The sequence below is a fragment of the Bacteroidales bacterium genome (assembly GCA_016707785.1).
GTDB lineage: Bacteria > Bacteroidota > Bacteroidia > Bacteroidales > UBA4417 > UBA4417.
The window spans coordinates 1-57,671 of record JADJGZ010000056.1 but is presented as its reverse complement, the minus strand read 5'-3'; the positions used below and the strand labels follow the sequence as shown (position 1 = coordinate 57,671).

33 protein-coding genes, 1 tRNA gene and 1 pseudogene (1 of these 35 running past the window's edge) are annotated in these 57,671 nt (G+C 41.3%); 23 read left to right on the top strand and 12 right to left on the bottom strand.

From position 1 onward, the window contains the following. Together IPH84_18745 and IPH84_18740 are read right to left on the bottom strand one after the other, a co-directional pair. Positions 1-665, bottom strand: partial view of a polyphosphate kinase 2 family protein gene (locus IPH84_18745; protein MBK7175203.1) — the 5' portion only. The gene continues 235 nt to the left of window position 1, outside the view; 665 of the gene's 900 nt are visible here — the first part of the coding sequence; its start codon is at positions 663-665; the stop codon falls past the left edge of the window. Positions 666-1,057: 392 nt separating this feature from the next. Beyond that, positions 1,058-3,619 (bottom strand): hypothetical protein, encoded by a 2,562-nt coding sequence (locus IPH84_18740; protein ID MBK7175202.1) that lies wholly within the window; start codon positions 3,617-3,619, stop codon positions 1,058-1,060. Between the two features lie 261 nt (positions 3,620-3,880). On the opposite strand from IPH84_18740, the gene IPH84_18735 reads away from it, so the two are divergent. Both IPH84_18735 and IPH84_18730 read left to right on the top strand, forming a co-directional pair. Beyond that, positions 3,881-5,815 carry a S9 family peptidase gene (locus IPH84_18735; GenBank protein ID MBK7175201.1) on the top strand — a complete coding sequence of 645 codons (1,935 nt, stop codon included), beginning with the start codon at positions 3,881-3,883 and terminating at the stop codon, positions 5,813-5,815. 309 nt (positions 5,816-6,124) lie between these two features. Further along, complete coding sequence (locus IPH84_18730; protein MBK7175200.1) at positions 6,125-9,913, top strand: DUF4397 domain-containing protein; 3,789 nt, start codon at positions 6,125-6,127, stop codon at positions 9,911-9,913. Positions 9,914-10,021: 108 nt separating this feature from the next. On the opposite strand, the gene IPH84_18725 is transcribed toward IPH84_18730, so the two are convergent. Further along, entirely contained in the window at positions 10,022-11,458 is a 1,437-nt protein-coding gene (locus IPH84_18725; protein ID MBK7175199.1) for a T9SS type A sorting domain-containing protein, read from the bottom strand. Between the two features lie 202 nt (positions 11,459-11,660). On the opposite strand from IPH84_18725, the gene IPH84_18720 reads away from it, so the two are divergent. The 3 genes from IPH84_18720 to IPH84_18710 are packed head-to-tail and all read left to right on the top strand — an operon-like array spanning position 11,661 to position 15,074. Beyond that, complete coding sequence (locus IPH84_18720) at positions 11,661-13,160, top strand: NapC/NirT family cytochrome c (protein ID MBK7175198.1); 1,500 nt, start codon at positions 11,661-11,663, stop codon at positions 13,158-13,160. 53 nt (positions 13,161-13,213) lie between these two features. After that, a complete protein-coding gene (locus IPH84_18715) occupies positions 13,214-14,689 on the top strand; it encodes an SDR family oxidoreductase (protein ID MBK7175197.1) in 1,476 nt (491 codons plus the stop codon). A gap of 10 nt (positions 14,690-14,699) precedes the next feature. Next, complete coding sequence (locus tag IPH84_18710; protein ID MBK7175196.1) at positions 14,700-15,074, top strand: hypothetical protein; 375 nt, start codon at positions 14,700-14,702, stop codon at positions 15,072-15,074. On the opposite strand, the gene IPH84_18705 is transcribed toward IPH84_18710, so the two are convergent. Next, a complete protein-coding gene (locus IPH84_18705) occupies positions 15,042-15,560 on the bottom strand; it encodes a cold shock domain-containing protein (protein MBK7175195.1) in 519 nt (172 codons plus the stop codon). The genes IPH84_18710 and IPH84_18705 overlap by 33 nt on opposite strands. 413 nt (positions 15,561-15,973) lie before the next feature. On the opposite strand from IPH84_18705, the gene IPH84_18700 reads away from it, so the two are divergent. The 3 genes from IPH84_18700 (at position 15,974) to IPH84_18690 (ending at position 18,210) form a co-directional block, all read left to right on the top strand. Then, positions 15,974-16,378 (top strand): BlaI/MecI/CopY family transcriptional regulator, encoded by a 405-nt coding sequence (locus IPH84_18700; protein MBK7175194.1) that lies wholly within the window; start codon positions 15,974-15,976, stop codon positions 16,376-16,378. Next, positions 16,375-17,760, top strand: coding sequence for a M56 family metallopeptidase (locus IPH84_18695; GenBank protein ID MBK7175193.1), 1,386 nt, complete (start codon positions 16,375-16,377; stop codon positions 17,758-17,760). Before IPH84_18700 ends, IPH84_18695 begins: the two co-directional genes overlap by 4 nt. A 69-nt stretch (positions 17,761-17,829) precedes the next feature. Further along, a complete protein-coding gene (locus IPH84_18690) occupies positions 17,830-18,210 on the top strand; it encodes a hypothetical protein (GenBank protein MBK7175192.1) in 381 nt (126 codons plus the stop codon). Positions 18,211-18,520: 310 nt separating this feature from the next. Here IPH84_18690 and hflX read toward each other — a convergent pair whose 3' ends face one another. Beyond that, positions 18,521-19,702: a GTPase HflX gene (gene hflX, locus IPH84_18685; protein ID MBK7175191.1), complete on the bottom strand. Its 1,182-nt coding sequence runs from the start codon at positions 19,700-19,702 to the stop codon at positions 18,521-18,523. 87 nt (positions 19,703-19,789) lie between these two features. After that, a complete protein-coding gene (gene sprA, locus IPH84_18680) occupies positions 19,790-21,139 on the bottom strand; it encodes a cell surface protein SprA (GenBank protein MBK7175190.1) in 1,350 nt (449 codons plus the stop codon). A 296-nt stretch (positions 21,140-21,435) separates the two neighbouring features. On the opposite strand from sprA, the gene IPH84_18675 reads away from it, so the two are divergent. Next, positions 21,436-22,584 (top strand): hypothetical protein, encoded by a 1,149-nt coding sequence (locus IPH84_18675; GenBank protein ID MBK7175189.1) that lies wholly within the window; start codon positions 21,436-21,438, stop codon positions 22,582-22,584. 478 nt (positions 22,585-23,062) lie between these two features. On the opposite strand, the pseudogene trpS reads toward IPH84_18675, so the two are convergent. Then, a pseudogene (gene trpS, locus IPH84_18670) lies at positions 23,063-24,059 on the bottom strand (tryptophan--tRNA ligase). 655 nt (positions 24,060-24,714) lie between these two features. Between trpS and IPH84_18665 the strand changes: the two are divergent. From IPH84_18665 to IPH84_18655, 3 genes are all read left to right on the top strand, one after another. Beyond that, a complete protein-coding gene (locus IPH84_18665) occupies positions 24,715-26,556 on the top strand; it encodes a glycoside hydrolase family 13 protein (GenBank protein ID MBK7175188.1) in 1,842 nt (613 codons plus the stop codon). A 139-nt stretch (positions 26,557-26,695) separates the two neighbouring features. Further along, positions 26,696-29,542 carry a glycoside hydrolase family 31 protein gene (locus IPH84_18660; GenBank protein ID MBK7175187.1) on the top strand — a complete coding sequence of 949 codons (2,847 nt, stop codon included), beginning with the start codon at positions 26,696-26,698 and terminating at the stop codon, positions 29,540-29,542. Between the two features lie 43 nt (positions 29,543-29,585). Further along, the gene (locus IPH84_18655; GenBank protein MBK7175186.1) at positions 29,586-30,971 is read left to right on the top strand and encodes an alpha-glucosidase C-terminal domain-containing protein; all 1,386 of its coding nucleotides are present in this window, start codon (positions 29,586-29,588) and stop codon (positions 30,969-30,971) included. Positions 30,972-31,052: 81 nt separating this feature from the next. On the opposite strand, the gene IPH84_18650 is transcribed toward IPH84_18655, so the two are convergent. Next, complete coding sequence (locus IPH84_18650; GenBank protein MBK7175185.1) at positions 31,053-33,794, bottom strand: 4-alpha-glucanotransferase; 2,742 nt, start codon at positions 33,792-33,794, stop codon at positions 31,053-31,055. Positions 33,795-33,904: 110 nt separating this feature from the next. Between IPH84_18650 and IPH84_18645 the strand changes: the two genes are divergently transcribed. Then, on the top strand, positions 33,905-34,447 hold the full coding sequence (locus tag IPH84_18645) for a GNAT family N-acetyltransferase (protein MBK7175184.1): 543 nt from the start codon (positions 33,905-33,907) through the stop codon (positions 34,445-34,447). Positions 34,448-34,504: 57 nt separating this feature from the next. On the opposite strand, the gene IPH84_18640 is transcribed toward IPH84_18645, so the two are convergent. After that, complete coding sequence (locus tag IPH84_18640) at positions 34,505-35,791, bottom strand: MFS transporter (GenBank protein MBK7175183.1); 1,287 nt, start codon at positions 35,789-35,791, stop codon at positions 34,505-34,507. Between the two features lie 166 nt (positions 35,792-35,957). On the opposite strand from IPH84_18640, the gene IPH84_18635 reads away from it, so the two are divergent. Continuing rightward, the gene (locus tag IPH84_18635) at positions 35,958-38,759 is read left to right on the top strand and encodes a T9SS type A sorting domain-containing protein (protein ID MBK7175182.1); all 2,802 of its coding nucleotides are present in this window, start codon (positions 35,958-35,960) and stop codon (positions 38,757-38,759) included. Positions 38,760-39,258: 499 nt separating this feature from the next. Here IPH84_18635 and IPH84_18630 read toward each other — a convergent pair whose 3' ends face one another. After that, positions 39,259-40,272, bottom strand: a complete 1,014-nt coding sequence (locus IPH84_18630) for a LacI family DNA-binding transcriptional regulator (protein ID MBK7175181.1) — start codon at positions 40,270-40,272, stop codon at positions 39,259-39,261. Positions 40,273-40,844: 572 nt separating this feature from the next. On the opposite strand from IPH84_18630, the gene IPH84_18625 reads away from it, so the two are divergent. From IPH84_18625 to IPH84_18595, 7 genes are all read left to right on the top strand, one after another. After that, on the top strand, positions 40,845-43,790 hold the full coding sequence (locus tag IPH84_18625) for a TonB-dependent receptor (GenBank protein MBK7175180.1): 2,946 nt from the start codon (positions 40,845-40,847) through the stop codon (positions 43,788-43,790). 22 nt (positions 43,791-43,812) lie between these two features. Beyond that, the gene (locus IPH84_18620) at positions 43,813-45,456 is read left to right on the top strand and encodes a RagB/SusD family nutrient uptake outer membrane protein (GenBank protein ID MBK7175179.1); all 1,644 of its coding nucleotides are present in this window, start codon (positions 43,813-43,815) and stop codon (positions 45,454-45,456) included. A gap of 20 nt (positions 45,457-45,476) precedes the next feature. Next, complete coding sequence (locus IPH84_18615) at positions 45,477-46,508, top strand: SusE domain-containing protein (protein MBK7175178.1); 1,032 nt, start codon at positions 45,477-45,479, stop codon at positions 46,506-46,508. Between the two features lie 114 nt (positions 46,509-46,622). Then, positions 46,623-48,185: a SusF/SusE family outer membrane protein gene (locus tag IPH84_18610; GenBank protein ID MBK7175177.1), complete on the top strand. Its 1,563-nt coding sequence runs from the start codon at positions 46,623-46,625 to the stop codon at positions 48,183-48,185. A gap of 266 nt (positions 48,186-48,451) precedes the next feature. Continuing rightward, positions 48,452-50,137, top strand: a complete 1,686-nt coding sequence (locus IPH84_18605) for an alpha-glucosidase C-terminal domain-containing protein (protein MBK7175176.1) — start codon at positions 48,452-48,454, stop codon at positions 50,135-50,137. A gap of 56 nt (positions 50,138-50,193) precedes the next feature. Next, a complete protein-coding gene (locus IPH84_18600; GenBank protein MBK7175175.1) occupies positions 50,194-53,334 on the top strand; it encodes a beta-phosphoglucomutase family hydrolase in 3,141 nt (1,046 codons plus the stop codon). 161 nt (positions 53,335-53,495) lie between these two features. Then, a complete protein-coding gene (locus IPH84_18595; protein ID MBK7175174.1) occupies positions 53,496-54,137 on the top strand; it encodes a uridine kinase in 642 nt (213 codons plus the stop codon). Positions 54,138-54,176: 39 nt separating this feature from the next. Here IPH84_18595 and IPH84_18590 read toward each other — a convergent pair whose 3' ends face one another. Both IPH84_18590 and IPH84_18585 read right to left on the bottom strand, forming a co-directional pair. Beyond that, positions 54,177-55,733 carry an Rne/Rng family ribonuclease gene (locus IPH84_18590; GenBank protein MBK7175173.1) on the bottom strand — a complete coding sequence of 519 codons (1,557 nt, stop codon included), beginning with the start codon at positions 55,731-55,733 and terminating at the stop codon, positions 54,177-54,179. Between the two features lie 278 nt (positions 55,734-56,011). Then, entirely contained in the window at positions 56,012-56,296 is a 285-nt protein-coding gene (locus tag IPH84_18585) for an integration host factor subunit beta (GenBank protein ID MBK7175172.1), read from the bottom strand. 201 nt (positions 56,297-56,497) lie between these two features. Here IPH84_18585 and IPH84_18580 point away from each other — a divergent pair. Both IPH84_18580 and IPH84_18575 read left to right on the top strand, forming a co-directional pair. Then, positions 56,498-56,570: transfer RNA gene (locus tag IPH84_18580), tRNA-Phe, on the top strand. 164 nt (positions 56,571-56,734) lie between these two features. Beyond that, a partial coding sequence (locus IPH84_18575) for a site-specific integrase (GenBank protein MBK7175171.1) occupies positions 56,735-57,671 on the top strand: 937 nt, incomplete at its 3' end.

Sequence of the window (57,671 nt, the reverse complement as noted above, 5' to 3'; positions counted from 1 at the left end):
TATTCCGGCCAAAGCTCCCGCTCATTCACGTCCTGGATATTGAACTTCCAGTTTTTAGAAGGATCCATAATTCGTTCCAGTAGCCTGACCTTTTGTTCTTCCTTAGAAACATGCAAGAAAAATTTAAGAATCAGGGTACCATTATTTGAAAGGTATTTCTCAAAATGATTAATGTCATCATAGCGCTGTTTCCAGAATTCAGGATCTTTATCGGAGTCATTCTTTAATTCCGGCAATTTCTGGTACTGCAGATATTCAGGATGGACCCGGGTTACCAGCACCTCTTCATAATAGGAACGATTGAAAATTCCAATACGTCCCCGTTCAGGTAATTGTTTCATGCATCTCCACAGGTAGTCATGATCAAGCTCTTCCTGAGACGGTGCCTTAAAACTGGTAATATGACAACCCTGAGGATTGATCCCTGACATCACATGTTTTATTGTACCATCCTTTCCTGCCGCATCCATTGCCTGGAAGATAATCAGCACCGAGAACTGATCGTGGGCATACAGCAGATCCTGCAATTTGGATAGTTCTTCAATGCCAGTGACCAGGTCTTTCTCTGCATCCTTCTTGCTTTTATACTGTCCGGAACTCTCAGTAGAAAAGGCTTCCAGTTTCTTTCCCGATCCCGGGGGATATATTAGTTCATTGTATTTCATGAAGTTATTCTAAGTCAGGTGATATTAGCAAATGTCGTTAATATTTACATTAATTTGCACTAACCACATTCTCACATTTCCCTATTACCAAAATTTTCAAATTGCCGAATAGGGCAAAATTGGATAGCCCCCACCCGCCCCAATGTCCCCCGCCCCCTAAATAAGGGGAGTAGCCACCTATAATGTTTTTCATTCTAATCTAAATACTCCATTCAGCGCATCTCCTCATTTTCAAATTTTCAAATTGTCGAATTTTCAAATTGTCAAATTGTCGAGCCAAAGGCTTCCATTCGGGAAATCGTCGAATCGTCGAATCGTCGAATCGTCGTCGAATCGTCGTCGAATCGTCGAATCGTCAAATCGTCAAATCGTCAAATTGTCGAATTCTTTCATCATTTTTTATCATCATCCCATTCAATCACAAACTTCCCTTCCTCTTGTTTTTTCTGTATCGTTTTCTCTTTTGTCTGTTGTTTAGACATGATTGAATCCTGTCCACCTCCGAATTCTTTTTTAAATACCTCCTTAAGTTCAACTTTCTGGCTTTTCAGTTGAGTGGCAATTTTATCCCTCACTGCTTTCTTATCATATGCAAATACCGGATTATCAACTGTTCCGGTCATAGAAACATAAACCATCGTCCTTCCACGGCCATCATCCTCTATAGGCCCAAACTCTGATGTTTTGTTATATCCCGGGTTTCTTTTGTTGAATTTAGCAGCCATCAGGTCCGCTAATGACAGGCTGAAATGATAATCCAACTCATTGTCGAAAGTATGGGTTCCCATAAGGTTCAGATCGATAGCACTGGATTTGATCTGCATTACCGGTATATAAATGATTCTATTTGCAATATCAATCTGGTTTTGAAGTGTTTCAAAACGGATATCTGCCAGGTCTTCCACCCTCAGGAATTTAGAAAGACCTTTCATTGGTTCATAATTTACAAGACGGCCGTTTTCCACACGGATATCAGCATGGGCTTTTACCGACGGCAGGTCCATATCAAGATTGGGATACATAACAGAAGCAAATACAACATCCGCTGTAATAGTTCCATCAAGGTTTTCATGGGTAAGATCAGTGGTGCCAAAATTTCCGAATTCTGCAAAAAGACTCTTCAGGTTTACTTTGCTGATAGTAACCTTACATTGAATCAAAGCATGATCCTGACTTGAACCATTAATGGATGCTTGTCCGCTAACAACACCTTTCATGGATTGCATCAGGATATTTGTTGCTGATATCACCTTGTTTTTCATCTTTAAGTCTGCAGAAATTGAAGCTGCCTGGAATTTCCTGAAAGTGAAATTTTTAACATGCAGGCGCAATCCCTGAATTTCAATATCTGAAGGCAAGGTAAAATGATACTCTCCACTTCCTGAACTACTTTCCGATATCTCATCCCAATCCGTCCGATTAGAAGATATATCTCCCTGAAAACTAAGTTTTTGATTTTTCACCAGTAGCCAGGCCATCAGGTTTTCTACATTACCCTTAGCCTTGAAATCACTTTTCCCCATCAGGAATGAGAGATTCCGGAGTTGAAGGGAATTGTTTGCAAAGAGCATTTCTCCGTCTATTTTTTCCATCGGAAGCGAATAACCCTTAAGTCCGAGTACAGCTTTTGAAACCTGCAGCTTTCCTGAAAGCCGGCAGCGGGGAAGATCAGTCAATGCGGGTTTATTCAAATCTGCCAATCGTCCTTCAAAAACACCATCTAACAATAGTCTTCCATTCATTTCTGTAATGGTATCGGTATTCAGCAGTTCTTTGGCATCATTAAGATCTACATCGGCTTTCAGGGTAGCTTTAATCATACTGGATTTGAATCCCGTCATCTTTAGATTGCCTGAAATGAAGCCATTCCTGAGTTTCCCTTTTATTTCATTAATACTAAGCTGTTCATTATTGCGATTCTGTCCGGAGTTATATGTTGCTGATAAACTGACGTCTTCGAGGGAAACCCTTGCACTTTTCTTGCCTATCACCCCTTCAACCAGTGATAACTGAGCTTGTATAGCAGGGATTTCACTGCCGTTGTAACTCCCCTTTACCTTGGCTGTTAGTATGGCATCCCCTTCAAACCTGTAATCATCAAGCTGCTTAAGGTACTTTGCAGGGATGGTGGAAACCAATTCAGATAATGTAGCTGAGGTAGTTTCAATGGAAAGGTCGATTTCTTTCAGATTATTACTGTGTAATATGGTTCCCTTCACGCCTAAACCCAATTCGGCAAAACGAATGTTCCCTTTCTGAATCTGGTAAAAGCCCTTTGAATCCTCTATTTTCATAATAATTTCAAGGGCGGTATTACGGTCTTTCAGGTAATTGATATGATTACTGGTAAACAATTCAATATTCAGATCCCCGGAAGCATCCAACAGGTATTCGTCAGATGAAAACTTTCCCTTCATCAAAGTCTCTTTCAACATGAAACGGTAATCCTCACCTGATGATTCATCGAGGTAGGTGATACGGCTATTCAGTATGATGATTTTTTGCAGATCGATTTTTAGGTCTTTGCCTGTTTTGGCACCTGATGATTTCCAGAAGTGATAATTATCGGTGCCATCCCGGTACTCCCGCATATTGAACTTTGCATTGGAAATCATGATGTTAGTCACCGATATATTATTGGTGAAAAGATCAAACAAACTGAAACGTAATGAAATAAGGCCCGCCTTCATCAATATTCCCTTATTGGGGCGTTTCACGGCTTCTTTCATAGTCAAACCCGTAACCCTTACAGATGCAGATGGGAAATCCCTGAACACGCTGAGTTTGACTTGTTGAACCTGAACTTCAGCTGAAAGCTGCTTGTTAAGTTCCCTGATGAACAAATCCCTGATTTTATCGTTAAAATACTGTTGAAGCAATATTCCGGCAACTCCTGCTATCGTCAGGAAAGTCAATAAAACAAATAGGATTCGATATATTCTCTTCTTATTCATGATGCTGCAATAACGCAAAAGTACTCAAACTGGTATTTCTACACTCATTTACTATCAACATCCTTTCCTCAGAAACATTTTCACCGAATACTAGGGTAGTTTTACAGATGATTAAGGGAAACCTGTCGAAATGTAATGTTAACTAGTTGAAAAATAGGACGTTTTAAGTATTTTTGCCTAAGGATACAGAAGTTTCTTCCGGCTATCAAAAGTTGTATTAAAAAAGATCACATAATTATATTAACCCTTAAAATTTACTTCATGAAACGAACAACATTTTGGCTTCCTTTGCTGTTATTGATTGCCATGATAACAGTGAATGCATGTAAGAATAAGGAAGTAATCACTCCTGCAAAGCAATATGCAGTGGAGGATTTTTTCAAAAATCCTGAAAAATCAGGATTCGAATTATCACCCGATGGTAAATATTACGCTTATATGGCTCCATATATGCGTCGTATGAACATTTTCGTCCAGGAAATCGGTAAGGATTCTGCAACCAGATTGACCAGCGATACCGCCAGGGATATTGCAGGGTTCTTCTGGGGGAATAATTCCCGTATCCTCTATCTGAAAGATACCGGTGGAGATGAAAACTTCAAGCTTTTCGGTGTCAATATTGATGGGACTAATCTCATTGGACTTACTGATTTCGACAAGGTACGTACCGAAGTAATTGATGATCTACCTGAAATTGATGAATTCGTTATCGTTGGGCTTAATAAAAGAAATCCCCAGGTTTTTGACCCCTATCGTCTTAACATCAATACCGGCGAGCTTACCATACTTGCCGAAAACCCGGGTAATATTCAGTCCTGGATGACCGACCATGAAGGTAAACTTCGACTGGCTACTGCCATTGTGGATGGAGTGAATACTTCAATACTATTCAGGGAAACTGAAGCCGACGAATTCAAGACCGTCCTTACCACCAGTTTCAAGGAATCCCTTTCGCCCATGTTCTTTACATTCGATAACAAGAATCTTTATGCATCCTCGAACCTTGGCCGCGACAAACAGGTGATTGTTGAATTTGATCCCCGTACCGGCAAGGAAGTAAAGGTATTGTATGAGAATAAGGATTATGATGTGGATGGACTTTTCTATTCAAAAGCACGTAAGGTTCTCACTGCTGCAAGGTATACTTCATGGAAACGTGAACGTCATTTCTTCGATAAGGAATTCGAAAATATGGTATCCGATCTTAAAAAAGAGCTTGGAGATATCGATTTCGGATTCGTTTCCAATAATAAAGCGGAGGATAAATATATCGTCTATTCTTTCAGCGATAAATCGATGGGATCCTATTACATCTATGATAGAACCGCCAACAAACTTGATAAGATCACTGATATTGGTCCGTGGTTGGATGAAAACGAGATGGCCAGTATGGTTCCTGTTGAATATAAGAGCCGCGATGGTCTCACCATCAATGGTTATTTAACTTTACCCAAAGGCTATACTATGGATAACGCAAAGGACCTTCCTGTAGTGGTAAATCCTCATGGTGGACCATGGGTCAGGGACGGATGGGGTTTCAATCCCGAAGTTCAGTTCCTTGCCAATCGTGGGTATGCTGTGTTCCAGATGAACTACCGCGGATCAACCGGTTATGGCCGTAAATTCTGGGAAGCTTCGTTCAAGGAATGGGGCAAGAAAATGCAGGATGATATCACCGATGGTGTAAACTGGCTCGTTGAAAAAGGCATTGCCGATAAATCAAAAGTTGCTATCTATGGTGGTAGCTATGGTGGATATGCCACCCTTGCAGGAGTAACCTTTACACCGGACCTCTACGCTGCAGCTGTTGATTATGTAGGAGTTTCGAACTTGTTTACCTTCATGAACACCATTCCTCCTTACTGGAAGCCTATGCTTGATATGATGTATGAAATGGTTGGCGATCCTGTAAAAGACAGCGTATTGATGAAAGAAGCCTCACCGGTTTTTCATGTAGATAAAATCAAAACTCCTTTATTTGTTGCCCAGGGAGCCAATGACCCACGCGTAAATAAGGCTGAGTCTGATCAAATGGTGGAAGCCCTCAAGAAAAGAGGCATAGAAGTACAATATATGGTAAAAGATAACGAAGGCCATGGATTTGGTAACGAAGAAAACCGTTATGATTTCTATAATGCCATGGAAAAATTCCTTTCTGAACATCTGAAAAAACCAGCGGAAGCTGCCAAGAAATAAAGGCAATCTCCTGTTCAACCTCAAATAAGAAAGGCCTCCTGTCTCACGACGGAGGCCTTTTCTGTTTTATTTCAAATGTTTCTTATACAACCTTCTTTTAAGGTAATCGGAAACAGAAGTTGCTTTTTATTTTTAAAATGAATTAACATTTGTTAACAATTTGCTAAACGATTGAAAGTAAGCAATATGGATATATCGGCAATAAAATTTTACAATTATTGTTTAATAAAATATGATAAACATTAAACATTCTTGTTTAATAAATGGTTTATAAGGTTAAACAAAATGATTAATTTAAACCCTTATACCATGAAAACCTTACAAGTTACACTTCGTTCAGTTCTTTTTGGACTGTTATTAGTACCGGCCTTGCTATTTGGGCAGGCACGTGTACAGGTGATCCATAATTCGGCCGACGCTGCTGCTTCAGTGGTGGACGTATGGTTGAATAACACACTTTTACTTAACAATTTTGCCTTCCGCACTGCTTCTCCGTTCATTGATGCTCCGGCTGGAGTTGACTTTGACGTGGTGATTCAACCTTCCAACTCAACAGATACTGCGAACGCACTTGCACGCTTTACCTACAATCTTATTGATGGGGAAACTTATGTGCTGGTTGCCAACGGTATTGTAATTCCAACCGGATATAATCCTGCAACTCCTTTTAACATCTATGTATATCCCATGGGTCGCGAGACAGCCAGCAGCCCTTCAAATACCGATTTATTGGTATTCCATGGCTCAACTGATGCCCCTGTTGTAGATGTAGTGGAGGTTGGCGTTGGTGCAGGATCAATTATTAATGACCTCAATTATGGAACTTTTGCAGGGTATCTGGAACTTCCTACTGCAAATTACAGTCTCCAGGTACGTGATCAAACCGGAACAACCACTGTGGCACAATACTCAGCTCCTCTGTCAACACTTGGACTCAATGGTTCTTCTGCTGTGGTGGTTGCTTCCGGCTTTTTAAACCCCTCTGTTAATAACAATGGTCCGGCCTTTGGTTTATACGTTGCATTAGCATCCGGTGGTAACCTTGTGGCATTGCCGTCAGTACCTATTTCTACTGCACGTGTACAGGTGATCCATAATTCGGCCGATGCTGCTGCTTCAGTGGTGGACGTATGGTTAAATAATACACTACTGCTTGATAACTTTGCTTTCCGTACGGCTTCCCCTTTTATTGATGCCCCTGCCGGAATTAATTTCGATGTGGTAATTCAGCCTTCAAATTCAACTGATACTTCAAATGCTTTGGCTCGCTTCACTTATAACCTTACAGGAGGAAGCAAGTATATTCTCGTTGCCAATGGTATTGTTGTTCCAACAGGGTATAATCCTGCTACTCCTTTCAATATTTATGTTTATAACATGGGACGTGAGTTTGCATCACATCCATCTAATTCAGATGTGCTGGTTTTCCATGGATCGACGGATGCTCCAATTGTTGATGTTGTTGAAACTGGTGTCGGAGCCGGAACTATTGTCGACAACCTGGCATATGGCAGTTTTACCGGATATCTTGAACTTCCAACCGACGACTACATTCTTACTATAAAAGATGCAACAGGTACTGTTAATGTAGCCTACTATCAAGCTCCGCTTGAAACATTAGGACTTAATGGACAATCAATGGCTGTGATAGCTTCCGGATTTCTGGATCCTTCAGTGAATAATAATGGTGCTGCTTTCGGACTTTATGTTGCTCTGCCTGCAGGGGGTGCACTCGTTGAACTTCCTGTTCATACACCAAGTGCCCGTATCCAGGTAATCCATAATTCAGCTGATGCTGCTGCTGCAACGGTAGATGTTTGGCTGAACAATCAACTTTTGATTGATAATTTCGCATTCCGCACAGCATCTTCATTTATTGATGCACCTGCTGAAGTTGCTTTTGATGTAGTTATTCAGCCTTCAAACTCAACAGATACAACAAATGCACTAGCCAGGTTTACATATAACCTGTCAGATGGTGAAACCTATGTCCTCGTTGCAAATGGCATCGTAGTGCCTTCAGGTTATATGCCAGCTCCTCCTTTCAATATTTTTGTTTATGCAATGGGAAGGGAAACAGCCACAACAGCTACAAATACTGATTTGCTTGTCTTCCATGGTTCAACTGATGCATCCATTGTTGATGTTGTTGAAGTAGGTGTTGGAGCCGGTACAATTATTAATAACCTTTCCTACTCTAACTTCGCCGGATACCTTGAACTGGCAACCCTCGACTACAGCCTTCAGGTTCGTGATCAAACAGGTACTAACACGGTTGCTCAGTTTGCAGCCCCACTTTCAACCCTGGGTCTGAATGGAGCCGCTGCAGTAGTTTTAGCTTCAGGATTTCTGAACCCCTCCAATAACAATAATGGTCCGGCATTCGGTTTATATGTCGCATTACCTTCAGGTGGAAACCTTGTTGCTTTGCCGTCCGAAACCATCTCCACAGCTCGTTTACAGGTAATCCATAACTCGGCCGATGCTGCAGCTGCTGAAGTGGATGTTTGGTTAAACAACACCCTGTTGCTGGATGATTTTGCTTTCAGGACAGCTTCTCCTTTTATTGATGCTCCTGCAGGGGTCAGCTTTGATGTGGTGATTCAACCATCAACCTCTACTGATACTACCAATGCCCTGGCACGTTTTACCTATAACCTTACAGGTGGGAGTAAATACATTCTTGTTGCTAACGGAATTGTTGTACCTACCGGATATAACCCTGCAACTCCATTTAACTTGTATGTTTATGATATGGGACGCGAATTTGCAAGCAATCAGCTGAATTCTGATGTGCTCGTATTCCATGGTTCCACCGATGCTCCTGTTGTTGATGTTGTTGAAACCGGTTTAGGGGCAGGTACGATTGTCGATAACCTTGCTTATGGTACTTTTGCCGGTTATCTTGAACTTCCAACCAATAATTTTGTACTTGAAGTAAGGGATGAAACCGGAACTGTTACCGTGGCTTCCTACCAGGCTCCTCTTTCTTCACTTGGTTTACAGGGACAGGCAATGGCTATTGTGGCTTCAGGATTTCTGGATCCTTCCATGAATAATAATGGTGCTCCATTTGGACTTTTTGTTGCAGTACCCTGGGGTGGCGCTTTGATTGAACTTCCTGCAACACCAGCCCCCGCGCGTCTGCAGGTTCTTCATAACTCAGCTGATGCTGCAGCGGCTACCGTTGATGTTTGGCTGAACGACCAAATGCTGATTGATAATTTTTCCTTCCGCACAGCTTCTCCGTTCATCAATGCTCCTGCAGGAGTTGACTTCGATGTAGTTATACAACCAGCTAATTCAGCAGATACTTCAAATGCGTTGGCTAGGTTTACATACAACCTGGCATCAGGAAATAAATACATACTTGTTGCCAATGGTATAGTGGCTCCTTCCGGATATAACCCTGCCACACCATTCGACCTGTATGTGTATGACATGGGCCGTGAATCAGCCACATCAGCATCCAATACCGATGTACTTGTTTTCCATGGTGCTACAGATGCTCCAACAGTGGATGTAGTTGAAGTTGCTGCAGGTGCCGGGACTATTGTTGACAACCTGAGCTATGGACAATTTGCAGGTTATTTGGAACTTCCAACTGCTAACTATCAACTGGAAGTTCGTGATGAAACAGGAACTGTTACAGTAGCAACCTTTAATGCTCCTCTAGAAGCACTTGGCTTACAAGGACAGGCACTGGCTGTGGTGGCCTCAGGATTTTTAAGCCCTACCACAAATAATAATGGACCTGAGTTTGGGCTCTTTGCTGTATTGCCTTCTGGAGGTGAGTTCATAGCACTTCAAAACACCACCAACCTGGATGAACGGTCACCCAACACAGCTACAATCAGGACCTTCCCAAATCCGGTTTCAGATATCCTTACCATTGAGATAGCAACTGAATCAGGCAGTTCTTCAGCCATTTATGGATTGTATTCAATGGATGGAAAGCAATTAAGAAGCGGTAGCCTTGCAGTTTCCAATGGTGTTCAGCAGGCTAAACTCAATGTTTCTGAATTACCTTCTGGCCTGTACCTCGTAAAGACTTTTAGCGGAAATCAGCAGTACATCAATAAAGTAATGATCAATTAATTCGGTACTTTGCTTTTTTGAATGAACATAATCAATGTTTTATAGTGATGAAATATTGAATAACGAGGTTGTCCCTTCTTTGGGACAACCTCGTTTTAATTACAAGCGCTATTTTTTAATGAATTTATAGGATGATACCAAGGTTGAAGTATTAATTTGTAAAAGATAAACACCAGGTTTAAGCATCGACACATTAATACATCCTGGCCACTTATCCATCGAGGTTTTAGTAATAAGCCGCCCCATTTGATCCGATATCAAAACAGTTACATGAAAGGCATTTATCTGATTGATACACAGGATATTTTCAGTAGGATTAGGGTAAACCAGAATTTCATTATCAAGTGCAGTTACATCAATATTTTCAGTATTGCTAACATAACTGGCCTCATAATGATCAAGATTATCCAGGTAAAGGATGGATGATGAATAGTTATAGGACATCAGCAGTAAGCCCGCTGCGTTAACCCAGGCACCCTGCTCCCAAATCCAGCTGTCCCCTGAAACTGAATTCCCATAGGCATCAAAAGTGTAATTTCCCTTCTGCCAGGGAACCCAGGTACCATCCGTCCAATGTTCATACTGGTGACTATAAAGACGACTTTCATGATCATAAAACATCAACGACCGATCCGTAGGAATCCAATTATTGTTGATTCTTGAAAAGAGTGTAGTCGAATACTGCTTCCCCCTGTCATCATATTCATAAGAGCGCATTTCTTCCGGGGTCCATTCATTCTCTGCCCAGTTTTCATAAATCTGATTGACCAGTTGCCCAGCTGAATCATAGGTATAAAGGTCTCTGGAATCATACATCCAGGTTCCATTTTCAGCAATTTCATCCATTGACAGAACCCTTAAGCCCAGGCTGTCATAAAAATGTGAGAAACGAAAATAATTCTGCCATACGGTTCCATTCCACTCCGTAATGGTAATAAGTGAGTCATTCCCGGCAATATTCAATAATAGTAGTGTTTTCAAGGTTGGATCCCATTCTGTCCCGTCCCAATATGCATTAATGATGGTAACCTCCATTCCCGACGGGCTATACTCCCTGCTATTTCTGCTATAGGGGATCCATTGACCCGATTCCCAATGGTCAGTTTGTACTAATTCAACATCTCCGGAAATATTAAAAACATAATTGGTGCGGCTGGTATTAGACCAATCAGGATAAGAATAGGATTGTTCTGTTTTTGTAATTAACCGGCCTTCAGAGTCATACCCGAATTGTAACCTGCCGAAAGGATTCCAGGATTGATTTATACGTTCTTCAAACACCTTCTGTGTTAACTGGAATTGATCATTAAAAGTTTGGACTGAACGTTGGAAAGGGATTCCGGCTTTGAAAAGAGTGAGTGTATCCCATTCCCATACTGAATTAAGAGATTGATTGGCAAATTGTTGAAAATTATGCTTAAGTAGATTTTGCCCTAATGAAACATGCCTCATTTTATTTTCAAAAGCAGGCTTAATATCCCATGATTGAGCTGATAGCTGGAATAAGCTGTTTAAGAATAGAACGATCATTAAAGATAGTTTCATTATTCATCTATTTAGAATAGATAGGAGGGCCGGCAAGATTGGAATAAAGGTACAAAATTGATGAATGCACCTCCACTGTTCTTATTTAGACTAAACAATAATTGGCGCTGGCATGGGATTGCTATATATTGTATCGTATATTTGAAATACATATATATATCGATATGTAGTTTCTTTAGCATTCACTCAACCTCTTTGCTTTATGAAAACACAGCGTTCTTTTTACAATTGGATCAGCTTGACCGGCTTTGTGCTGGTTGCCAACAGCCTTATACTTATCCTGGTACTTTTCCTGTTCTCATTATTTACAGCTCAAAGTAATGCATACCTGGGATTGTATATCTATATCATCCTGCCGGTATTTCTTGTTATCGGATTGTTAATGATTCCAATTGGGATACTTATTCGTGTCAGGAAAAAGAAAAGGGGTGAAGTCACAGATTCAGCCTGGCCAGTCATTGATCTAAACCAAAGAAAACAGCGTGGAACAATTATTAAGATCAGCCTTATCACCATGTTGTTCCTGGTCGTTTCTGCCATGGGGAGTTACAGGGCTTATCAATATTCTGAATCTGTTGAGTTTTGTGGAAAGTTATGTCACCAGGTGATGGAGCCTGAGTTTGTCACTTATCAGCATTCCGCCCATGCCCGGGTAACCTGTGTTGAATGCCACGTGGGAGAAGGAGCAGATTGGTATGTAAAATCAAAACTTTCGGGTTTATACCAGGTGTACTCTGTGTTGTTCAAGAAATATCCAACTCCCATAGAAACGCCGCTTCATAGTCTTCGTCCTGCCAGGGAAACCTGCGAACGTTGCCACTGGCCTGAAAAATTCTATTCAAGGAAACTCAGGAGTCAACGATCCTATATTGCAGATGACACAAATACTGAATGGAATGTTTCCCTGCTTATGAAAATAGGACCGGAATACAGCCCGATGGGTCTTTCGGAAGGGATTCACTGGCATATTAATAAGGATTTCAAGATTGAATATGTATCCAATACCCGGGACAGGGAAAGTATTCCATGGGTGAAGCTGACGAATCTGAAAACCGGGGAAGTAAAGGTTTTCATGGATGAAGAAAACCCTTTGGATAAAAAAGCACTGGATACACTTGAAACCCGGTCAATGGATTGTATGGATTGTCATAATCGCCCATCGCATCTTTATAAATCAGCTCCGGACTATATCGACAATGCCCTTATTTCCGGATTGATTCCAAAGGACATATATTTTATTAAAATGGCGGCTATGGAAGCCTTAAAATTGGAGTATGAAAATAAGGATACCGCCCTGATGACCATAAACGAAACGGTGCTGAATTTCTATAAGGATGAACATCCTGAAGTGCTTTCAAAGGATGAAAAACGTATCCGTCAGGCTATCGTAGCTATGCAGGGACAGTATCAGCTGAATGCTTTTCCTCATATGAAGGCTAATTCAAACAAGTATCTCAATCACATCGGGCATCTTGAATCAGATGGTTGCTTCCGGTGCCATTCCGACAGGCATAAAACAGCTAAAGGGGAAACGATTTCAAGGAATTGTGATCTTTGTCATACAATTATTGCCCAGGGGCCTACTGGAAATATAACTGCAAGTTCCATCAATACCTCGCTCGAGTTTGTGCATCCTACAGAGATCAGGGGTAAATGGAAAACCGCATTCTGTTCCGAATGTCATAAAGAGTTGTATAATTAGCACTCAATAACCTGACTTAGTATTTTGTATCTCATTCAATTTAGCCTCTTTACATGAAAGTATTGCTAACAGGGAGTACCGGCTATATCGGAAGGAGATTGATGCAACAACTCCTCGATGATGGACATGAGGTACTATGTTTTGTCAGGAATCTTGAGCGTTTGGTCCTGCCTGATCACAGTGGTCCCAGTCCTGAAGGTTTTGAAGTCGATCTGTCACTCCCAATCCCTGATGAATTAAATTCTCTTCAGTTTGATGTAGCATTCTATCTTGTGCATTCAATGTCAACCTCAATCGGGGAATTCATGGAAGAGGAAGCACGGTCTGCCGGGAATTTTGCATCTTACATTAAACGGACACACTGTAAACAAATCATTTACCTCAGCGGAATCTCCAATTCCCGGAAACTGTCAAGGCATCTGCAATCACGTAAAAATGTTGAAGAAATTCTCAGGAAGTCTGAAAAACCGGTAACGGTTCTTCGCGCCGGAATCATTGTGGGGAGTGGAAGTGCATCCTTTGAGATCATTCGTGACCTTATGGAAAAAATGCCATGGATCATCGCTCCCCTATGGGTAAAAACGCTATGCCAACCTATTGCCATTACCAATGTAATCCGCTATCTCACCGGATGTATGTTGAACCCGCGTACTTTCAATGATACTTTTGATATTGGGGGTGCCGAAATCCTATCCTATAAGGAGATGCTGCTTCAATACGCTGAAGTAAGAGGATTAAAACGGCATATTGGAGTAGTTTCTTTTATAAGTCCCAGAATTTCATCCTATTGGCTATACTTTGTTACTTCAACATCCTATTACCTTGCAGTGAACCTGGTTGATAGCATGAAGGTGGAGGTAGTGTGTAAAGATAATCGTCTGAGGGAAATCCTTCAGATCCCTCCACTCACTTATAAGGAAGCCTGCAAAAGGGCATTGGAAAGAATTAACCTGGATACTGTTCAATCCAGTTGGACAGATGCCGTTTCAATGAAAAATGCAGGCTCATTATTTGGTTATCTTGAAGTACCTGATTTTGGAGTACTGCGCGATCACCGACGTGTTATAATTAAAGGAGACCCAGAAAAGGTGTGGAAAAAAGTACTATCCATCGGGGGAGATACCGGATGGTATTTTGCTGATTGGATATGGCAGGTCAGGGGAATGATTGATAAATTGGTCGGTGGTGTGGGATTAAGAAGAGGGAGACGAAATGCAACGGATCTTCGGCCGGGAGACAGCCTGGATTTCTGGAGAGTGCTGATTGCCGACAAAGAGCGTAAACGCCTGTTGCTGTTTGCCGAAATGAAAGTTCCCGGGGAGGCCTGGTTAGAGTTTAGGATTGTAAACAGGAAAGAAGGTAGTTATCTCTATCAGACAGCTACTTTTATGCCGAAAGGTTTAAGCGGGCGTTTATACTGGTTCCTTTTGTTACCCATCCATCTCCTGATGTTCCAGGGAATGATTAAAGAAATTGCTTCCACTCATGAAGCCTTGTTCAACAGCGAGAATCATAGAGAATTGAAATAAAAACTAACAGATGGAGACAACAGCACAAGTATCGTTGAACAATCCATGGATACTGGTCTCAGCAAGCTTATTTGCTATGCTGATCCTTTATTTCCTCTTTAAGTTTTTCTCCGTTTTCTTTGATTTTATCCAGGCAAAAGGATGCCTGACCATTGGACTGATAGCCATGATAGGCCTTCCTGGTATATTTGTACTTACGCTGGTATCAGGATATAATATTACCTCTTCCTTACTCATCATCCTGGCGATAGTTGGCGTTGCAACCGGATATATCGCAAGAGATTCAGAAGGAGGTGTGGGGACCTTCGGGAAATTTATTATGATTGTTTCGATAATTACCCTGGTAATTGCACTATTCCTGGGCAGGTTCCTCAGGCTTTTCTGAAACAGGTTCTTTCTGAACAGGAGCAGGTTTTTCAGCTTTGAATAATTTTACCCTGACAGCAGCAGCACCTTTCTGTGTTTTTTCCAGTTCAAAGTTTACAATATCGTTTTCTTTGATCTGCTCCATTAGATTATTTGCATGCACAAATACACTTTCTTGTGATTCTGCATCTTTAATGAAGCCATATCCTTTTGAATCGTTGAAAAAGGTTACTTTTCCTTTTCTGATAGGGTCTACCTTCTCGAGTAACTCTTTCTTGGGTATGCTGATTCGGATATCATCAAGGTCTATTACCTTTTTAACACTGATATCCGGTGGGGTTGAAGTTATATTTCCAAATTCATCTACATAGGCAATCATATCGTCCGGTGATCCGGATTTTGTGCCATCTTTACGTTCCAATCTCTTCTTTTCCTTGTCTTTTCTCTTCTTCTCTTTTTTATTTCTGACATCCTTTTTGTTGAATGTTTCTTGCGATCTTGCCATTAGTGGGGGTTTAATGAATAAAATGCTGGAATTAAAATGTAACCAGTGATTACAGGGCCCAATTCATCTCAAATATTGAAAACAATAAGAAATACAGGGTTTGCTACCTGACTGAAATCCCGGATTCCGGGGGATATGGAGTCTAAAAATACATAGTAACCATTTCATTGCGAAAGTAATACAAATATTCCATTCTGAGGCTAAAACTTTAACTTTCCCGAAATACTAACTAACAGGTCACTTCATGACGGAATTGCCGTAAATGCAATAATATCAACACTTTCGAAACTATTGTCAGGTTCTGCAACATCCATGTCTGCAAATATTATTATTCAAAACTAAGAGATTAGTTGCATAACTAAGAAATTAGTTGTATATTTACATCGTCATTCATCAACCAGATTTTGAACCACATGAACAAGAAGCAAAAAGAAACTCTCCAGGAGTTAACAAGGGCAGAAGAGGAGGTTATGCAAATTCTCTGGAATCTTGAAAAGGGATTTGTGAATGAGGTTTTGGAGCATTTTCCTGAACCGAAGCCTGCATATAATACTGTTTCCACAATAATCAGGATCCTCGAGAAAAAGGGATTTGTCAGCCACCTGGCTTTTGGGAAAACTCACCAGTACTACCCTTTAGTGTTAAAACAGGAGTATACAAGGCAATTTATGGGCAATTTCATGAAGGGATACTTTGATAACTCCTATCGTAAAATGGTTTCATTCTTTTCAGGTGATGAAAACATTACGGTGAAAGAGATGGAAGAAATCAGGAAAATCATTGACCAGCAAATCGAACAGAAAAAATCAAGGAGATGATCAGTCTTATCATGTACCTGGCCAAAAGCATCCTGATTGGAGCTTTACTGTATGGAAGCTATCAGTTGTTGATGCGAAGAGAGAGTTATCTGACTTTTAACAGGTTTTACCTTCTTACTGCAGTATTCCTTATGGTTGTGCTGCCATTTCTCGGAAGTTTCCTCCCTGCTATATATATTGATGGTGAGCCCGCAGCGGTTCTGCCGATAATACAATTACCCGAAGTTGTAATAACCGGACAGCGTCTGGTCACAGAAGAGCAGCAAAGACTCATCCTTAACTGGGCAATGATGGGATATTTCCTGGTTTCAATGGCGATGCTGGCTGGATTCGCTTTTGGATTACTCCGGATTTATCGGTTTTACAAAATGTCAAAATCAGCAAGGAAACTGGATGAAAACATCTTCCTGGTTCAACACAGTGGTAGTCCATTCTCATTTATGGGGAAAATCTATATTTCTCATGAATATGAGCAGCATCCGGGATTAAAACAAATCATCATTCACGAAAATGCCCATATTCGTCAAAAACACATGCTCGACCTGATCTTACTGGAACTGCTTTCAAGTATTTTCTGGTTCAACCCTTTCTTCTTCCTGATGAAAAAGGCTTTGAGGGAGGTGCATGAATACCTTGCTGACAGGGAGGTGATCCGTTATGGTATTGAACCTCTTACCTATCAGCAACTTTTATTCAATGAGGTTTCCGGAAACCCCCAATATATCATTGCAAATAATTTTAATCTTCTAACTAAAAAACGAATTGTCATGTTACTCAAGAAATCAACCAGACTGGCTGCCTACAAAATCTGGGGCATAATCCCCATTGTTCTTCTGGCAGCTTTGAGCATCACCCTGCTTCAAAGCCAGGGAGTGAGTGCTCAAACAACTGACAAGCAGGCTTCTGTTGCTCCTCCAGCAACACCTGCACCTCCTGCTAAAATAATAGCACCCCAGGATCCCGAGAAACCGGTTCCTCCTCCTTCTCCTGCAAAACCAGCTAAAACCTCAAAAAAAGCTGCAACTAGCAAGACTCAAAAACCAGAAAATGATGTATTTACAGTCGTTGAAGATCCTCCCAGTTTTCCGGGTGGTGATGACGCCAGGATCAAATACATGGTCAGCTCCATTAAGTACCCTGAAGATGCCAGGAAAAAAGGGGTTCAGGGAACCGTTTACATTTCTTTTATCGTTGAAGAAGATGGATCCATCTCCAATGTAAAAACCATTAGAGGAATAGGAGCCGGATGCGATGAAGAAGCTTACCGCGTTGTGAGTGAGATGCCAAAATGGAATCCGGGAAAACAAAGAGGTAAGTTTGTCAGGGTGCAATATAACATGCCTATTAAGTTCACTTTATCCAATGACAAGCACCCAAAATAAATGAGATCACTGGTTATTATCATATCATTGGTTTTAATTGTTTTACAGGGTTATTCCCAACCTGTATGCATGAAAAGAAATCAATTTGATACAAAAGGCAACCGCCACGGACGCTGGATCACATGGCAGGATTCAGCCCGGCGGTTGCCTTCCAGCAAAGCATGGTTTAAGCACGGACTGGAGTATCGAACCACCCGTTACTACCATGCCAATGGCAAAGTTCGGCTTAAACTGCATTATAAGGGAGATAGTTTAATAAGGGTGAAATACCTTGATACACTGGGCCATGTGACCCAGAAAGGAGGTGCGAAAAGATTATATACACCTACTGAAATCCGGTATTGCTGGGATGGTGAATGGAGATTTTATGATGAAAAACATAAACTTTACAGAACAGCCATCTATCGAAAAGGTGAAGAGGTGACATTTGGAACTCCTGCTAATGAATGAATTTGATAATTCGGCAATTCGACAATTCGACAATTTGACAATTCGACAATATAGAAATTTAGAAATTTAGAAATATCCTGGGGGAAGTAATTGGTAATGGAATGGGAATACAAATTTCTATAAAGACAACTCCCCCTGTTCATAAGGGGTGGGGGGTAAACTCACCAAATTTTTGCTAATTCGAATTCGATAATTTCCCGAAGGGAAGTCTTCGGCTCACCATTCTCTATATTTAGTCACTATAAACTTTTCACTAATCACTATTCGCTAGTCGCTACTATTCACTATTCACTAGTCACTATTAACCCGATTAATACAGAAAACTATTATATGGATACCTGATCACATGCAACTTCTTCACTTCCTCATACAACAACTTCCTGAACTCTTCAATATTCAACTTCTGTTTCGCCGAAATAAAAATTGCCGGAGCATTGGCCTTGGCCATCCAGGTATTCTGAAGTTCTTCCAGGGTGATATTCTCCTTAGTTGACGGGGTAAGGTCAATAGGATCCTTTTCCACATGGCTGTATGCATCCATTTTATTGAACACCACGATGGTGGGCTTGTCGGAACAACCGATTTCGGATAAAGTCTGATGAGCTACATTAAGCTGGTCCTCAAAGGCAGGGTGCGAAATATCAACAATATGAAGTAACAGGTCAGCTTCCCGCACCTCATCAAGAGTAGATTTGAAAGATTCCACCAGGCTATGGGGCAGTTTGCGGATAAAACCAACGGTATCTGTCAGGAGGAAGGGCAGATTTTCAATCACCACCTTACGCACAGTAGTATCGAGGGTAGCAAAAAGCTTGTTCTCGGCAAAAACATCACTCTTGCTCAGCAGGTTCATGGTAGTACTTTTCCCTGCATTTGTATATCCAACCAATGCAACCCTGATCAATTCCTCCCTGCTTTTCCGCTGGGTTACCTTCTGCTTGTCAATATCCTTAAGCTTTTCCTTCAGGAGAGTGATCTTGTCCCTGATAATCCTTCGGTCGGTTTCAATTTCTTTTTCACCAGGACCGCGCATCCCGATCCCCCCTCTTTGTTTCTCAAGGTGGGTCCACATGCGGGTTAATCGTGGAAGCAGGTATTGGTACTGAGCGAGTTCCACCTGGGTTCGGGCTACATTGGTACGTGCCCTTTTGGCAAAAATATCAAGGATCAGCAGTGGACGGTCAAGCACCCTGCACCCCAAAGCATTTTCTATATTTCGGGTTTGTGAACCACTCAATTCATCATCAAATACGGCGATATCAATTCCCGCAGCTTTCACATATTCAGCAATCTCCTCAAGTTTCCCGCTACCTACAAAAGTGCGGGAGTCGGGCATGGGAAGCTTCTGGACAAACCGCTTATCAGGAATGGCCCCTGCAGTATCGAGCAGGAATTCAAGCTCATCAAGGAAATCATGAACATTTAATTCATCTTGTTTAGCGGTGATGAGGCCGACAAGGATGGCTTTTTCTGGTTTTGAGTTTTCAAGCATAATTTATTTTCAGTCTGCAAAATTAACCATGTAATCCGAAACTTTGAGTTTCAATTTAAATGGTTACTTGAAGCTTGTGATAAAGTTCTAGTTTGTAATATCCTCAGTTAAGCAAAGATTGAAAATGCGGAGGTTCACCGGTTGCTGAAATCCGGTAACATAAATCCTGATGAATTGTGGATTAGCTGAGAATGCAGGAGAACCATACTGAGCAGTATACTCTTTCAGTGGTATCCGAAAATGATAAAATATGGTCATGGCATTAGCTCCATTCTCTTTCTTAATGGTTCCCAGCGGATCTCTATAGGATTCTACAATAAAATTCTGTCCCGCCTGGAATTCTCCATGATTGATTTCAACTTTATATTCGAAATAACTGTTAAGGGTATCTAACCGACCGTTATGATTAAGATCCTCAGAATTTGGTTGTCGGGTGGATATTTGTAAATCATCAGAATTCGAGGAATTTTGTTCTTCGCCACAATAATACTTGTAACGATCTCGCACATTATAGTTCAATGCATCATAATCCGCTCCAAGGTAATGATGATAATTATCCCCGGTGGGATCTGAAAGAATGGAATGATAAAATTCGGACTGGCATTTCTGTTCTATCTTCTGCAGATAACTATTGAAATATGTTTTTTCATCCTCAGTTTTCAGTCCATCAAGGCCAATGTCCTGTGCAGCCGGATCGATATTGTTAAATGAATTGAGATCACTTAATGGGAGCACTTTCCCCCAGACAGTTTCTGTGGCAGCTCCAGCCTCGGTATATTCAGCTGAAAGAAGTCTATCTGCCAGTATATCTTCACTTATTTGCCCAATATCAAATACTAGAAGCCCATCAGCATCAGGTGTTGTGGTAAAGGGGTCCATAAGCCAGAAATCAATATAATTAACCGGGTAATCCATTTTTTCGAGCTTTCTCATGATTCCTCCCCATCGGTTACCGGGAGTATTTAATTCACCATTGGTATTAATTCCCGATGAGTAAATGGTTGGTTCTGTATCGTAATTCCATCGTCCACGTTCTGAGGGATAGTAATCTATGCTTAAGGATGGTATATTCAAAGGGATACCATTGGGGCTTTCATATCCGGGGAAAATTTCATTCACCCACACTACCCGGCATTCGTCCTTTGACATATCTTCGCTGGTAATATTGGCGGGCCTCAGCGGACCAGACTTATCATGAAACACTGAAGCATCAATAGTGTACCAGCTGATATTTGCCCTGTTGAATCCAAAGGCCGGGTCATTTGAAAGCAAAGCCTCCGGAAATCTGAGTGGGGTTGACGCCAGTTTCCATTCAGTTGCTGTTCCCAGGGAATAAGAACCGGTGCTTAACGAATCTTGGGGATTATCTTCTTTACACGACGAAATCAGAAGTAAATAAATGATTAAGGGAATAGTGGAATACAAAGCTTTTTTCATAACGAATAGTAAGTATTTCGGTATACAAAACTGAAACTATGATTTAAGGATTACACAAATATATTCAATATGTTTATATGAATAGTGACTGCTATAAAACAGTGAATTTGAAACTCCTCTATTAAGTATATTTGTATTGTGAATCGCAATGAAATAACCCTTTCTGCTGAGGGCTTCTTAAATTTCAAAGTTTTTTATTGCATATTCACATATACCTAAGCAATCCGGATCTGTCTGCCAGTGGGGGGTTCACAAAAACCAGGTACTGTTTAGTATCTTTTTAAAAATCTGAACTTATGAAAAGCCTTCATCTATTACTTGTATTAATGATGACCTGTAGTTTCTCCTTCGGACAGTCATTTAGTCAACTTCTGCAGAAAATCGAATCGCAGGACAACACAATGAAAGTGAAAATGCTTGATGAGTATTTCTCCAGCGGTGTTTCGGTGCCTGTTGTTGAAGGAAAAACCAATGTTTACTTTTTGTACAAAGGGAAAGCAGATTCAGTATCCGTAGCAGGCGACGCTACCGTCTGGAGTCCGGGCCTGTCAATGAAAAGAATTGAAGGGACTGAGTATTGGTATGTGATGACTACTTATGAATCAGATGCCCGCCTCGAATATAAAATCGTTGTAAATGGCAAGGACTGGATCCTTGACCCACTGAATCCTAATATAATACAAGGCGGAATGGGCCCGAATTCTGAGCTCCTGATGCCTGAATATGAACAGCCACTCTACACGCAGGAAAGGGATGCTGTGCCCTGGGGAACCTATTTTGATACGGCTTTTCAAAGTAATACCTTCAAGGAACGCAGGCAGATCAGGATTTATCTTCCTCCCAATTATGAGAAAGGCTCCGACAAATACCCGGTAGCTTTCTTCCACGATGGATTCCAGTTCTTCGACATGATGGATGTTCGCGATATCATGGACAACATGATTTATGAAGGGAAGATCCGCCCTTTCATCGCCGTATTCGTGGAGCCGGTGAAAAGGGATGACGAATACTCAGGCAACCGCCAGGCAAAATTCTCCCGCTATATGTTTGATGAACTTATCCCCTTTATCGACCTTGGATATCGTACTCTCGCAACACCTGAATCCCGCGCCCAGATTGGCATTTCAAATGGAGGGAACATTGCTTTATGGCTGGTTGCAATAAATCCGAAACAAAATGCACTGGTTGCGGCTTTTTCAAGCAATGTGCAGCCTTCCATTTATAAAACCTTAGGATCAATCGAGTGCTCAAATCAGAAAAACTACCTCTGCCTTGGCAAATACGATATTCCTTTTCTTATACCATTGGTTAAAAACCTGAAGGCTGTCCTCGACAGGAAAGGTTGTAACTACATCTTCAAGGAATACCCCGAAGGCCATAATTGGAAATTCTGGCAGAAGCATTTGCCCGAAGCGCTGGAATATCTCTTTCCTCCTAATAAATAGAAATCAAAAATATTTGAATTTCTATTCCCATTTATTTAAAAAAGCCAATTGCAGAGCATCTTTTACGATGCTTTTATTGCAAATCATCTCTCGCAAATCATCTTTCGCAAAGAATCCCCCTAAAATCAGCCCTTTCAAATCATCATATGTACGGACGTTGCATTGCAACGTCCGTACATATGATGATTTGCATTTCATATCCGATATCTGGCTATTTCATCCAAATCCGATATCCGGATATTTATTAATCATGATTCTTGGGGCAGGAATCTTAATGCTCAGAATAGCTTAATTCCAATAATCTTCTATTCAGTACGGACGTTGCATTGCAACGTCCGTGCTGAATAGCGCACGGAATAGCAATTTCCGCACTACATAGCAATTCTCTTAAAGAAATGGAAATTTATACTCTCTTTGCCTTTTGCCACAAAGGAATATCTTCAATTCTGAGAAATTTTCTGATCAGGAATCTTATTGCCTAGAAATGCTTAAACCCGATAATCTCCCTCACCTCTTTCAATGTATTTGCTGCACTGGCATGGGCTTTTTCTTTTCCCATTGTTACAACTTTATGGAGATATTCTTCATTGCCTAATAATTCGAGAATCCTCTCCCTGAATGGTGTTGTAAATTTGATCACATCTTCTGCCAGCTGTTTTTTCAGGTCTCCATAACGAATAGCACATTTACTGTACTGTTCATCAAAAAATGAGATTGTTTCCGGGGCTGATAAAGCTTTCATCAGGTTAAAAAGGTTCTCAATTGCCTGGGGTTTGGGCTGATTGGGCTCGGTTGGGCCACTATCGGTAACCGCACGCATCACCTTTTTCCTGATCACTTCCGGGGCATCAAACAGGAAGATGGCATTGCCTTCTCCTTCGCTTTTACCCATCTTGGTGCTGCCATCAAGGCCAGGGATCTTAATAAGTTGTTCTCCAAAATTATAAGCCACAGGTTCAGGGAAATAATCCACCTTGTACATACGGTTGAAGCGATTGGCAAAAGTTCTGGTCATTTCCAGGTGCTGTTCCTGGTCCTTGCCAACGGGAACTTTATGTGCTTTATGAATGATAATGTCGGCTGCCATCAGGGTAGGGATAGGTGAGCAATCCGGCATTAATATTGTCTGGTTGTGTGCGTGCTTTGTCCTTGAAGGAAGTAACTCTTTCCAGTTCTCCCAGGTAGGCATTCATATTGAGGAAAAGGTAAAGCTCAGCTGTTTCAGGGATATCACTTTGCAGATAGAGTGTTGCTTTTTCTGGATCCAGACCGCAGGCCAGGTACTCTACCAGCACCTGTTTCACGTTTCCATGTAAGTCGGCAGGAGTGGGATGTGTAGTAAGCGAGTGATAATCAGCAATAAAAAAATAACACTGATTGGTTTCCTGCATCTTCACAAAGTTCTGCATGGCACCAAAGTAATTACCCAGGTGCAGGTTGCCGGTCGGACGAATTCCACTTACTACTATTTCCATAATATCAATATAATTCTTATTTGTATGCAAAAGTACGGAATTCGGTTGAATTGGGGAAGTGGATAGCGACTAGTGACTAGTGAATAGTGGCTTGTGAGTAGCGACTAGTAATTAGTAGCTTGTGAGTAGCGAGTAGTAAATAGATTAGTGCCGCAAATCCAACACAAATAAGCAAAATTAGATCCGTGTAAATCCGCGTGATGATCCGTTTCATCCCTGCCTCGCCGGCAGGCAGGCGCTTTCCATTATTGACTGTCAGCGCATTTTACAAATTGAATTTTAATCCAAAATTGCTGAGCTCTATAATAAGCAAGGAGTACTGAGTTTTGCACCTGCCCGACTGTTTTTCATTTTGCATTTTTCATTTTATATTTTTCTTTTTCTCTTGCCCCACTGAGACTAATTTAATTATTTATCCTGATTCCCTCAGTCAAACCGGCCAAGCACTCAGAGCCAAAGCCTCCTCTTCAGGGCACCCCGGCACGTCGGCACGTCGGCACCCAGCACCCGGCACCCGGCACCCGGCACTCCGGCACATTGGCACTCTGGCACCTTGGCCATATAAATTATTATCCTGCAAACGATTGCGTAAAAATTACCCTATATTATATGGAATCTTTTCTTATATCTTTGCATCAAACCAATCTATCCCTCCATGAAAAAGTGCATTCCAATATTGTTGATCCTTTTTATTTCCTGCTTCTCACAAGCCCAGGTTACCATTGATCACGTGGAACCACCCAACTGGTGGATTGGCATGAAAAACAATACGGTTCAGCTTATGGTTCATGGAAATAGTGTTGGCCGCACCGATCCAAAGGTGGATGTTAAGGGTGTGAAGATTAAAAAATACCAAAAGGCAGGTTCCGATTATATGTTCATCGACCTGCAGATTGGAAAGGATGTAAAACCCTGCACGGTGAAACTGAGTTTCATGGATGAGGGCAAAGCTCTGGCTACATGGAACTATGAACTGAAAGCACGTGAATCAGGTTCCGCTCAAAGGGGAAGCTTCACTACGGCTGACAACATTTATCTGATCATGCCCGACCGTTTTGCCAACGGTGATCCTTCAAATGATAATATGACTGGTATGCTCGAAAAGGCAGATCGCAACAATCCTCATGGCCGTCATGGTGGCGATATAAAAGGAATTTCAAACCATCTCGACTATCTTCAGAAGATGGGAATTACTGCGATCTGGTGTACTCCTCTGCTCGAAAATAATATGCCTGCAGCTTCTTATCATGGTTATGCCATCACCGACCTTTATAAAATTGACCCACGTTTCGGCACCAATGAAAGCTACCGTGATATGGTGATGGAAGCACACCGCAAAGGGATTAAAATCATAATGGATATGGTATTCAACCATTATGGAACTAAACATTGGTGGATGAAAGATTTGCCTCAGAAAGACTGGGTAAATGAATGGCCCGAATTTACCCGGTCAAATTTCCGCGGAGGTGTTAATATCGACCCGCATGCTTCTCAGTTTGATAAGGATAAAATGGTTAATGGGTGGTTCGACAATACCATGGCTGATTTTAATCAGAAAAATCCATATGTTGCCAATTACCTGATTCAGAATAGTATCTGGTGGATCGAATATGCAGGCCTCGATGGAATTCGCCAGGATACCTATCCCTACCCCGACCAGGAATTCATGTCAGCATGGATGAAAAGACTCAGGGAAGAATATCCAAATTTCAGTGTAGTGGGTGAAGCATGGCTCAATACTCCAAGCCAGGTAGCCTATTGGCTCGATCAATCTCCAAATAATACCGGGTTTCGCTCCAATCTCACCCATGTATTCGATTTTCCATTGATGTTTGCCATCCAAAAGGCGTTTAACGAAAATGAAGGATGGGACACCGGACTGGCAAGACTTTATGAGCTGGTTAGCCAGGACTTTGTATATTCTGACCCTAATAAATTGGTTACTTTCGTCGATAATCACGACATCGAAAGAATTTACCAGGTATTGAAAAGTGCCGAAAATGTAAAGATGGCCCTTGCTTTTATTTGTACAACCCGCGGTATTCCTATGTTCTATTATGGCACTGAGGCATTGAGCGACAGGGGAACATTGGAAGGCGATCCCGGCAAAAGAAAAGATTTCCCGGGAGGATGGGAAGGCGATCAGACAAGCTTTGTCAAGAATCAGTTCCTGAGTAAGGATCAAAAGGATGTCTATGATTACCTCAGCAAACTGCTCAATTGGAGAAAAGGAAACACCACTGTTCAAAACGGCAAGCTGGTTCACTATATTCCGGAAGACGGAATCTATGTGTACTTCCGCACCCAGGGAGATAATTCCGTAATGGTTGTCATGAATAATAATAGCAAGGAGAAGAACATAGAAACCAAAAGGTTCCACGAAAACCTGAAGGGATTCAGAAAAGGGAAGGATGCTTTTGCTGGAACAGCCGTTAAAGATCTCGATAAGCTCGAAATTCCCGGTAAATCGGTCAGGATCATTGAATTGTCAAAATAATCAGAACAACGTTTTTGACTGAAAAAGCACTGTTCTTAGTAATTGAGTAATCCTCCCATGCGTCTTTGCGTAACCTTTGCGTCCTTGCGGTAAAAAAGGGCAGAATCACCTAAGTATGCTGATCTAATTTATCAGAATCATGAACCATCCCCTTTCCAGAATGAATGTCATCGTCAGGAATCTATTCGTCGTATTTATTGTATTCAGCTCCAGTCTAGGCTTTTCACAGATTGTCTGGCTTGATCCTTCCAACCCACCGGTCGATACCGATATAACACTTTACTTCAATGCAGCTGCCGGGAATAAAGCACTTGCCGGACAAACCGGCGATATCTACCTTCATACCGGCGTGATTACCAATAAAAGCATTGACGGTCACGACTGGAAATATGTGGTAGGAACCTGGGGAAAGCCGGATCCAAAAGTGCTGATGAAACGTGAAAGTGCCGACCTCTACTCTTTCAGGATGAAGATCAGCGACTTCTATAAACTGAATCCGGAAGATGTAGCCCAACAGCTGGCTTTTGTATTCAGGAATGAAGATGGAACCCTTGTGGGTAAAACACTTTTGAATGAAGATATTACCGTTCCTGTGAATGGCTACGTTCCTCCGGTTCAGGAGAATTCCCGTGTTCCAAATCCAGCCCGAAAATTGAGCCGGGTTGAACAGCTCTCTGATGGCTGGAATATTTTTACAGATCGCGGACTCGTTATGCTTCGGTCACTGAATCCCCGTATTGTGGGAGTTACCTTCAGTCCCGACGGAAAACCATTTGCTGATACTTCTCATGCTGTAATTCTGAAACCGGGAATAGTTGTTCGCAAGACTACCACCATGCCTTCAGGTCAACTTCTCGAAAGTGGTGAATTAAGCATTTTTGCTCATAACTATCCTTTCCGGCTTAGCTTCATTTACCAGGGCGACACTATCCTTTCAGAAGAAGAAGGTTTCTTTCTAAATGCTGATAACAGGGGAATTCGATTTAAGTTAAAAGAGGATGAAGCTGTGTATGGAGCCGGAGAGCGCGCTGTTGCTATGAACCGGAGGGGAAATCGTTTTTTACTTTATAACCGGCCTTTTTATGGATATGAGTTTGGGGCTTCCATGCTGAACTATTCAATGCCCTTGACTTTTTCCTCATCAAAATATGCCGTCCTTTTCGATAACCCTCAAAAGGGATATGTGGATATTGGAAAAACTGAAACCCAAATCCAGGAATGGGGTACCATGGGTGGTACACTCCGGTACTTTGTGGTTGCAGGCTCAAACTGGCCATCCATCAGCAGTGATTATACGGAGTTGACCGGACGACAGGCACTCCCTCCCCGCTGGGCGCTTGGCAATCTTCAAAGCAGGATGGCCTACAGGAATCAATATGAAACCGATAGTATCGTAAATCTGATGCTTGCCAAAAAGTTTCCAATGGATGCAATTATCCTCGACTTCTATTGGTTTGGCGACAGCATCCAGGGCCATCTCGGGAAACTCGACTGGTACAAAAAAGCCTGGCCCGACCCGGTGGGTATGATTAATTCCTTTCGTTCGAAAGGGATCAAAACCATTTTAATTACTGAGCCTTACGTAATTGATACAGTTGCTAATCATAAAATTGCTGCCGAAAAGGGAGTATTTGTGACTGATAGCCTTGGAAATCCTTATATCGACAAGCAATTCTATTTCGGTGCCGGCAGCTTGATTGATATTTTCAAACCTGAAGCAAAAGATTGGTTCTGGAGCAAATACCAGAAACAAATTGAAAACGGTGTTGCTGGCTGGTGGGGCGACCTTGGAGAACCGGAAAGCCATCCTTCTGATATTTACCACGTAACCGGGAAAGCCGATGAAGTCCATAACGTCTATGGGCATTATTGGGATAAAATGCTTTTTGATAAGTATCGTCAGCATTATCCTGATACACGGCTCTTTCATCTGCAGCGATCAGGGTTTGCAGGTTCACAGCGGTTTTCAGCTTATCCCTGGACAGGTGATGTCTCCCGTTCATGGGGCGGATTGAAAGCTCAGCTTCCTTTATTGTTAACCATGAGTATAAGTGGATTAGGTTATATCCATTCTGATGCCGGGGGCTTTGCGCAGGGAGTGAAAGATGAAGAACTGTATACCCGATGGCTTCAGTTTGCTGTTTTTACTCCTATCCTCAGGCCTCATGGTTCAACAATTCCCAGTGAACCAGTGTATTGGTCGGAAAAAACACAGGATATTGTAAGAAGATACATGGAATTGCGATATGCACTTTTACCTTACAATTATACCCTGGCCTGGAAAAATGCAACTTCCGGGAAGCCCCTGATGGCGCCACTATTTTATTATTTCCCGGAGGATCCATTTGCCTATATGCAGGAAAATCAGTATTTCTGGGGCGACCAGCTCATGGTTGCTGCTATAACTGAAAAAGGTAAGGATAGCATCAGCATTTATTTCCCTGACGGTACATGGATTGATTTCAATACCCACCTCGCTTATTCAGGTAATCAATGGTATAACTATCATTTGACAATTGATAATCTTCCTGTATTTGTAAAATCAGGAAGTTTTGTTCCTATGATACCCCCTCTTCAGACCACTGATGATTATAAAGCAAAAGAATATATTGTGAGATATTATCCGGAAGGAAGTAGTCAATTTATTCAATACGAGGATGATGGATGGAGTAATTCGAGTCTGGGGAAAAACCAGTTTGAATTGATAAAATATTCAGGGGAAAAGACGGGACTAACAACAACTATTGCGCTTTCAACTGAGGGTAGCTGGACTGGTAAGCCTCTTTCAAGAAAGATGAATTTTGAAGTGAGAAGAAGCAATAAGCCTTCAAAGGTTTTGATCAATGGCAAAGAGATTACCCAAACTAAAATAATAAAACCGGGGATTAGTAATTACAGGTTTATAGATGGTTGGCTGAAAATCAATTTCACCTGGACCGGAGAACCGATTAAAATTGAAATAATAGAGCCGAAGAATCTTAAATAGGCCGTCAATACAATTCAATTCAAGGAAACTTAAAACATCCACCATGAAAAAGTTTGCACTTAAATTATCCATCGTTTCATGCCTGCTGTTCGTTCTTATGGCATGTAACACAACCAAAAATGATCCAAACGTTACGGCCCGTTACCCTGATTGGGTAAAAAATGCGGTGATTTACGAAGTAAATACCCGGCAGTACACTCCTGAAGGTACATTTAAAGCCTTTGAAACTCACCTCGACCGACTGAAAGAACTTGGCGTCGATATCCTTTGGTTTATGCCGATTCATCCCATTGGACTGGAAAAACGTAAAGTGCCTGATGGAATGAAGGAAAGTCTTGGCAGCTATTATTCAGTGCAAGATTACAAAGGAATCAATCCTGAATTTGGAACAGAAGCTGATTTCAAGGAACTGGTAACAAAAGCTCATGAAAAAGGCTTTAAGGTGATTATCGACTGGGTAGCTAACCATTCAGCCTGGGATAATCCATGGATAAAAGAACATCCCGAATGGTACGTTCAGGATAGCGCCGGCAATATTCAATCAGCCTTCGACTGGACAGATGTGGCAAAACTGAATTTTGAAAACCAGGAGATGCGTAAAGCCATGATCGAATCCATGAAGTATTGGATTGAAAAATGTGATATCGATGGATTCCGTTGCGATGTGGCAGGTGAAGTTCCTGTTGATTTCTGGGACACTGCAAGGGTAGAACTCGATAAGGTGAAACCTGTTTTCATGCTTGCGGAAAATGAAGATAAACCGGAATTGTTCGTTAAAGCCTTTGATGCCGCTTATGGCTGGAGTATGAGCAATGGAGTCATGGTCAATATTGCAAAAGGAAAAGAAACTGCCGGTGCTATTTTTAAACAGCAGTCGAAGAATGACTCCACCATGCCGGCTGATGCTTTCAAAATGAACTTCATTACCAACCATGATGAAAACTCATGGAATGGGACTGCTTCAGAAAAGTTCGGAGAAGGTGAAAATGCATTTGCAATCCTTACCTACACTTTACCAGGTATGCCTTTGATCTACAGCGGGCAGGAAGCAGGCCTGAATCACAGGTTACAGTTCTTCATTAAAGATAGCATTAACTGGAATCTGAAGGATAATTCAGCTTTTTACAAGACTTTGAATACTTTAAAGCATGAAAATGAAGCCCTGTGGAATGCTCCCTATGGCGGAAGTTTTGTTGCGCTGGATAACAATAATCCTGAAAAAATCCTTTCATTTATAAGAGAAAAGGGAGATCATAAAGTAGTGGCCATTTTCAACCTGAGTGCTGAAAAGATGACCGTGAAACTAAAGGATTCAAAAGCGGATGGTGAGTATACCGATGTTTTCAGCAAATCAAAATTCACACTCAATAGCAGCAACCTCGATCTTACCCTCCAACCATGGGGATATTTGATCATGGAAGCGAAATAAAAACATTCAGTATTAACTGAGCGACAATTTATAGTCACATTTTTAGAGGCCAAAGCTTTTAAAAATGTGACTTTTTTTTGATCAATAGATCTCCAGCCTTCCTGATTGCAGGATCATATCTTTGAGAGATTCATTAAATCCATCAAGTTCAAGTAAATCCTCGAGATTAAGGTGAAGCCGGTACCTCCAGTAATGATTAGGATTCCCTGGGTTATTAATCCGTTCTTCCCGGGCATCTTTCAACCTTATTTTCCCATCCATCCCCAATAGGTCCTGGATAGGGAAAACAGCCCACATGCTTGGTGAATAAAGGTGCTGAACAATAATTTGTCTTACAATATCCGGCTCACAGAAATAAGGCGAAGGACCATGGTTGCCTAATATCTCATAATAAAACTTCTGCGAACGGGCAGGATCCTCCTCCCACCAGCCGCGAATGGTAGAGGTGTCATGCGATGAAGGTGTTGCTACTGAAAGATAGGGATATGAAGCTGGATGTCCGAAGGCTACTTTTATATCCTTAGGCATACGCTGCACTTCCAGGCTCAGAATCCCCAATTCATTCATAACACTGGGTACACAAGCGGGAACCATACCAAGGTCCTCCCCACATAACAGCATATTAGTTGCCTTTTTTATCACAGGCAGCTTAGTCATAGCTTTTCCACGCCAGAACTCCTCATTTCGCTGATAGAAATACTCAAGATATACCTGGTTGATCGCGTGTTTGGTATGCCCGTCAAGTTCCTGGTAAGAACGGGTGAAATGTAGCGCATTCCTTGGGAAGTAACCATTGTCACCTGTATCGGGTGCATGCAGGAAAAGGACTTCAGCAACTAAGGAGTTTAATCCCTGTATCATACGTTCAATACGGTTTCTCATCCATGGACTGGCATCCGGCTCAACAACTAGCTTTTGTTCAATCTTACTCTGAGTATTGTATTCCTCTCTCAGGTTATAACAGCCGGGAGCATATTCTTCAAGGAAATTATATTTAACCTCCTCCATAAGTTCACCAAAACGTTCATACAGGAAATGTTCACGGATATATGGCTTGCATAGCCTTTGCTCATCAAACCAGATACCTCGTTCCTGCAAGTCATCACGATAAAATGGAAGGCTTGGGTTAAAATACCCCAGCAATCCTTCGACTTGTGAAGAAGGGATCTCCCAAATCCTGAAAAAGCCTAGAATATGATCAATCCTGAATGCATCAAAATATCCCGAAAGTTGTCGCAACCTCTGTTGCCACCAACCATAATTATCTTTGGCCATCTCCTCCCAATTGTAGGTAGGGAAACGCCAATTCTGACCTTTTGCTGAAAAATCATCCGGAGGTGCTCCCGCTTGTCTGTCCATATGATAGAGCTCCGGACTTAGCCATGCATCCACAGAATTCCTGTAAATACCAATAGGGATGTCACCTTTAAGAACTACACCTCTTGAACGCGCATACCTGGCTGCCTCAAATAACTGCTTATAGGCATGGAACTGGATGAAATAATGAACTGCGATATCATCATAATGAGCAGAATTCTCATCAGTAAGCAAAGCAAGCAACTCTGCACCCGGTTTACTGTACTCGCCCCATCGGCTGAAATCCGGAGTATTAAAAAGATCACGCAGGTATGAAAAGGCTGCATAAGGCCGGAGCCAATGTTCATTTTCTTTGAAGAAGGATAGAAACTCCGGATCTTTTAATAATTGCTTTTTGCTCTGATCATAAAAAAGCTTGAAAAATCTGGATTTTAACGCCATTACAGCCTCATAATCAATTTTATGTAACGAATTCAGGTATCTCCCTTGTGCATCGATGATCTGCTGATTGATCTCTGATTTCAGTGCACCAATTTCACTTATATTGATATAAATGGGATGAAGTGCGTAAACAGAGATTGCAGCATATGGATAGGAATCCATCCAGGAATGCTTCGCAACGGTATCATTAACTGGAAGGATTTGCACCATTCGTATTCCTACATTTACTGACCAATCAACAAGAAGTGAGATATCGGTAAATTCTCCAACTCCAAATCCATTTCGACGTCGCAGTGAAAACACGGGAATGGCTACACCGGTCCCCTTCCAGGGATACTGAGGGAAATCAAATTTCTCATCCCGGATCTCTATGACATCTGGAATTTCACCATCAGGTAATTGTATGATCCGATCGGTGGATTTCTCCCAAAATGCTGTCTCTCCTTTCTCATTCTGAATGAAAAATTTATACCTGACTGGGAAATCTTTAACCGGTATCCTGACTTCACCATCCCACACCGGGTGTTCTGGATTGCCCAGCACCAGGGCTTTTTCATCTTTCCAGGCTCCCAGGCTTTTGGAACTCCCACATACAGCAACACGATGACCTGGCTTAATGCGGATTACAGTAGGTTTAAATTTCAGGATTATGGAATCTGTTTTTCCTGCTGCTTTTGCAACCGGAGCAGGAAATAGTTCACCCGGCTTGAGAATGGCGTTGGTAAATGCCGAAGAATGTAATGCATAATCCGGGTCAGAAAAGGATCTCCATCGATCTGTAAGTAAAATATGATTGGCTGTCCGGTTTTCAGCACAAAAGCTCCTGTCAGGTCCCCACTCTTCAATCTGAGTATTGAAGTTGTCGTCCTTCAGGATATACCGGTATGAAAAGTCTGAAAGCTTCTTTAAACTAATGTTCAGGTACCAATGACCAGTTTCAGCATCAAGCAATGTCATATAAACTGCCTTCAGTTCTGAAGCTGATCCAAGTTCAGGAATCGCACCCTGCAACATCATTTGTTGACCGGGAAAAGTTTTGTAAGTGATATGGAAAGATAGAATCATAACATTGGTTTTTCAAAGAATGAAAATAATAAAAAATTTCTTCTATTAAGGAATCAATTTTTATGAAATTTGAAGCTTCTTCTTCTTTTCATTCATGTAAACCATTGTGCATGGAAAATCATCGGAAATCATCAGAAAGTTTTGAGTTTAGGAAATTGAACAATTATGACCTGGAACCTCTTCGTCATTACCTGCATAACCTCAGTGATCTGACAAAAAGCAGGTTTGGGCCGCATCACTTTGACCGGGAAACCATTGAAAACCTCTTTCTGGTGCATAAGGAGCATAATGGCTATATAGGCGTTGAAAAAGAAAGTGACAATATCATCGCTTATGCCATTATAAAAGATGGATACCTGGATCATGACCGCAGCAGGCTCGAATCCTATGGATTAAAGCTATCCATGGAAACGGACTGCACATATGCCCCTTCAGTCGGTGATCAATACCAGGGAATGGGAATCGGGAAATTGCTTTTCAGGTTTATATTGTCAGATCTTAAAGAAAAGGGAATTGAAAGGATTATTCTCTGGGGCGGGGTCCAATCCGGAAATGATAGGGCTATTGCCTATTATCACCATCTGGGTTTTATAAAACTCGGCCAGTTTGAATACCAGGGAATGAATGATGACATGGTATTAAACCTGAAATAATTTATCCTTATAAGTGTGTCCTTATATAGCAGGTAGCAAGGGTTATCCAAAGAAATTTTAGCTTTTCTCCTTGATAACCAAAGCAAATCCAGCCCCTAAAATCATTGAAATACCGGCCATTACAATACATAACATCGTGTTGCCATTAAACAGGTATTTCAGGATCAGACCAGTGAAAATCCCACTTAGTATCTGCGGAATAGTTATCGACATATTAAACAATCCCATATAAATACCCATTCGCTTAGCAGGAATACTACTGGCAAGCATTGCATAAGGCATGGCAAGGATACTTCCCCAGGCAATACCAATTCCGATCATAGGAATGATTAACATATTTGCATTGGGGATGATAAGGAATGAAAGGAAGGAAAGGCCGCCAATAACAAGTGCAATTGAATGTGTTTGTTTCCTGCCTATTCTTTTAGCTAGAATGGGAAGCAGGAGAGCAACTGCTGCTGAGACTCCATTGTAAATACCGAAAAGAATCCCCACCCAGTCACCAGCTTCCTGATAACCGGCGGAATTAGGATCCGGACTGTTGTAAAAATGCTCTGCAATGGCAGGAGTGGTATAAACCCACATCGAGAATAAAGCAAACCAGGAGAAAAATTGTACCAGAAGTAATTGCACCATGATTTTTGGAATTACAACCTTCTTTGGCTTTTCTTCTTCAATCTCCTTTTCATAGTAATCAGGTGGATATTCAGAAGTGGTAAAAATAGTGATCAGGATAGTAGTGAGAAGAACCGCTGCACCCACATAGAAAGAGAAAGCAACATTATCAGGAATTAATCCTGCTCCGGAAGCTTCCTTTGATATCCCAAACCAGTTTCCCAGGATATATGGCAACCATGAACCGACTACTGCCCCTATTCCAATCAGCAGAGTCTGGACTGAAAAACCCAGGGTGTGCTGTACTTCAGGCAATTTGTCGGCAACCAATGCCCTGAAAGGTTCCATGGAAATGTTGATGGATGCATCCATGATCATAAGCAAGCCTCCACCAATAAACATTGGAGCAATAAATGTAGCCAGATGTGGCGCATTGGGCATAAGTATCAAGGCAGTACTGGTAAGGATGGCCCCGGCCAGAAAATAGGGCCTTCTTCTCCCTAGTCTGTTCCAGGTTTTATCGCTCGCCAGTCCAATAATGGGCTGAATGATCATTCCTGTAACCGGAGCTACCAGCCAAAACCAGCTCAAATGGTCTACCTCGGCCCCGAAAGTTTGTAAAATGCGGGAAGCATTTGCATTCTGCAAGGCAAACCCAAATTGAATGCCCATAAATCCGAAACTCATGTTCCAGATTTGCCAGAAAGTAAGACGTGGACGTTTACTCATCATGATATCCTGAATATTAATTGCTAAACGCAAATGTATAATTTCATTTGATTTTTTTGTAATAAAGGTTGAATTCTTTAATCGAAAACTGTATTGCCTTTCCTGAAGCCTTGGTAATAAGGTTTCAAAAGTGTTACTTTTGTAATCAGATTAAAAAAACCTCACGATGAAAATTAGACACCTTTTCTTTATTGTTTTTGCTATTTCGACCTTAACAGGTTACAGTCAACTCATTACAGTTACTCCAGCGCTTCCTACTGATCTGGACGGAGTAGAGGTTGTGTTCGATGCAACCCAGGGTAGTGGCGGACTTGCCGGATATACAGGGGATGTTTATGCCCATACTGGTGTGATTACAAACCTCAGTACCAGCACATCCGACTGGAAATATGTGAAAGCAGACTGGGGTGTTAATATACCGGCTTGTAAACTTACAAATCTTGGGAATAATAAATGGAAACTTGCTATTTCTCCTTCTATCAGAGATTATTACGGTGTTCCTGCCAATGAGCAAATAGAAAAACTTGCATTTGTATTTCGGTCCGGAGTTCAGGTCGGTGGAACCTGGCTCGAAGGAAAAACATCCACTAACGGAGATATTTTTTATGATATTTACCCTTCAGGTTTGAGCGTCAAAATAACAAATCCTGACCAGGATTTCATGTTTGCCCAAATCGGTGTTTCTTTCGCAGTTTCAGTTTCTTCATTGTTGGCCGACTCTACAATTCTTTATGCCAATGGTCAGCAAATTGCTGCAAATACTGGCACCAGCCTGTCCACAAACATTACTCCAACCCAATATGGAAGAGTGCTTGTTAAAGCGATTGCTAAAACAACAACCAATATGGTTGCAGATTCTTTCTACTATTATGTACGCCCTCCCGTTGTTACTGCTGAATTGCCTGCAGGCATCATTGATGGGATCAACTACATTTCAGCCGATAGCCTGGTCCTTTGCCTTTATGCTCCTCTTAAGGAATTTGCATTTGTACTGGGCGATTTTAATAACTGGCTTCCGGGAGATCTTAATTATATGTTCAGGACACCCGATGGCAAAAGATATTGGTGCCCTGTTGGTAACCTTGTCCCCGGTAAAGAATATGTCTACCAGTACTTTGTCGATGGTAGTATCAGGGTAGGTGACCCGTATGCAAAAAAAGTGAGTGATCCATGGAATGACCATTATATCGATGATGTTACTTATCCGGGATTAATCGATTACCCTGCAGGAAAAACTTCCGGGGTGGCTACAGTGTTACAAACGAACCAGCCCGAATATACCTGGCAGACTACAAATTTCACAATGCCTCCAGTTACTGACCTGGTGATTTATGAATTGTTAATTCGCGACTTTTCTTCACCGCATAGCTTCCAGTCTATCATTGATACATTACCCTACCTCAAAAGAATGGGGATTAATGCAATTGAATTTATGCCCGTGAGCGAATTTGAAGGAAACCTTAGCTGGGGATATAATCCATGTTACTATTTTGCTGTGGACAAATATTACGGAACAGAAGCAAAGTTGAAAGAAATGATTGATGTATGCCATGCCAATGGAATTGCTGTAATATTGGATATGGTATTAAATCATTCCTTTGGTACTTCCCCTTATGTTCAGCTTTACTGGGATGCAGCTAACAGCAGGCCCGCTGCCAATAGTCCATATTATAATACTGTGGCAAAACATGATTTCAATGTAGGCTTCGACTTTAACCATGAATCGCAGGATACAAAGGACTACATGAAGAGAATCCTGGAGTATTGGATTACTGATTTTAAAGTAGATGGTTACCGTTTCGACCTCTCTAAAGGTTTTACTCAGAACAACACCCTCGGCAATACTGGTGCATGGGGTAATTATGATGGTTCCAGGATCAGTATTCTAACCAATTACCATAATATTATAAAAGCTAAAAATGCCAATGCAGTGCTGATATTGGAACATTTCGCAAACAATGATGAAGAAAAGGAATTATCCAATCGTGGAATGTTGCTTTGGGGAAATATCAACTATAACTATAATGAGGCAGCCATGGGCTATACTTCGAACAGTGATATCTCCTGGGCTTCTTATGCTTCAAGGGGCTGGTCCAATCCGACCCTGGTTTCCTATATGGAGAGCCATGATGAGGAACGCCAGATGTTTAAATGTATTTCGTCAGGAAATTCCACAGCCGGCTACTCTATCAAAGATACCACGATCGCATTGCAAAGAGCTGCACTTACAGCCACCTTCTTTCTGACCATTCCCGGTCCTAAAATGATATGGCAGTTTGGTGAAATGGGGTATGATTATTCCATCAATTATCCAAGTGGCACCTCAGCTTCCCGCCTGGATAATAAACCACCGAGGTGGGATTATATGAGCCAGGAACGTCGCCGTGATCTTTACAATACTTATGCTGCACTTATCCATCTGCGGACAGAGAATCCAGTTTTCCGCACCCAGAATTTCACACTTGAGGTGGGTGGCGCTTTGAAAAAAATCAAGTTGCAGGATGCTTCCATGTCAGCTGTAATTCTCGGGAATTTCAATATCACCTCAACCAACATTATTCCGAACTTTCATAATACAGGCAGGTGGTACGATTATCTGAACAACGATTCAATCGAAGTATCCGATGTAACTGCGCCAATCACCTTGAAAGCAGGAGAAGCAAAAGTCTACCTTTCCAAAAAAGTAGCTAATCCCTATGGTTTTGGAGAAAATGTAGCTTCTGGATTTGATGTACAGATTGCTCCAAATCCTGTAACTGATGCCTGTAAGATATTACTGACCTGTAAAGGAAATCAACTCTATGAAGTTAGTTTCTACAACCTCTCAGGAATCCAGGTAAGTAAACCAATGAAAGGCAAATTGAATCAGGAGAAACTCCTTACCTGGTACCCTGAAACACCTGGTTTGTACTTGATCCGGGTACAGGTAGGTAATCAGGTTACTACTAAGAAAGTCGTGGTTTATTAAATCAAGATAAGTGCCTCATTAGCGTCCCCCTTTGGAAAAGGAAAAAAAGAGTAACAAGGCGTCGTCCCCCTTTAGATAAGGGAAAAACATAACAAGACATCGTCCCCCTTTGGAAAAGGGGGATCTAGGGGGATTTTGGCAATGAAGGGCCTTTTGCAAGTTTGAGCACTTTTCTGCTTTCTGCGTAAATCCCACGTCAGCCTGCGGCTGCCTCCCTTATTAGATAAAGGGGATACAATATTCGGTGGTTTAAACCTGTCAGGTTTTCGAAACCTGACAGGTTTATTCAGTGAATAGTATGACTGGCAGTATAGAGTTCACCTCGAAAATTCCCCGTCAACCTTCGGCTGCGTCCCCCTTTGGAAAAGGGGGTTAGGGGGATTTGAATTTTCCCGGGGGGGATTTTGCATCTACAACAACCGCTCTGTTCATGGAAGAAATCCCCCGTCCGCCAAGGCGGACACCCCCTTTTGCAAAGGGGGACAAACAAAGACACCCTTTACGCCGATTGCCTCACAATCAGTGTTGGTTTAAACACTTTTGTCTGGAAATTTATCTCAGCAGCAGGGTTATTCAGTCTTCTAAGTAACATCTTTACACTTTCCCTTCCCATTTCATAGCCTTTTTGAACAACGGTTGTCAATTCAGGATGAATAATCGTTGCATTCGGTCCATCTCCATATCCAATAACAGCAATATCTTCCGGCACCCTGAAGTTGTGACTTTGAAGCACTCGTATGGCCTCAATGGCAGTGCTGTCATTAACAGCAAAAATTCCGTCTATTTCAGGAGCAAGGTTTATAAGATGATTTCTCAGCGTAAGGACTTCTTCCCGGGTATCACATTTGAGGATCCAGTCTTCACGCACTTCCAGGTTGTTTTCCCGCAAGGCTTCGCAATAACCATTGCTGCGGTTTTTACCAATTAAGAGATGTTGTGGTGCCGCAAGGTGTAGTATCTTTCTGCATCCGCGATTAATTAAATGATGAGTTGCAATTCGACCACCTTCGAAATCATCCGTAATTACTTTATCCACTTCAAGTTCATCAGAAACCCGGTCATAAAAGACAATAGGGGTTCCACTATCAATGGCCTCCCTGAAATGATCAAATTCCTGTGTGGTCTTACTGAGGGAAACCAGGATTCCATCTACCCTGTGATCAATCAGTGTTTGAAGGTTTATCGCCTCCCTGTGCTGATTTTCATTTGATTGGCAGATGATAAGATTATATCCTTCTTTGTATGCAAGATCTTCAATACCACTGATCACAGAAGAGAAAAAATGATGTACAATCGCAGGTATAATCAGTCCAATCGTATTGGATTTCTGCTTACGCAAACTTAATGCTAGCACATTGGGTCTGTAATTAACCTGTTCAGCATAAGTCTTGATCATCATCTTTGTTTCTGAGCTGATATCAGGATGATCTTTTAAAGCTCTTGAAACAGTTGAAACTGATACACCAAGATTCCTGGCAATATCTTTAATCGTTAAGGGAGTGGGTTTCGTCATACCAATGAGAGATGTTGTGACTAAAGATATGAATATTTTTTGAATCCCGGTAATGATTCATGATGATATGGAAACCTTACTGAAATGGATAATTATATATAACAAAAAAATATGTAAAGTCAATTATATATATACATAAATCAATGGTGATGTGTGACTGTTTTGGACATAACAATTCTTCAAGGAAGGATATAATAATTGGACGATGTTACTAAAATAAATCATAAAGTATATTAAACTAATCTCAACATGTTATAAAGACAACGTTCTATAACTATGTATTGACAAGCTCTTTCGGAGTATTTGTCAGCGATTTATAAAAAGATTTATTAGAATACACAGATGCAAACGTTTGCGAAAACGATTTCACCATTTTTTTTCATTGTTTCTTTATGATTCTTTAACATAGTGAGTTATATTAGTTTATTAATTCTTTAGTTTTGATCCGGATTACACATTACTTTTTCGCTTAGTTCAATACTGTTCCGGCCTTTTAATACTCCAAATTACGAAAATTCAACCTCAAGTTCAATATAATTTAACATTTGTTTAACCACAAGAAAGCCAGATCTATGAAGAAACAATTTATCTCTTTCAAGGTCCTGTTTCTTATCCTTGTATGGGCATTTAGTTTTCAAGCCTATGCTCAAGAGGTTAAGTTAACAGGAAAAATTACTGATGGAGCGGATGGTAAAACATTACCAGGCGTTACTGTACTTATTAAAGGAACCAGCACCGGAACCATTTCAGATATTGATGGTAAATACAGCCTCAATGTCAATGCAGGTTCTACCCTGGTTTTTTCCTACATAGGTTATACTACTCAGGAAGTTGTTGTAGGAGCCCAGAAAACCATTGATGTTGTTTTGAATTCCTCCTCAACAGGTCTTAGTGAGGTAGTCGTAATCGGTTATGGCCAGGTTAAGAAATCTGATGCTACCGGATCAATTTCAACCGTCAGCACCAAAGATTTCAACCGTGGTGTTATTAACTCAGCCCAGGAACTCCTTGTTGGTAAGAGCGCCGGTGTTGTTATCACTACAGCAGGGGGTGCCCCCGGAGCCGGAGCTACCATTCGTGTTCGTGGAGGTTCTTCACTCAATGCTTCAAACGACCCTCTCATTATTATTGATGGTGTTCCTATCGATAATAACGGTGTTGCCGGAAGTTCAAACATTCTTTCTTTTGTTAACCCCAACGACATTGAAACCTTCACAGTACTGAAAGATGCTTCTGCTACAGCCATTTACGGATCACGCGCTTCAAACGGTGTCATCCTGATCACGACTAAAAAAGGTGTTGTAGGCTCAGGTATGAAGTTAGCCTATAACGGAAGCACCTCTTTCTCTGTTCCTACTGCTTTTATAGATGTTTACTCAGGGGATCAGATCAGGGAAATTGCATTCAATCATAAAGACCTTTTTGGTGCCGATAGCTATAATAAGCTTGGCAGTGCCAACACCGACTGGCAAAAGGAAATTTACCGCACAGCCATTTCACAGGATCATAATGTGAGTCTGACCGGTGCCGTTAAATCTCTCCCATACCGCATTTCTTTAGGTTACACCGGACAGGAAGGTATTGTTAAGAATACTGATATGCAGCGCCTCACCGGTGCAATTAGCCTCAATCCGACATTCTTCGACAATTCATTGAAAGTAACAATGAATGCAAAAGGAATGAGTGCTCACCATAATTATGGAGATGCCGGTGCCGTTGGTTCGGCAATTGCAATGGATCCTTCACAGGTTGTAAGAGATGGAAATGAAAATTCAAATGGTTATTTCAACTGGATGAATTATGATGCCAACCTGGGAACAATGAATCCGCTGCAACAAGCCCTGGATATTGACAACACGTCAATAGTTAACAGATTCATCGGGAATATTCAGTTGGATTACAAACTTCCTTTCCTTCCTGATTTGCGCGCAAATCTGAATCTTGCAACGGATTATACCAAGAGTGATGGTCATAACGACCGTTGGCCTACCAATCTTACTGTACCTTCAACTGGAAATTATAGTGAGTATATTGGAAAAAATACTAACAACCTGTTGGACTTCTACCTGAACTACACCAAGGATCTCGAATCGATTCGTTCTAAAATTGATCTGACTGGCGGTTATTCATGGCAGCATTTCGAACGCAATAATGATAATTTGAGTTTCATTTATCATCTGGTTGGAGAAACAGATCAAAAGATTGTTACAAAATCAATCACTGAGAACTACCTTGTTTCCTTCTTCGGTCGTCTAAATTATACCTTTATGGATAGGTATTTACTCACCTTTACATTACGCGAAGATGGTTCCTCACGTTTCTCAAAAGATAACCGTTGGGGCTTATTCCCATCAGCTGCTTTTGCCTGGAAAATTAAAGAAGAATCTTTCCTGAAAGATGTTACCGTTGTTTCTGATTTGAAATTACGCTTAGGTTGGGGTGTTACCGGTCAGCAGGATATAGGGAACGATTACCCATACATGGCTAGATATGTCAACTCTTCAACAGGATCCTATTATATCATTGATGGAGAATATATCCCTACATTACGTCCAAGTACCTATGACCCCAATATCAAATGGGAAGAAACTACCACCCAGAATATTGGTATTGACTTCGGATTCATGAAAGACAGGATCACCGGTTCATTCGACCTTTATAAAAGGGTTACCGATGACCTTCTCAATACAGTTACTATCCCAACCGGAAGCAACTTCTCCAACATCTTGCTTACCAATGTCGGAAGCCTTGAAAACAAGGGTGCTGAGTTGAGTTTGAATGTTATCCCTGTCCTTAAAAAGGATTTCTCCGTGAATATTGGCTTTAATCTGACCTATAACAAGAATGAAATTACCAAACTGTTACTTTCCGATGACCCTAAATTCATTGGTGTACTTTATGGTGATGCTTTCACTGGTCAGAAACAAGTTACCAGGGTTGGATTCCCCGCATACTCCTTCTTCGTAAACAAACAGGTTTATGATGCTGATGGAAACCCGGTTGAAGGTTTATATGTTGACCTTTCCGGTGAAGGTGGATCAGTTAATGGTGATAACAATGATAAATATATCTACCATAACCCTGCACCTGATTACCTGATGGGATTCTCCTTCAGAGTAAACTATAAGAACTTTGATATGGCTGCCTCTACCCGCGCCAGCATTGGTAACTATGTTTACAACCAGGTTGCAGCAGGTGCTTCCTACGACCAGATGTACCAAATCGGTTACTGGCATAATGAGCCTACTTTCCTTGATGATACCAAGTTTGTTAAGCGCCAGTTTACCAGCGATTATTTCGTTGAAAACGCTTCTTTCTTTAAACTGGATAATGTAAGCGTTGGTTATAATTTTGATGAATTCTGTAAAAAGATGAATGCCCGCTTAAGCTTTACAATTCAAAATGCCCTTACCATTACCAAGTATAGCGGTATTGATCCTGAGGTATCCGGTGGAATTGACAACAACTTCTACCCCAGGCCTCGCATCTTTATGGTTGGTCTTAGCTTAAGTTACTAATCGTTAAAAACTACATTGCATTATGAAAAGAAACACATTTATAATAGGAATAGCCCTTTCAGCATTGATGATTGTATCATGCGTGAAAGATCTTGATGTTACTCCCAAAGACCCTAATACAATTTTATCAGGTAATCTAAGCGATGACCCTGAATACATGAAACAAGTATTAGGGAAGATTTATGCAAGTTTTATCATTTCAGGCCAGGGTTCCGGTGATGGAAGAGGAGATGATATCAGTGCATCTGATGGAAACTTCTTTACCACCATGAGGGCTTTCTGGAATTGCCAGGAAATTACAACTGATGAAGCAATTTGTGCCTGGGGTGACGTAGGTATTGCTGATCTGAATACTCAGACATGGAGTTCCAGCAACCCATTCCTGACAGCTCTCTACCAGAGATTAGGTTTATCTATCACTTATGCCAACGATTACATCAAATTTACTGAAGGTAACTCCGACCCCAAGATTATAAGGTATAATGCTGAAGCCAAATATCTAAGGGCTTTAGCTTACTATTGGTATCTTGATCTTTTTGGAAATCCTCCTTTCACAACAGAATCCGATGGTGTTGGTAAATTTTATCCCACACAGCTTGACAGAGAATTGCTCGTTGCACGTCCAATGCTCTTTAACTACATCGTTTCTCAGTTGAAATCAATTGAAGATAAGTTATCAGATCCCGGAACAGCTTATCCACAAGCCGACAGAGGAGCTGTATGGATGCTGCTTGCTAAACTTTATCTTAATGCTGAAGTTTATACCGGAACCGCTAAATGGGACAGCTGTAAATATTATGCTGATAAGGTAATCACCAGCGGTGCCTATTCACTGGCTGATAACTATCGCCAGAATTTCAGTGCTGATAACGACGGACAAAGCAATCCTGAAATGATCTTCGGTTTTGCACAGGATGGTATCAATATCCAGGGTTATGTTGGAACAACCTTCATAATTGAATCAAGCAGTGACGCTGTTTACCTCAGGGCTGAAGATTTCCATGGTCTAACTACCAATACAAACTGGAATGGTAACAGGGCAAGGAAACAATTCCTTAATGTAATGATCGACACCCTGGCTACCTATGGTGGAAACCCTGTTCCCTGGGATACCGATCCTTTCTTCACCACAAGTAAAGATAGCAGGGTTTATCTAAGGGTTAAAAAGAGCCCGGATATTCCAAGTGCTTCTTCCAGTGGAGATTATGGAATTGGAGTTTACAAATTCACAGCCAGGAATGCTGATGAATCACAAGCTGCAAATTATAATTCTGCATTTGCAAGTACTGATTTTCCTATTTTCCGCTTTGCTGACGCTATCATGATGAGAGCAGAAGCCAATTTCAGATTGGGAAATACAGCTGATGCCGTTGCAGATATCAATACCATCCGTACACGTGCATTTGGCGACAACAGTGGTAATATCACAGCTGCTCAGTTAAATGCCCAATTCATCCTTGATGAACGTGGACGTGAATTCTACTATGAAGCACAAAGACGTACTGACCTCGTTCGTTTCGGTCAGTTTACCGACGGCAATTACAAATGGGCCTGGAAAGGTGGAACTTTCAATGGTTCTGCTACCTCTAACCATTTGAACGTATTCCCGATTCCGGGTGCTGAGGTATCTGCAAATCCAAACATCAAACAAAATCCTGGTTACTAATCCTCTAAACCTTAATCGATATGAAAAGCAAATTAATCATATACTTGGCTTTCCTTGGAATGATCAGCCTTTTTGCCAGCTGTGAAAAGGATGGTGACAAGGTCGTGATGTTAACTGACCCTGCCGCACCAACCCTTCAAACTCTTCCTGACCTGACACTTACAAGGGCTAATGGGACTAATATCCTTACTTTCGTTGGAACCCCTGTAAATCCTGGTTTCAATGCTTCAGCCAATTACTTCCTGGAAGCTTGCGTTACCGGAAATAATTTCGTTGATGCTGTTACCTTATATACTGGTGTAAAAAATACCGAGATAAAAATTTCGGTTAGCGATTTGAACGGGTTACTTCTAAAGAAACTTCCAGCAGATCAGACTACTTCTGTTGATTTTAGAATTCGTTCTATCCTGGTTGTTGATGCCGGCACTGGCGCTCCAGGTACAGGTTCAGATCCAATGGAATACACTTCAGCAGTTGTTACTGCAAATGTATCCACTTACGGGTTACCCCGCCTTGAACTCATAGGCTCAGGAATGGCCCAGAAAATAGAGTCAGCCCTCGGAGATGGTGCATATTTTGGTTTCGTAAAACTGGATGTTACCCAGCCTTTCACCCTGAAAGATCCTGATGCAAACATTACATATGGTGCCAGTGGGGCATCTCTTGCTGTGAATGGTGTTGGAATAACTCCTCCTTCCAATGGCTGGTATCAGTTATCCGCAAATACTACAGCTCTTACCTATAGCCTCGATCCTTATATGATCGGACTTGTTGGTTCAGCCACTCCAAATGGTTGGGATTCCCCTGACCAGAAAATGGATTACAATCCACAAAATGGTTCATGGAATATCACTATTGACCTGGTGGTTGGTGAAATCAAATTCAGGCTGAATGATGGCTGGGCATGGAACCTTGGCGGAACACCAGAAAAACTGGAGCATAATGGTCCAAACATTGCCATTTCTGAAGCAGGTAACTATACCATTTCAATGACAATCACCGATCCAACTCCTGGTACAGAAGCCGGAACTTATACCCTTGTTAAAAACTAAAACAGCATTTGAAGGATTCATTGGGAGTCCAGGATTGAATCCCAATGAACCCTTCAATACTGAAAATAATCGTTATAAAACAGATTATTGAAACCAAAATTTAACTCATTAAACATGAAAAGAAAGTCCTTATATAAATTATTGTCCATCCTTGCCATTGCGACTGTATTTTTCACCGCATGTACCAAGGATAATTCGGATGTACGCCTAGATCCGAAACTTTCAACAGCTCAGGTCATTAACGTTTCTGCACATGAAGCTACAGTGATTGGATTCGTTGTTGCTTCCGGTGATGGCTTTACTGAAAAAGGGATCTGTTATAATACGGCTCCGGCACCTACCACTTCAGAAAGTAAAATGGTGTATACAGGGGAAAATACAACCGCTACTTTTTCTGTAACACTCATAGAACTTGACTATGCAACTACCTATTATGCCAGGGCCTACGCCATTAACGCAATGGGTACCATGTATGGTGAAGAGTTTACCTTTACCACTTCTCCGATTGCACCAACAGTTACCACTGCAGCTGTTACTGGAATTACCGGTACCACTGCAACTACCGGTGGGAATGTAACAGTTACTGGTGGCGCTGACATTACTGCCCGTGGTGTATGCTACGGCCCTGATGCCAACCCCACTGTAGATGGAAGCAAAACCTCCGATGGTACAGGTGATGGTGAATTTGTAAGTGCTCTCTCCGGATTGTCAGGACTTACCACTTATCACGTTCGCGCTTATGCTACCAACAGTGCAGGTACATCCTACGGTGAAGATATTGAATTCACTACCCTGGTTTCTGTTCGCAATTGGTATGTACCTGGTAATTACGTTGCAGCCTCCTATCCGGGACTTGGAATGAATGATTGGGATCCTGCTACTTCACCACAGATTAAGAGCACCGAAGCTTCACCTGAGAATGTTGAAGGTTACGTCTATATGGCTAATGGCACCAATGAATGGAAAATAGCAACCAAACCTAACTGGGACGGACCTAATTACGGCGCCGGTGCTGCTGCTGGAACGCTTGATGCCGATGGTGGAAATTTCAACTCTCCTGCAGGATACTATAAAATCAATGTTAATCCAACTGCCCTTACTTACACAGCCGTTGCAACCTCATGGGGAGTAATTGGAAGTGCCTCAGCCAATGGTTGGAATGATGAAACTGCTCTCACTTACAATCCTGGTCTCCAGACATGGAGGGGCGGAATCCACCTTACAGCCGGTGAATTCAAATTCAGGGCCAACCATTCATGGGATTATAATTACGGAAGTACTGCAGCAAATTCAACTCTTGATGGTGGTGGAAGTAATATTCCTGCTACTGTTGAATCAGATTATTACTTTGTCCTTGATCTAAGCCATCCTCATGCTTACACCTACCAGGCAAACAGGTGGGGACTCATTGGAGATGCAACCCCAGGCGGATGGAGTGATGACACAAACCTGACATGGGATGAAACCGCTCAGGTGATGAAAATCACTGTTGCTCTTACTGTTGGTAGCATCAAATTCAGAGCCAATGATGATTGGGCCATCAACCTCGGAGGAGATTTAAATGCTCTTTCCCAGGACGGTGCCAATATTTCAATCGCTGAAGCTGGTACCTATGCAATTACCCTCGACTTAGGTAAGGCTGCACCATCTTGCACGATTACTAAAATGAAGAAATAGATTTAACACATTTAAAAAGGGGCTATTCACAAATTCGTAAATAGCCCCTTTTTTCCTATTTATTCAAACCGCCTCTACAGGGTTAGTATTTATTTATTGACTAAAAATATGCTTCCCTAAGTAATTCAGGATTGGAACTGAGCCTCTCTGGACAAATCATTATTAACTCACTATCCAGGTACCACTCTTTCCATTTATTTCGCTGCCGATTTTATTTTAGGAATAGTTAACTCAATTATCCCTGCAATTATTAAGCTGCTATTACTATGCTACAACGTGAGGTATTATTTGACATTTGGGGCGATCTATATCCGGATGTGTCCTCCCGGATTCTTGAGAATTATTTACATACCTTGCATCCTTATCCAAAAGAAAGCAACCACAATGGAGAACATCTGGATTGGTATAAAGATGCTATTGTGTATTCCTTATATGTTGATCTGTTTAATCACGACTTCCAGGGAATCACTGAAAAATTAGACTATATCCATGATCTGGGCGTCAATTGTCTTTGGCTTTTGCCTATCCTGGATTCACCCATGCGGGATGCAGGTTTTGATATAAGTGATTATTTCAGCATCCGGAATGAACTCCTCGGACCTAATGATAAAAATCAATACAAGATATTTGGGCAACTTCTGAAAGAAGCCCACAACCGTGGAATCAAGGTAATTTTTGATATTGCTATGAACCACACTTCCGACCAGCACTACTGGTTTAAGGAAGCGAGGAAATCTAAATCAAATCCTTATCGCAATTATTATATCTGGGGGACTGATCCATCTTCCTATGATAAAGCACGCATTATTTTTAAAGGGATTGAAAAGTCCAATTGGGAGTTCTGCGACGGTGAATACTATTTTCACAGGTTTTTCAACTTTCAGCCTGACCTGAATTATAGAAATCCGGAAGTACTCTTATCTATGTGCCAGGCATTACTTTTCTGGCAGGATATTGGCGTGGATGGTTTCAGGGTTGATGCAATTCCCTATATCTGGAAAGAGGAAGGTACAGAGTGTGAAAATCTTCCACAAACCCACCTGATTGTAAAATTTCTTCGGGCTATCCTGGATTATATGAAACCCGGCTCATTATTATTAGCCGAAGCTTGCCAGCAGCCTGCTAAAGTGGTGGAATATATGGGTAATGGCGATGAGTGCCATGCAGCCTATCATTTCCCGCTGATGCCCAGGATGTTTAAAGCGATTGCCCAGCAAAGCGGTAACCCTATACAGGAAATCCTTAGTCCGGCAGTAACTCCCACTTTACCCCCTAGCGGGCAATGGTTCACCTTCCTCAGATGTCATGATGAACTTAGTCTTGAACTGGTCTATGTAACTGAAGAAGAACGAAAATTTATTCATGAAAATTATTGCCTCGACCCTAAATGGGATTTTCGATTAGGAGAAGGGATATCAGCAAGGTTATCTGAATTATTGAACAGGGATCCACGCAAGATTCACCTGGCTTATTCATTGATTCTTACCTTACCCGGAACACCGGTAATATATTATGGTGATGAATTCGGGAAGCTGAATGATGAAGCCTATTACAATGAAATGATTCATCTTACGGGTAAAGATGATACCAGGTTCCTCGTACGAGGCAAAATTGATTGGAACCAGCTCGAAAAAGAACTTGCAGATCCTCTAAGTTTTAGCAGCTCAGTGAATGTGAAACTAAAAAAGATGCTCAAAACAAGGAGGCAGTATAAGGCGTTCGGCAGAGGAAGCCTCACTTTTAGCAATCTTAGCGGAAATAGTGCAGGAGCTATTCTTGCCTATCAAAGGGAATTTGGGAACGAGAAAATTCTTGTCGTTCATAATATGACAGATCAGCCTTGTGATCTTCAACTACCTGCAACTTTAACCTCTGGTAAGGAATTACTTCAACAGTCATGGTCCTCAAAAATGACTATTGAGCCATACGGATTTAGGTGGATTTACTCCTGAAAAGTAAAAACTACCGGAAACACTTTATTCTTATACGATTTAACATAACCTAAGATATGTCAAAACTGAATTTCGACGCAGTAATTTTTGACCTGGATGGTGTTATCACTCAAACAGCCCTGGTTCATAGCCGGGCCTGGAAGAAAATGTTTGATGAATATCTGCAGGAGCGTGAAAAAAAATTTGGTGAGCCGTTCAGCGAATTTCGGTCAAAAGAAGATTATCTGCCTTATGTTGATGGAAAACCGAGATATGAAGGGGTAAAATCATTCCTTCTTTCAAGGGGGATAGAAATTCCATTCGGTACACCTGACGATAAACCTGAATCAGAGACAGTTTGCGGACTTGGAAACCGGAAAAATATTGCCTTCAATGAAGTTCTGGATAAGGAAGGTGTCAAAGTATATGAATCTACTGTGAAGCTGATCCATGAATTAAAGGCAGCAGATATAAGGATTGGGGTAGCTTCATCAAGTAAAAATTGCTTTGCCGTGCTTCAAGCAGCTGGTCTGTTGCCACTTATTGAAACAAGAGTAGATGGTGAAGTATCTGCTGAAATGGGTCTCAAAGGAAAACCTGAACCTGATATCTTCCTCACTGCTGCTAAAAATCTCAATGTAGATCCTTCCCGTTCCATTGTTGTTGAAGATGCTGTTTCAGGTGTCGCTGCAGGCAGAAAAGGTGAATTCGGACTGGTACTCGGCATTGCCAGGGAAGAAAATGAAAATGAACTCTATGATAATGGAGCGGATATAGTTGTTTCAGACCTTGATGAAATCACCATTGATGATCTGGATGTGTGGTTTGATGATGAAGATGGAGAACTGGGCTGGGATATCACCTATAACGATTATGACCCTCAGAAGGAAAGAACCCGTGAGGCATTGCTTGCAATTGGAAACGGATACTTCGGTACACGGGGAGCTATGGAAGAAAGTCATGCAAATAAAGCAAACTATCCTGGAACCTATATTGCCGGATTATATAATCGACTTATCACCCCTATTGCCGGCAAAGATGTTGAAAATGAAGATTTTGTAAATTGTCCGAATTGGTTGCCGATTACATTCAGCATTAATCATGGGGATTGGTTTGATATTAATGATACAGAGATTATCGCTATTGATCGTACTCTGTCGCTTGGAAGGGGTTTGCTGGAAAGACAGCTAACAGTGCGGGATCGTTCGGGTAATGAAACTACCATTATTTCTGAACGTTATGCCTCTATGCATAATCCTCATCTTGCAGGAATAAGATACACAGTCATCCCCTTGAATTATTCAGGCAATATTACTTTCAAAGTAGGTTTGGATGGCGATATCATAAATGAAGGTGTTGATAGATATAAGGCACTGAACCAGCAGCATCTGAAGTCAAAATTTGAAGGAGCCGATGGCAACAGGCAGCACCTGGCAGTTGAAACAACACAATCGGGTATTATTATTGCCCAGGCTGCAGAATATGAATTTTATGAAGACGATGAGCCAATAAAGGTTTATCTGGATTCGGCCATTGCTCCCGGAAAAGTGTTTGGACAGGTTACAATCCCGGTTAGTGAAGGTTCCGAATATGCCCTGGTGAAGAAAGTGGCCATGTTTACTTCAAAACCGGATGATGCCAAAGATCCACTGGATGCCTCAATGAAAGCACTGGATTCTTTTGTTGATTTTGACCTTGCCTTATACGAAAGCGTTGATGCATGGAACCAGATCTGGAATGACATGGATATTATCATTGAGGAAGACCTGGAATCCCAGAGGTTAATGCGTTTGCACCTCTACCACCTGATGGTCTCAATGTCGCCACACAATAAAAAAATAGATGCCAGTATTACCGCCCGTGGTTTACATGGAGAAGCTTACAGGGGACATATTTTCTGGGACGAACTCTTTATTCTTCCCCTTTATAATATGCACCTGACTGCTACTGCCAAATCTATGCTTATGTACCGCTACAGAAGGCTGGATAAAGCAAGAGAATATGCTCAGGAATATGGATACCAGGGAGCTATGTTCCCCTGGCAAAGTGGCTCCGACGGGAGAGAAGAAACGCAGGTAATTCACCTGAATCCTTTATCCGGTCAGTGGGATCCCGATCACAGTTCCCTGCAGCGGCATGTTTCATTAGCTATTGCCTTTGATACCTGGCAGTATTTCAATACAACTGCCGATATCCAATTCATGCAGGAATACGGGGCAGAAATGTTCCTTGAAATATGCAGGTTCTGGGCCAGTAAAGCCAAATGGAATGAAGCATCAGGCAGGTATTCAATTGATAAGGTGATGGGGCCGGATGAGTTTCATGAACAATACCCTGACGCCACTGAAGGAGGTCTCCGTGATAATGCCTATATTAATATAATGACTGCATGGGCTTTCAAAAAGGCAGGGATTATTCTTGATCTGATTGGGAATGAAGCCTTTGGAAAGCTTAGAGATAAATATAACTTCACAAAGGACGAGATTGAAAATTGGCACAAGATTGCCTCTCGTTTGAACCTTTGTATTGATAAGGACGGTATTATTGCTCAATATGATGGCTATTTTGACCTGAAAGAGCTGGATTGGGAGTATTATAAACAAAAATATTCCAATATCTACCGCATGGATCGCATCCTAAAAGCCGAGAATCTTTCTCCGGATGCATTTAAAGTAGCAAAACAGGCAGATATGCTGATGACCTTCTATAACCTGGAAAAGGAAGAAGTAGATGACATCATTAAAGGAATGGGTTATTCGTTGCCGGATAATTATCTTCAAAAGAACCTGGAATATTATCTTAAAAGAACATCTCATGGTTCTACACTCAGTAGAGTAGTGCATTCAAAATTGGCATTACTTGCCGGGAATCCTGAATTAAGTTGGGAACTTTATAATGATGCCCTGTCGAGCGACTTCAATGATATTCAGGGCGGAACTACCGGGGAAGGAATTCATGCAGGTGTTATGGCTGGCACAATATGTATAGCCCTCACAACCTATGCCGGGGTAAATCTGAGTGGAGATATGGTAAAAATTAACCCGCAACTTCCTGAACAATGGCCCTTGATGGAATTCGGTATCCAATTCCGGGGCACCAGGTACTCTTTCCAGATTACCAATGACCAGGTTAAGGTATTAACTGATCAACCGGCACAGCTTGAAGTCTTCGGAAAATCCATTAAAACCACTTCAACTGAAATAAAAGTTCTTCGTTAACCTCGAGAAATTAAGTGGTCCTATCGGATAGACCAGCCAATTTCCAGATTAACCACTTTAGTTCACTCTAGCTCACTCTAGCTCACTCTAGTTCACTTTAGCTCACTCTAGCTCACTTTAGCTCACTCTAGCTCACTTTAGTTCACTTCAAAATAAAACTCATGTTAGGCGACGTATTGTTAATTACAGAAAAGCATCAGAAGGCTGGTGAAATCATCATCAGCAAGATACTCGAACAACCAGTAAAAAAAATGATCATAGGTATTTCCGGTGAGTCAGGATCAGGAAAATCAGAATTGGCGCATGTGATTGCAAAAGGACTCAGGAAACATGGAATTTTTGCGAAACCCTTACATATAGATAATTATTACAGGATTCTCCCTTTGGAAAGAACAGAGTGGAGGAAGTCGAATGGAATCGAAAATGTGGTAGGATATGGTGAATACGACTGGGAGACTATCAACAGGAATATTCGTGAATTCAGGGAAAGTAAATTATCAACAGGCCCCTGTGTTGACCTGGTAACGGAACAGGTGGATCAACTCACCACCGACTATTCAACAGTGGATATGCTTGTAGTAGACGGACTATATGCTATCAAGACGGAAGGTGTAGACCTGAGCATCTTTATTGAGCTTACATACCATGAAACGAAAAAAGCTCAGGTTGTAAGAGGGAAGGAGCCGCAGAATGAATACCGTATGGCAGTTTTAGAGCAGGAACATAAAATGGTTCAAGCACTCCGTTCTAGAGCGGACTTATTGATTACGATGGAATATGAAGTAACAGAAGCAATCAAATAGACTTGAGGACTATTTGCTTTTTGTTGAAGCAGGGCGGGATCACATTTTGATCTCGTCCTGTGTTTTATTAAAGAAGTGATATTCAAGTAAATGGTAAGAATTTACCGGCATAAGGCTGATCCATTTCTTGTATTTAAAATACCATTTCCATTGCAGGGACCTGAATAACCCGCCTTTGGTAAGGAACGCAAAAGCAAAAGGATGAACCCCTATTTTTAAATAAGGCTCGTTTTGATCCTGAAGGAGATAACGGATATTATTTTCAATTTCATCAGTAAGCAGAATGCTTGGCTTTATCTCCCCGGTACCCTCACAGGTTGGGCATTTTTCCAGGATTTGTACATTGGTTTCAGGACGGACCCTTTGACGGGTAATCTGAACCAAACCGAATTTACTTGGAGGAAGGATACTATGTTTAGAGTGATCCTTATCCATTTCATCTTTAAGCTTTGTGAATAGTTTCCTGCGGTTAGAACCTTCATGCATATCAATGAAGTCCACCACAATGATACCACCCATATCACGAAGGCGCAATTGCCGGGCAACTTCAATGGCTGCTTCCAGGTTTACCGAAAGGGCATTCTCTTCCTGGCTGCTGTCGCTATTTACTTTATGCCCGCTATTGACATCAATTACATGTAAAGCTTCAGTATGTTCAATAATCAGGTAAACCCCGCTCTTGATGGTCACTATTTTACCAAAGGAGTTTTTTATCTGTTTATCGATACCAAAGTTTTCATAGATAGGCACTTTCCCTTTATAAAGCTTGACTATATCAAGTTTATCAGGAGCATTGGTCCGGATATAATTTTTTACCTCTTCACAAACCATCGGATCATCCACATGGATATTATTGAACGACTCATTCAGCATATCCCTAAGGATCGCGGAAGTTCTGTCGAGTTCACTGATGATTTTTTGAGGGGCTTTAGCTGTTCCTAGTTTTTGAGCAACGGATTCCCATTTCTGGATAAGGTTGTTCAGGTCAGCGTCCAGGTCGGCAACTTTCTTATTTTCAGCAACCGTTCGAATAATCACGCCATAATTCTTCGGCCTGATACTCATAATGAGCCTTTTAAGGCGGTTGCGTTCTTCGCTGCTCTTGATTTTCTGAGAAATAGAAATCCTGTTGGAGAATGGAACCAGTACAAGGTACCTGCCTGCAAATGAGATCTCTGAAGAAATTCTTGGACCTTTCGTAGAAATAGGTTCCTTGGCAATCTGAACCAATACTAGTTGATTGGAAGAAAGCACCTGGGAAATTTTTCCCGTCTTTTCAATGTCCGGTTCCGATTGGAATTCAGGCATTGTAAGTTGGGCTTCTTTCCCGGAAAGAGCGAGTTTGATATACTTTAATAGCGAATTTACCTGCGGCCCGAGGTCCAGGTAATGAAGAAATGCATCTTTTTCGTATCCAACATCGACAAAGGCAGCATTGAGCCCTGGCATGATCTTTTTGACACGGCCAAGGTAAACGTCACCTACTGCAAAACTGCTATTGGTCTTCTCTTTATTGAGTTCAACCAACACCTTCTCTTCCAGGAGAGCGATATTGACTTCTGACGCGTTAGCGTTTATTATTAATTCCTTATTCACAACAGCACAAATTGCAATTCCAATTATAAAGGCGAGTACACAAACTATAAAAATAATAGAATGTACGAAAACCGAAGGTAAAGGTACTCGAAAAAAATTTCATCACATGAAATAAAACAAATTCCATGTGATGAAATCGCCAAAAGGAATAAGAAAATTATTTCTTCTTGTGTCTGTTCTTGCGTAAACGTTTTTTACGTTTATGCGTTGCCATTTTATGTCTTTTTCTTTTCTTACCGCTGGGCATGATATTGATTGTTTAGAAGAAAATACAGGGATTACTTTACTTTACCCTTCACTTCGTTTACGAAAACCTTTGCAGGCTTAAATGAAGGAATATTGTGTGCTGGGATAATGATAGTAGTGTTCTTGCTGATATTCCTTCCGGTTTTTTCAGCCCTTTTTTTCACTACAAAACTACCGAAGCCCCTGAGGTACACGTTTTCACCATTGGCCATAGCTCCTTTGATGGCATCCATGAAGGCTTCTACTGTCTGCTGGACAGCAACTTTTTCAATGTTTGTTTTACTGGCAATTTCAGTAACGATTTCTGCTTTCGTCATTTTTGTATCGGTTTAATGAATTGATACTAAATTTCTTAAATGGGGTGCAAATATATGAGTTTTTTTTAACTCCAAATATTTAATCGGCTTTTTTTCAGCTTTTAAAGAGATAAATTTGTTTTTTTTTGAGGAATGAAGAAAAATCTAACTTTTGGTATTTGAGATTAAAAAAATATTCTACCTTTGCACTCCCTATCAAATGGTGTCGTAGCTCAGTTGGTAGAGCAACGGACTGAAAATCCGTGTGTCACTGGTTCAATTCCAGTCGACACCACAGGCAGGAACTCAGATGAGTTCCTGCTTTTTTTTCAAATCCTTTTGATAACTTCGTTTGAGAATGGGCAGACATTGCGGTTTAAGTTTTGAAACATCTAATTCCAAAGTTTGCGGCATTTTCTTTCACAAAAATCTCACAAAAAAAAATGAAAGGGAAAGCAAATGAACAGAGCAAAATGTAAGATTATCCTTCGTAAAGATGTCACACGAAAGGACAAAACCAACTCCCTTGTATTAAGGATTCGCCTTAATGGGAAGACCCGGTTTTATAGTTTAGGGCATTCTATACTTCCTACTTACTGGAATGAAAGGGCGCAGGAGGTATCACTGCAGGCGCCTGATAGTATCACATTGAATTCCAACCTCACTAAGGTCCTTACAGACTCCAAAACCATTATTGCACAGGCTAACCTGCAAAGCAAAATCATCAACTCTAGTGCTTTTGATGAACTGTTTTGTAATGATTCAGCAGACAAAAACGATTATTTCGCCTTTGTTGAGGCTGATTTACTACAATTTGGCAACCAGTATGCCAAAGAAACTGTGAAAATGTACAAAAGCCAGTCAAAAAAGCTGAAAGAGTTTAAGTCAAGTTTGCTTTTTTTTCCAGAATTGACTCCGTTTCTTTGGCGTCAGTTTGATTCTTACCTGATAAACAGGGGGAATAACCAAAATACCAGATGGAAAGCATTCAGAACCATTAAAACTTTCATTAACAAAGCAATACAGGAGGGAATAATAGCAGATGATCCTCTAAAAGGAGTGAAAGTTCGGAAGCCTGAGGGTAACAGACAGTTTTTAACTCAAGAGGAACTTAGAGCTTTAGAAAAGCTATACCAGGGATTTTTAACACCAGAATACAAGCGAACTTTAGGCTACTTTTTGTTCTCATGTTATACTGGATTACGTTACACCGAAATCAAGTGTCTGAAGTTCAAGAATGTATTCATCGAGGCAGAAAAATCTTATATTCAGTTTGTTCAGCACAAAACTAGTCAGGCTGAAATCATACCGTTGGCTAACAAAGCCAAAAAACTGATTCCAAAGGATGGTTTTGCAAATCAACCTGTTTTTTATGTCTATGCGAACCAGGTGACAA

What these genes read in the sequence shown, in the direction of transcription:
- IPH84_18735 (MBK7175201.1), top strand. Translation starts at nt 3,881, where the DNA reads ATGAAACGAACAACATTTTGGCTTCCTTTGCTGTTATTGATTGCCATG.
- IPH84_18665 (MBK7175188.1), top strand. Translation starts at nt 24,715, where the DNA reads ATGAAAAAGTGCATTCCAATATTGTTGATCCTTTTTATTTCCTGCTTC.
- IPH84_18730 (MBK7175200.1), top strand. Translation starts at nt 6,125, where the DNA reads ATGAAAACCTTACAAGTTACACTTCGTTCAGTTCTTTTTGGACTGTTA.
- IPH84_18710 (MBK7175196.1), top strand. Translation starts at nt 14,700, where the DNA reads ATGGAGACAACAGCACAAGTATCGTTGAACAATCCATGGATACTGGTC.
- IPH84_18625 (MBK7175180.1), top strand. Translation starts at nt 40,845, where the DNA reads ATGAAGAAACAATTTATCTCTTTCAAGGTCCTGTTTCTTATCCTTGTA.
- IPH84_18740 (MBK7175202.1), bottom strand. Translation starts at nt 3,619, where the DNA reads ATGAATAAGAAGAGAATATATCGAATCCTATTTGTTTTATTGACTTTC.
- IPH84_18615 (MBK7175178.1), top strand. Translation starts at nt 45,477, where the DNA reads ATGAAAAGCAAATTAATCATATACTTGGCTTTCCTTGGAATGATCAGC.
- IPH84_18620 (MBK7175179.1), top strand. Translation starts at nt 43,813, where the DNA reads ATGAAAAGAAACACATTTATAATAGGAATAGCCCTTTCAGCATTGATG.
- IPH84_18650 (MBK7175185.1), bottom strand. Translation starts at nt 33,794, where the DNA reads ATGATTCTATCTTTCCATATCACTTACAAAACTTTTCCCGGTCAACAA.
- IPH84_18640 (MBK7175183.1), bottom strand. Translation starts at nt 35,791, where the DNA reads ATGAGTAAACGTCCACGTCTTACTTTCTGGCAAATCTGGAACATGAGT.
- IPH84_18630 (MBK7175181.1), bottom strand. Translation starts at nt 40,272, where the DNA reads ATGACGAAACCCACTCCCTTAACGATTAAAGATATTGCCAGGAATCTT.
- IPH84_18595 (MBK7175174.1), top strand. Translation starts at nt 53,496, where the DNA reads ATGTTAGGCGACGTATTGTTAATTACAGAAAAGCATCAGAAGGCTGGT.
- IPH84_18690 (MBK7175192.1), top strand. Translation starts at nt 17,830, where the DNA reads ATGAAAAGAAATCAATTTGATACAAAAGGCAACCGCCACGGACGCTGG.
- IPH84_18655 (MBK7175186.1), top strand. Translation starts at nt 29,586, where the DNA reads ATGAAAAAGTTTGCACTTAAATTATCCATCGTTTCATGCCTGCTGTTC.
- IPH84_18720 (MBK7175198.1), top strand. Translation starts at nt 11,661, where the DNA reads ATGAAAACACAGCGTTCTTTTTACAATTGGATCAGCTTGACCGGCTTT.
- IPH84_18705 (MBK7175195.1), bottom strand. Translation starts at nt 15,560, where the DNA reads ATGGCAAGATCGCAAGAAACATTCAACAAAAAGGATGTCAGAAATAAA.
- IPH84_18600 (MBK7175175.1), top strand. Translation starts at nt 50,194, where the DNA reads ATGTCAAAACTGAATTTCGACGCAGTAATTTTTGACCTGGATGGTGTT.
- IPH84_18585 (MBK7175172.1), bottom strand. Translation starts at nt 56,296, where the DNA reads ATGACGAAAGCAGAAATCGTTACTGAAATTGCCAGTAAAACAAACATT.
- IPH84_18605 (MBK7175176.1), top strand. Translation starts at nt 48,452, where the DNA reads ATGCTACAACGTGAGGTATTATTTGACATTTGGGGCGATCTATATCCG.
- sprA (MBK7175190.1), bottom strand. Translation starts at nt 21,139, where the DNA reads ATGAAAAAAGCTTTGTATTCCACTATTCCCTTAATCATTTATTTACTT.
- IPH84_18695 (MBK7175193.1), top strand. Translation starts at nt 16,375, where the DNA reads ATGATCAGTCTTATCATGTACCTGGCCAAAAGCATCCTGATTGGAGCT.
- IPH84_18645 (MBK7175184.1), top strand. Translation starts at nt 33,905, where the DNA reads ATGGAAAATCATCGGAAATCATCAGAAAGTTTTGAGTTTAGGAAATTG.
- IPH84_18675 (MBK7175189.1), top strand. Translation starts at nt 21,436, where the DNA reads ATGAAAAGCCTTCATCTATTACTTGTATTAATGATGACCTGTAGTTTC.
- IPH84_18660 (MBK7175187.1), top strand. Translation starts at nt 26,696, where the DNA reads ATGAACCATCCCCTTTCCAGAATGAATGTCATCGTCAGGAATCTATTC.
- IPH84_18715 (MBK7175197.1), top strand. Translation starts at nt 13,214, where the DNA reads ATGAAAGTATTGCTAACAGGGAGTACCGGCTATATCGGAAGGAGATTG.
- IPH84_18610 (MBK7175177.1), top strand. Translation starts at nt 46,623, where the DNA reads ATGAAAAGAAAGTCCTTATATAAATTATTGTCCATCCTTGCCATTGCG.
- IPH84_18635 (MBK7175182.1), top strand. Translation starts at nt 35,958, where the DNA reads ATGAAAATTAGACACCTTTTCTTTATTGTTTTTGCTATTTCGACCTTA.
- hflX (MBK7175191.1), bottom strand. Translation starts at nt 19,702, where the DNA reads ATGCTTGAAAACTCAAAACCAGAAAAAGCCATCCTTGTCGGCCTCATC.
- IPH84_18725 (MBK7175199.1), bottom strand. Translation starts at nt 11,458, where the DNA reads ATGAAACTATCTTTAATGATCGTTCTATTCTTAAACAGCTTATTCCAG.
- IPH84_18700 (MBK7175194.1), top strand. Translation starts at nt 15,974, where the DNA reads ATGAACAAGAAGCAAAAAGAAACTCTCCAGGAGTTAACAAGGGCAGAA.